66 protein-coding genes and 1 pseudogene are annotated in these 57671 nt (G+C 31.0%); 15 read left to right on the top strand and 52 right to left on the bottom strand.

What is annotated here, in order from left to right:
- Positions 1–80: 80 nt before the first annotated feature.
- Positions 81–317, top strand: coding sequence for a hypothetical protein (locus ACFVR2_RS06285; protein ID WP_387359872.1), 237 nt, complete (start codon positions 81–83; stop codon positions 315–317).
- A gap of 173 nt (positions 318–490) precedes the next feature.
- Here ACFVR2_RS06285 and ACFVR2_RS06280 read toward each other — a convergent pair whose 3' ends face one another.
- From ACFVR2_RS06280 to ACFVR2_RS06245, 8 genes and pseudogenes are all read right to left on the bottom strand, one after another.
- A complete protein-coding gene (locus ACFVR2_RS06280; RefSeq protein ID WP_387359870.1) occupies positions 491–940 on the bottom strand; it encodes a DUF4352 domain-containing protein in 450 nt (149 codons plus the stop codon).
- A gap of 19 nt (positions 941–959) precedes the next feature.
- Positions 960–2324, bottom strand: coding sequence for a nucleotide sugar dehydrogenase (locus ACFVR2_RS06275; RefSeq protein ID WP_387359868.1), 1365 nt, complete (start codon positions 2322–2324; stop codon positions 960–962).
- Between the two features lie 119 nt (positions 2325–2443).
- The gene (locus tag ACFVR2_RS06270; RefSeq protein WP_387359866.1) at positions 2444–3724 is read right to left on the bottom strand and encodes a glycosyltransferase; all 1281 of its coding nucleotides are present in this window, start codon (positions 3722–3724) and stop codon (positions 2444–2446) included.
- 316 nt (positions 3725–4040) lie between these two features.
- Entirely contained in the window at positions 4041–4652 is a 612-nt protein-coding gene (locus ACFVR2_RS06265) for a hypothetical protein (RefSeq protein ID WP_387359864.1), read from the bottom strand.
- A gap of 156 nt (positions 4653–4808) precedes the next feature.
- Positions 4809–4925, bottom strand: a pseudogene (locus ACFVR2_RS06260) (DUF6440 family protein); the annotation flags it as partial.
- A gap of 93 nt (positions 4926–5018) precedes the next feature.
- Positions 5019–5318: a hypothetical protein gene (locus tag ACFVR2_RS06255; protein WP_387359862.1), complete on the bottom strand. Its 300-nt coding sequence runs from the start codon at positions 5316–5318 to the stop codon at positions 5019–5021.
- A 129-nt stretch (positions 5319–5447) separates the two neighbouring features.
- Positions 5448–5615, bottom strand: a complete 168-nt coding sequence (locus tag ACFVR2_RS06250; protein WP_156339587.1) for a hypothetical protein — start codon at positions 5613–5615, stop codon at positions 5448–5450.
- 159 nt (positions 5616–5774) lie between these two features.
- Positions 5775–6107: a hypothetical protein gene (locus tag ACFVR2_RS06245; protein WP_387359860.1), complete on the bottom strand. Its 333-nt coding sequence runs from the start codon at positions 6105–6107 to the stop codon at positions 5775–5777.
- Positions 6108–6616: 509 nt separating this feature from the next.
- On the opposite strand from ACFVR2_RS06245, the gene pssA reads away from it, so the two are divergent.
- Positions 6617–7108 carry a CDP-diacylglycerol--serine O-phosphatidyltransferase gene (pssA, locus tag ACFVR2_RS06240; protein ID WP_387359858.1) on the top strand — a complete coding sequence of 164 codons (492 nt, stop codon included), beginning with the start codon at positions 6617–6619 and terminating at the stop codon, positions 7106–7108.
- A gap of 83 nt (positions 7109–7191) precedes the next feature.
- Here the strand turns inward: pssA and ACFVR2_RS06235 are convergent, their stop codons facing one another.
- Both ACFVR2_RS06235 and ACFVR2_RS06230 read right to left on the bottom strand, forming a co-directional pair.
- On the bottom strand, positions 7192–7545 hold the full coding sequence (locus ACFVR2_RS06235; RefSeq protein ID WP_387359856.1) for a hypothetical protein: 354 nt from the start codon (positions 7543–7545) through the stop codon (positions 7192–7194).
- 664 nt (positions 7546–8209) lie between these two features.
- The gene (locus tag ACFVR2_RS06230) at positions 8210–8386 is read right to left on the bottom strand and encodes a hypothetical protein (RefSeq protein ID WP_387359854.1); all 177 of its coding nucleotides are present in this window, start codon (positions 8384–8386) and stop codon (positions 8210–8212) included.
- Positions 8387–8632: 246 nt separating this feature from the next.
- Here ACFVR2_RS06230 and ACFVR2_RS06225 point away from each other — a divergent pair, with 246 nt between their 5' ends.
- Together ACFVR2_RS06225 and ACFVR2_RS06220 are read left to right on the top strand one after the other, a co-directional pair.
- Positions 8633–9592 carry an AAA family ATPase gene (locus ACFVR2_RS06225; protein ID WP_387359852.1) on the top strand — a complete coding sequence of 320 codons (960 nt, stop codon included), beginning with the start codon at positions 8633–8635 and terminating at the stop codon, positions 9590–9592.
- Positions 9593–9603: 11 nt separating this feature from the next.
- Entirely contained in the window at positions 9604–10239 is a 636-nt protein-coding gene (locus ACFVR2_RS06220; RefSeq protein WP_387359850.1) for an RNA ligase family protein, read from the top strand.
- Between the two features lie 373 nt (positions 10240–10612).
- Here ACFVR2_RS06220 and ACFVR2_RS06215 read toward each other — a convergent pair whose 3' ends face one another.
- The 11 genes from ACFVR2_RS06215 to ACFVR2_RS06165 all read right to left on the bottom strand — a co-directional run bounded on the left by ACFVR2_RS06215 (position 10613) and on the right by ACFVR2_RS06165 (position 22132).
- Positions 10613–10927: an iron-sulfur cluster biosynthesis family protein gene (locus ACFVR2_RS06215; RefSeq protein WP_098426108.1), complete on the bottom strand. Its 315-nt coding sequence runs from the start codon at positions 10925–10927 to the stop codon at positions 10613–10615.
- A gap of 22 nt (positions 10928–10949) precedes the next feature.
- Positions 10950–12008: a lactonase family protein gene (locus ACFVR2_RS06210; protein WP_387359848.1), complete on the bottom strand. Its 1059-nt coding sequence runs from the start codon at positions 12006–12008 to the stop codon at positions 10950–10952.
- A gap of 116 nt (positions 12009–12124) precedes the next feature.
- A complete protein-coding gene (fsa, locus tag ACFVR2_RS06205; RefSeq protein ID WP_056465967.1) occupies positions 12125–12790 on the bottom strand; it encodes a fructose-6-phosphate aldolase in 666 nt (221 codons plus the stop codon).
- Between the two features lie 48 nt (positions 12791–12838).
- Positions 12839–13732: a phosphogluconate dehydrogenase (NAD(+)-dependent, decarboxylating) gene (gene gnd / locus ACFVR2_RS06200; RefSeq protein ID WP_387359846.1), complete on the bottom strand. Its 894-nt coding sequence runs from the start codon at positions 13730–13732 to the stop codon at positions 12839–12841.
- A 92-nt stretch (positions 13733–13824) separates the two neighbouring features.
- Positions 13825–15819, bottom strand: a complete 1995-nt coding sequence (gene tkt / locus ACFVR2_RS06195; RefSeq protein WP_387360460.1) for a transketolase — start codon at positions 15817–15819, stop codon at positions 13825–13827.
- The gene (gene zwf / locus ACFVR2_RS06190) at positions 15820–17331 is read right to left on the bottom strand and encodes a glucose-6-phosphate dehydrogenase (RefSeq protein WP_387359844.1); all 1512 of its coding nucleotides are present in this window, start codon (positions 17329–17331) and stop codon (positions 15820–15822) included.
- A 394-nt stretch (positions 17332–17725) separates the two neighbouring features.
- Positions 17726–18916 carry a DUF445 domain-containing protein gene (locus tag ACFVR2_RS06185; protein ID WP_387359842.1) on the bottom strand — a complete coding sequence of 397 codons (1191 nt, stop codon included), beginning with the start codon at positions 18914–18916 and terminating at the stop codon, positions 17726–17728.
- A gap of 226 nt (positions 18917–19142) precedes the next feature.
- Complete coding sequence (locus tag ACFVR2_RS06180) at positions 19143–19568, bottom strand: GNAT family N-acetyltransferase (protein ID WP_387359840.1); 426 nt, start codon at positions 19566–19568, stop codon at positions 19143–19145.
- A 92-nt stretch (positions 19569–19660) separates the two neighbouring features.
- A complete protein-coding gene (locus ACFVR2_RS06175) occupies positions 19661–20479 on the bottom strand; it encodes an SPL family radical SAM protein (RefSeq protein WP_387359838.1) in 819 nt (272 codons plus the stop codon).
- 30 nt (positions 20480–20509) lie between these two features.
- A complete protein-coding gene (locus ACFVR2_RS06170) occupies positions 20510–21022 on the bottom strand; it encodes a methylated-DNA--[protein]-cysteine S-methyltransferase (protein ID WP_387359836.1) in 513 nt (170 codons plus the stop codon).
- Between the two features lie 537 nt (positions 21023–21559).
- Entirely contained in the window at positions 21560–22132 is a 573-nt protein-coding gene (locus ACFVR2_RS06165) for a DUF1836 domain-containing protein (protein ID WP_387359834.1), read from the bottom strand.
- A 141-nt stretch (positions 22133–22273) separates the two neighbouring features.
- Between ACFVR2_RS06165 and trhA the strand changes: the two genes are divergently transcribed.
- A complete protein-coding gene (trhA, locus tag ACFVR2_RS06160; protein ID WP_387359832.1) occupies positions 22274–22921 on the top strand; it encodes a PAQR family membrane homeostasis protein TrhA in 648 nt (215 codons plus the stop codon).
- 36 nt (positions 22922–22957) lie between these two features.
- Here the strand turns inward: trhA and ACFVR2_RS06155 are convergent, their stop codons facing one another.
- From ACFVR2_RS06155 to ACFVR2_RS06130, 6 genes are all read right to left on the bottom strand, one after another.
- Positions 22958–24085: a Ger(x)C family spore germination protein gene (locus ACFVR2_RS06155; protein ID WP_387359830.1), complete on the bottom strand. Its 1128-nt coding sequence runs from the start codon at positions 24083–24085 to the stop codon at positions 22958–22960.
- Positions 24075–25178 carry a GerAB/ArcD/ProY family transporter gene (locus ACFVR2_RS06150; RefSeq protein WP_387359828.1) on the bottom strand — a complete coding sequence of 368 codons (1104 nt, stop codon included), beginning with the start codon at positions 25176–25178 and terminating at the stop codon, positions 24075–24077. The genes ACFVR2_RS06155 and ACFVR2_RS06150 overlap by 11 nt, the downstream gene beginning before the upstream one ends.
- On the bottom strand, positions 25168–26664 hold the full coding sequence (locus ACFVR2_RS06145) for a spore germination protein (RefSeq protein WP_387359826.1): 1497 nt from the start codon (positions 26662–26664) through the stop codon (positions 25168–25170). Before ACFVR2_RS06145 ends, ACFVR2_RS06150 begins: the two co-directional genes overlap by 11 nt.
- A gap of 177 nt (positions 26665–26841) precedes the next feature.
- Entirely contained in the window at positions 26842–28692 is a 1851-nt protein-coding gene (locus tag ACFVR2_RS06140; RefSeq protein WP_387359824.1) for a PTS fructose transporter subunit IIABC, read from the bottom strand.
- A gap of 12 nt (positions 28693–28704) precedes the next feature.
- Complete coding sequence (gene pfkB, locus ACFVR2_RS06135; protein WP_387359822.1) at positions 28705–29616, bottom strand: 1-phosphofructokinase; 912 nt, start codon at positions 29614–29616, stop codon at positions 28705–28707.
- Positions 29613–30368: a DeoR/GlpR family DNA-binding transcription regulator gene (locus tag ACFVR2_RS06130; RefSeq protein WP_335412706.1), complete on the bottom strand. Its 756-nt coding sequence runs from the start codon at positions 30366–30368 to the stop codon at positions 29613–29615. The genes pfkB and ACFVR2_RS06130 overlap by 4 nt, the downstream gene beginning before the upstream one ends.
- 297 nt (positions 30369–30665) lie before the next feature.
- Here ACFVR2_RS06130 and ACFVR2_RS06125 point away from each other — a divergent pair, with 297 nt between their 5' ends.
- Positions 30666–31157 carry a DinB family protein gene (locus ACFVR2_RS06125; protein WP_387359818.1) on the top strand — a complete coding sequence of 164 codons (492 nt, stop codon included), beginning with the start codon at positions 30666–30668 and terminating at the stop codon, positions 31155–31157.
- Between the two features lie 160 nt (positions 31158–31317).
- On the opposite strand, the gene ACFVR2_RS06120 is transcribed toward ACFVR2_RS06125, so the two are convergent.
- Entirely contained in the window at positions 31318–32103 is a 786-nt protein-coding gene (locus tag ACFVR2_RS06120; protein ID WP_483867293.1) for a DUF4931 domain-containing protein, read from the bottom strand.
- Between the two features lie 487 nt (positions 32104–32590).
- Here ACFVR2_RS06120 and ACFVR2_RS06115 point away from each other — a divergent pair, with 487 nt between their 5' ends.
- On the top strand, positions 32591–32743 hold the full coding sequence (locus ACFVR2_RS06115) for a YpzG family protein (protein WP_387359814.1): 153 nt from the start codon (positions 32591–32593) through the stop codon (positions 32741–32743).
- Positions 32744–32843: 100 nt separating this feature from the next.
- Here the strand turns inward: ACFVR2_RS06115 and ACFVR2_RS06110 are convergent, their stop codons facing one another.
- The 5 genes from ACFVR2_RS06110 to ACFVR2_RS06090 all read right to left on the bottom strand — a co-directional run bounded on the left by ACFVR2_RS06110 (position 32844) and on the right by ACFVR2_RS06090 (position 35010).
- A complete protein-coding gene (locus ACFVR2_RS06110; protein ID WP_098862313.1) occupies positions 32844–32975 on the bottom strand; it encodes a DUF4023 domain-containing protein in 132 nt (43 codons plus the stop codon).
- A gap of 83 nt (positions 32976–33058) precedes the next feature.
- Complete coding sequence (locus ACFVR2_RS06105; protein ID WP_387359812.1) at positions 33059–33382, bottom strand: DUF2085 domain-containing protein; 324 nt, start codon at positions 33380–33382, stop codon at positions 33059–33061.
- Positions 33383–33396: 14 nt separating this feature from the next.
- Positions 33397–33693: a hypothetical protein gene (locus tag ACFVR2_RS06100; RefSeq protein ID WP_387359810.1), complete on the bottom strand. Its 297-nt coding sequence runs from the start codon at positions 33691–33693 to the stop codon at positions 33397–33399.
- 85 nt (positions 33694–33778) lie between these two features.
- Positions 33779–34075: a hypothetical protein gene (locus ACFVR2_RS06095; RefSeq protein WP_387359808.1), complete on the bottom strand. Its 297-nt coding sequence runs from the start codon at positions 34073–34075 to the stop codon at positions 33779–33781.
- A 179-nt stretch (positions 34076–34254) separates the two neighbouring features.
- A complete protein-coding gene (locus ACFVR2_RS06090; protein WP_387359806.1) occupies positions 34255–35010 on the bottom strand; it encodes a sporulation protein in 756 nt (251 codons plus the stop codon).
- Between the two features lie 202 nt (positions 35011–35212).
- Here ACFVR2_RS06090 and ACFVR2_RS06085 point away from each other — a divergent pair, with 202 nt between their 5' ends.
- Positions 35213–35653: a cupredoxin domain-containing protein gene (locus tag ACFVR2_RS06085; protein ID WP_387359804.1), complete on the top strand. Its 441-nt coding sequence runs from the start codon at positions 35213–35215 to the stop codon at positions 35651–35653.
- Between the two features lie 127 nt (positions 35654–35780).
- Here the strand turns inward: ACFVR2_RS06085 and ACFVR2_RS06080 are convergent, their stop codons facing one another.
- Positions 35781–36161 (bottom strand): FixH family protein, encoded by a 381-nt coding sequence (locus ACFVR2_RS06080; RefSeq protein WP_387359802.1) that lies wholly within the window; start codon positions 36159–36161, stop codon positions 35781–35783.
- Positions 36162–36359: 198 nt separating this feature from the next.
- On the opposite strand from ACFVR2_RS06080, the gene ACFVR2_RS06075 reads away from it, so the two are divergent.
- Positions 36360–36824 (top strand): hypothetical protein, encoded by a 465-nt coding sequence (locus tag ACFVR2_RS06075; protein WP_387359800.1) that lies wholly within the window; start codon positions 36360–36362, stop codon positions 36822–36824.
- 58 nt (positions 36825–36882) lie between these two features.
- On the opposite strand, the gene ACFVR2_RS06070 is transcribed toward ACFVR2_RS06075, so the two are convergent.
- The 5 genes from ACFVR2_RS06070 to ACFVR2_RS06050 all read right to left on the bottom strand — a co-directional run bounded on the left by ACFVR2_RS06070 (position 36883) and on the right by ACFVR2_RS06050 (position 39766).
- Positions 36883–37506, bottom strand: coding sequence for a histidine phosphatase family protein (locus tag ACFVR2_RS06070; protein ID WP_387359798.1), 624 nt, complete (start codon positions 37504–37506; stop codon positions 36883–36885).
- Between the two features lie 24 nt (positions 37507–37530).
- Positions 37531–37683 carry a hypothetical protein gene (locus ACFVR2_RS06065; protein WP_387359796.1) on the bottom strand — a complete coding sequence of 51 codons (153 nt, stop codon included), beginning with the start codon at positions 37681–37683 and terminating at the stop codon, positions 37531–37533.
- Between the two features lie 274 nt (positions 37684–37957).
- Positions 37958–38305, bottom strand: coding sequence for an NIPSNAP family protein (locus tag ACFVR2_RS06060; protein ID WP_387359794.1), 348 nt, complete (start codon positions 38303–38305; stop codon positions 37958–37960).
- A 2-nt stretch (positions 38306–38307) separates the two neighbouring features.
- Positions 38308–39183, bottom strand: a complete 876-nt coding sequence (locus ACFVR2_RS06055; protein ID WP_387359792.1) for an alpha/beta fold hydrolase — start codon at positions 39181–39183, stop codon at positions 38308–38310.
- Positions 39184–39301: 118 nt separating this feature from the next.
- On the bottom strand, positions 39302–39766 hold the full coding sequence (locus ACFVR2_RS06050; protein ID WP_387359790.1) for a GNAT family N-acetyltransferase: 465 nt from the start codon (positions 39764–39766) through the stop codon (positions 39302–39304).
- Positions 39767–39981: 215 nt separating this feature from the next.
- On the opposite strand from ACFVR2_RS06050, the gene ACFVR2_RS06045 reads away from it, so the two are divergent.
- Complete coding sequence (locus tag ACFVR2_RS06045; RefSeq protein WP_387359788.1) at positions 39982–40809, top strand: 5'-nucleotidase, lipoprotein e(P4) family; 828 nt, start codon at positions 39982–39984, stop codon at positions 40807–40809.
- A 129-nt stretch (positions 40810–40938) separates the two neighbouring features.
- Here ACFVR2_RS06045 and ACFVR2_RS06040 read toward each other — a convergent pair whose 3' ends face one another.
- Both ACFVR2_RS06040 and ACFVR2_RS06035 read right to left on the bottom strand, forming a co-directional pair.
- Positions 40939–41427, bottom strand: a complete 489-nt coding sequence (locus ACFVR2_RS06040) for a hypothetical protein (protein ID WP_387359786.1) — start codon at positions 41425–41427, stop codon at positions 40939–40941.
- Between the two features lie 104 nt (positions 41428–41531).
- Positions 41532–42149: a hypothetical protein gene (locus ACFVR2_RS06035; protein WP_387359784.1), complete on the bottom strand. Its 618-nt coding sequence runs from the start codon at positions 42147–42149 to the stop codon at positions 41532–41534.
- Between the two features lie 417 nt (positions 42150–42566).
- On the opposite strand from ACFVR2_RS06035, the gene ACFVR2_RS06030 reads away from it, so the two are divergent.
- Positions 42567–43214, top strand: a complete 648-nt coding sequence (locus tag ACFVR2_RS06030) for a 2OG-Fe(II) oxygenase (RefSeq protein ID WP_387359782.1) — start codon at positions 42567–42569, stop codon at positions 43212–43214.
- 306 nt (positions 43215–43520) lie between these two features.
- Here ACFVR2_RS06030 and ACFVR2_RS06025 read toward each other — a convergent pair whose 3' ends face one another.
- Positions 43521–44390, bottom strand: a complete 870-nt coding sequence (locus ACFVR2_RS06025; RefSeq protein WP_387359780.1) for a proline iminopeptidase-family hydrolase — start codon at positions 44388–44390, stop codon at positions 43521–43523.
- 138 nt (positions 44391–44528) lie between these two features.
- Entirely contained in the window at positions 44529–44690 is a 162-nt protein-coding gene (locus ACFVR2_RS06020; protein WP_387359778.1) for a hypothetical protein, read from the bottom strand.
- Positions 44691–45037: 347 nt separating this feature from the next.
- Here ACFVR2_RS06020 and ACFVR2_RS06015 point away from each other — a divergent pair, with 347 nt between their 5' ends.
- The gene (locus ACFVR2_RS06015; RefSeq protein ID WP_387359775.1) at positions 45038–45898 is read left to right on the top strand and encodes an alpha/beta fold hydrolase; all 861 of its coding nucleotides are present in this window, start codon (positions 45038–45040) and stop codon (positions 45896–45898) included.
- Positions 45899–46004: 106 nt separating this feature from the next.
- Here ACFVR2_RS06015 and ACFVR2_RS06010 read toward each other — a convergent pair whose 3' ends face one another.
- The 4 genes from ACFVR2_RS06010 to ACFVR2_RS05995 all read right to left on the bottom strand — a co-directional run bounded on the left by ACFVR2_RS06010 (position 46005) and on the right by ACFVR2_RS05995 (position 49665).
- Positions 46005–46604, bottom strand: a complete 600-nt coding sequence (locus ACFVR2_RS06010) for a response regulator (RefSeq protein ID WP_335415993.1) — start codon at positions 46602–46604, stop codon at positions 46005–46007.
- The gene (locus ACFVR2_RS06005; protein ID WP_387359772.1) at positions 46601–47737 is read right to left on the bottom strand and encodes a sensor histidine kinase; all 1137 of its coding nucleotides are present in this window, start codon (positions 47735–47737) and stop codon (positions 46601–46603) included. The genes ACFVR2_RS06010 and ACFVR2_RS06005 overlap by 4 nt, the downstream gene beginning before the upstream one ends.
- A 104-nt stretch (positions 47738–47841) precedes the next feature.
- A complete protein-coding gene (gene desA, locus ACFVR2_RS06000) occupies positions 47842–48867 on the bottom strand; it encodes a Delta(5) desaturase DesA (protein ID WP_387359770.1) in 1026 nt (341 codons plus the stop codon).
- 231 nt (positions 48868–49098) lie between these two features.
- Complete coding sequence (locus ACFVR2_RS05995) at positions 49099–49665, bottom strand: hypothetical protein (protein WP_387359768.1); 567 nt, start codon at positions 49663–49665, stop codon at positions 49099–49101.
- 267 nt (positions 49666–49932) lie between these two features.
- Here ACFVR2_RS05995 and ACFVR2_RS05990 point away from each other — a divergent pair, with 267 nt between their 5' ends.
- Positions 49933–50343, top strand: a complete 411-nt coding sequence (locus ACFVR2_RS05990; RefSeq protein WP_387359766.1) for a riboflavin biosynthesis intermediates N-glycosidase — start codon at positions 49933–49935, stop codon at positions 50341–50343.
- A 251-nt stretch (positions 50344–50594) separates the two neighbouring features.
- Here ACFVR2_RS05990 and ACFVR2_RS05985 read toward each other — a convergent pair whose 3' ends face one another.
- The 3 genes from ACFVR2_RS05985 to ACFVR2_RS05975 form a co-directional block, all read right to left on the bottom strand.
- Complete coding sequence (locus ACFVR2_RS05985; RefSeq protein WP_387359764.1) at positions 50595–51284, bottom strand: response regulator transcription factor; 690 nt, start codon at positions 51282–51284, stop codon at positions 50595–50597.
- Complete coding sequence (locus tag ACFVR2_RS05980; protein ID WP_387359762.1) at positions 51281–52387, bottom strand: sensor histidine kinase; 1107 nt, start codon at positions 52385–52387, stop codon at positions 51281–51283. The genes ACFVR2_RS05985 and ACFVR2_RS05980 overlap by 4 nt, the downstream gene beginning before the upstream one ends.
- Positions 52388–52614: 227 nt before the next feature.
- Positions 52615–53658: an ATP synthase beta subunit C-terminal domain-containing protein gene (locus ACFVR2_RS05975; RefSeq protein WP_387359760.1), complete on the bottom strand. Its 1044-nt coding sequence runs from the start codon at positions 53656–53658 to the stop codon at positions 52615–52617.
- A gap of 387 nt (positions 53659–54045) precedes the next feature.
- On the opposite strand from ACFVR2_RS05975, the gene ACFVR2_RS05970 reads away from it, so the two are divergent.
- A complete protein-coding gene (locus ACFVR2_RS05970; protein WP_387359758.1) occupies positions 54046–54426 on the top strand; it encodes a collagen-like protein in 381 nt (126 codons plus the stop codon).
- Positions 54427–54782: 356 nt separating this feature from the next.
- Here the strand turns inward: ACFVR2_RS05970 and ACFVR2_RS05965 are convergent, their stop codons facing one another.
- Together ACFVR2_RS05965 and ACFVR2_RS05960 are read right to left on the bottom strand one after the other, a co-directional pair.
- Entirely contained in the window at positions 54783–55319 is a 537-nt protein-coding gene (locus ACFVR2_RS05965) for a GNAT family N-acetyltransferase (RefSeq protein ID WP_387359756.1), read from the bottom strand.
- A 285-nt stretch (positions 55320–55604) separates the two neighbouring features.
- The gene (locus tag ACFVR2_RS05960) at positions 55605–56495 is read right to left on the bottom strand and encodes a DMT family transporter (protein WP_387359754.1); all 891 of its coding nucleotides are present in this window, start codon (positions 56493–56495) and stop codon (positions 55605–55607) included.
- 158 nt (positions 56496–56653) lie between these two features.
- Between ACFVR2_RS05960 and ACFVR2_RS05955 the strand changes: the two genes are divergently transcribed.
- Positions 56654–57628: a ring-cleaving dioxygenase gene (locus tag ACFVR2_RS05955; RefSeq protein ID WP_387359752.1), complete on the top strand. Its 975-nt coding sequence runs from the start codon at positions 56654–56656 to the stop codon at positions 57626–57628.
- The last annotated feature ends 43 nt before the right edge of the window (positions 57629–57671 follow it).

Here is a 57671-nt window from a genome sequence, read left to right as displayed (position 1 = left end):
ACGTTATTAATTAAATTTAACATTAATAAAAGTATTATCATTATTTTCAATACTCATAAAACGAACTTGGAGAAAATTTCATGAAAAACTTATTTATAGTATTAGCATTATTATTTTGTATGATCGTTACTCTATATGCTTACCGTAATAATTTTATTTTTTTCTATAAATTGGCAACCTTCTTATTAATCATATTATCCTCAATTATAACGATTTCTTCAGTCCTTAATAATAAAAAAATTGCAGCTTTATACTCAGGATTAATTGGGATTACTTCTTTAGTAATGTTTATTATATGGAGACATACTACTATCTAAATTGGCTAAATTAGAAATCATTTCTAATTTAGTTTCCATACCAAGTTTTTTTATCTACCTTAAGCTTGTAGTTAAGCGGTAACACTTAACCACAAGCTTTTTTATGTAATTAAAGTTGTAAGCAAAAAAAATAAAACTGTACTTTAAGTACAGTTTTATTTTTTTATAATTAGTTAATATACGATCATTTCTTTTATTTTCCATTTATTTAATTTTGAAGTATTTGGATCCTTAAATTCAATATATGAAATATCTTCTATTTTACCAACAAAATATATATTACCATGAATTGATTTTCCAATCCCAATTACTTCACCAATACTATCTGCATAGCCATAGCGAATCATTTCTTTACCTTTTTTATCAACGGCTTTAAAATCTAATGAACCTACACCCCGTTCATTACTAGAATTATTTTTCACATTTACTTGAACCTGATATACTTTATCAGGAGGATCAACCTCAATATTTTCTCGCTTTTTATATTCTTTTATTTCGTCTAAAGTAATTTCTAAACCATTAATCTTTTTTAAGTTTTTTTGTTTTTCAACATTTCCAGACATACACCCCGTCAAAAACGTTAAAATAGAAGCCATTAATAATATCCCCGCTTTAATTTTCATCTATTATACTCCCTTAAACTTATAATTTAGTGATTTTGTCTGACACATACCCCTGTTCTTCCATAATATTTTTAGAATCAAAAATTAAATTTGAAACTTGGAATACTTGCTCCCAATCAAAACAGGAATGAGGAGTTCCAATAACGACTAGATCAGCATTTTTAACTATGTCAACGTTATATTTCGAGTTAGGTAATTTTTTACCATTTATTAGTATTTCTTTTGATTGAGAATGAGGTTCAATAATATTTAAATTTTTTACTTTATCTTGTAGTTTTTCAATTAAACGAACAATTGGACTTTCTCTTAAGTCACCAATATCTTTTTTATAAGCTGCGCCCAGTACAACAATACTTGCATTTTTCATTAATTTACCGTTCTCAGCCAATAATTCCAATATTCTAACGTAAGAATAATGAACCATACCATCGTTTATTTCACCAGCTAATTCAATCATTTTAGTACGCTGTCCTTGTTTTTTCGCTTTAAATGTTAAATAATAAGGATCTACAGGTATGCAATGTCCGCCTACTCCAATACCAGGTGTAAATTTCATAAAACCATATGGTTTAGAGGATGCTGCATCAATCGTCTCCCAAATATCAATATCCATTTCTTTACAAAGGACTGCTAACTCATTCACTAACGCGGTATTTATCCATCTAAACGTATTCTCAAAAATCTTACTAAGCTCTGCAACACGAACACCATTAACTAAATGAGCGTTATCACCTATAAATTCACTACCAATTTCAGAACATTTTTTTGTCATTCCACCTATAACTTTCGGTGTATTTGTCAAGTCATACTCTTTATTCCCCGGGTCAATTCGTTCTGGTGAATAAGCAACAAAGACTGTTTCACCTACTTTAAATCCTCTCTTAACAAGAGGGGCAACAATAAAGCGCTCGGTTGTACCAGGATATGTTGTACTCTCCAATATAACTAGTGAACCCTTTGTGACATGTTGAGCAATTGTATTCCCAGCTGCATTAACATAAGTCAAATTAGGTTCTTTAACATCGTTTATTGGTGTAGGTACACAAATTAATATTATATCCATCATTCCTAGCATTTTCATATCTGTTGTTGCTTCAAAAAAATTAGTAGAAACAATTTCATGTAATTGTTCATTTGAAATGTCATTAATATAACTTATTCCACTATTTAAGCTATTTACTTTCTCAGTAGATACATCAAATCCAGTGACTCTAAATCCCTTTGCAGCATAATAACATGCGGTAGGTAGCCCTACATAACCTAGACCAATTATTCCAACTGTAGCTGTTTTATTTTTAATTTTACTTTTCAATTCTGTGTCATAAGATTGAAATTTCAATAACATTGCTGGAGTTACTTCTTTATTTAAAGTTAAATTAATCATACTTTCATCCCCTTAAAAGTGGTAGTGTATATATCGTTATTTACATAAAAATTTTAACAATTCATTTTGTAGTATGATGTTTCAATTATGAAATGGAACATTCTATCTTAAACAAAAAATTATCTTGTACCCCATTTAGCTTCCTTAATTGTAATTAAGGCATATAATCTTAACGGGAAAAGTAAAACAAGATGAATAATCCCGTAAATTGGAGCTAAAATAAAAATAAATGGGTTTTTTATAACATAGTGAACATTCCTGGCGTATGCTGACAAAGATAATGCTATAAAATAGTAAAATAATAAAACAAAACCAAATGATGTAATTTTTAGTATTAAGGCAAGTACGATAACGAATCCAAATAGGATCCACAATAACATTTCAAAGATTACCCAAATTAGCGTAATTGGTTTTTGAAATCCAATTTCAAAAGCAATCATACTTTCCCTAAAAAATGACTTATTCCAACGTATTTGTTGTTTCAAGAATTGTCTTATCGTCTCCGGAACATCGGTTTCACAAAATGCTCCAGATTGGTATACTGTTTTCCCTTTTAAAATTGCATAATTTGTTAGGCATCGATCATCTCCAGATTGAACTATTTCACCTAAAAATATCTGTGAGCCATATTTTTCGATATTATCCATTACGACTTCCCTACGGTAACAACTAATAGGTCCAGAACAGACTAAAATGTTTCCAGTTACTGATTGTGCTGCTCGTTCAACTCTAAATGCATTATCATAGCGCATATCCAATAGCTTAGTAAAAAAACTATGGTTTTTATTCCTCGCATTAATATGACCAGTTACAGACATTACTTCTGGATCTGCAAATGGTCTAAGTAGTTCTGTTAATGCATCTGGATAAACATAACCATCCGAATCAACGGTAAAGAAAATATCTCCAGTCGCTTGTTTAAAGGCCCATATCTGAGCATGTCGTTTCCCAGAGTTCTTCGCTAATCGATGAACTATTAATTTGATTTGGTTATTATTTGATTTACTTTCTAATTCTTCTTTAAATTTAAGTACTGCTCGGTATCCACTATCGTCCATACTTCCATCATCAATAAAAAAGATTTCATGAACTGGATATTCTTGATCAATAATACTTTTTACAGTATCTAATACCGCTTTAGGCTTTTCATTGTAAGATGGAATAACAACAGAAACTTTTAATATAGGTGGGTCATTCACATAAGGCTTATAGAAAAAAGATAATGCCATCTTTCCTATTAAATACAGAATCATTACAGATCCATATATACCAAATACCTTCGAAACACTACCCTTAAATCCAATATTCAAATATGCTAAACAAAAAATAATAAGAATAAACAAAAAGATAACTAGATAACTTTTTATATTTTTTGTACTTTTTTGTTCCCAGGTTTTCATCGAAATTCCCCCTTTGATACGAAACTAAATATCAAGTTTATTTACCTTTTTAAAGTAACATTTATTCGTTATATACACCGTTTCATATTTGAAATAAAAAAAACCAATTAGGAGACTTCTTTCAATTAATGTTTACATTATTTAAACTTATTGGATTATGATTTTATAAACAAAAAAATCGCAAACATTACCGCTAAAACTTTAGCAATGTCTGCGTTTTTCTTAAAAAATTAATATTTATTTTTTATGATTTTCGTAGTAGATTTAATTTTACAATTCGCATAAAAAAGTACTAAAATGTTTTCCTCATTCGATTCTATAAAGTAATTTTCAATTCATTAGATAATGAATTAATTTCCCCATTTGTATTAACGGAATAAATACGGACGAAATAATTTTGAGTATCCTCAAAACCAATTGATTGATTTTCGTTTCCGCCATAAATCTTACTTGACTTTGAATACAATAAAAATGGATCAATAGCAAACTCCGTGCCACGTCCATCTGCTCTAAAGCCTATATCTCCTTTTTTAAAGTGCTTTTTTTTAGGATAGATCCCCTTACCTTTTGTACTCCAACTATTCTGATTTCCATCTACAAACAGATATTGATAGTATATTCCATTAAAAATAGCAATTAAGTACATAATTGTATTGGAATCTGGATGCCAACTAATTGTAAAGTAACCTGAAACCCCGTCATTATTTCTATAGGTTGAAACTTTTGGTTTATCATAATCATTCGATTCAATATATCCCGGTCCACTCTTAAGAATTAATGTATTAGCAAAAATTGATTTGGTAGCAAAAGGTAAATAAATATTATTAAATGTTTTTTTTTGCTTTAATGATACTTCCTGTTTTTCAAACAATGAAATATTTAAGTTTGAATTAAAAATCACTGAATTTAAATATCCAGTATGTGACATACTTTTACACCTCCACAAAACATTTTATTTATAACCATTTGTTATATTTATAGTTTAATTCATACAGTACCTTTCCTTAGCATCTTAAATGAGAATTCATATTTCAAATTAGAATTAAATCCCAAAAATAAAAAAGAGCTGAATCTTAATCAGCTCCTATACCTTTTCATTCTTTTCCTTTATAACTGGTTTCCCGTCCTTATCCAATAATGGGGTAAGTCCTCCAGCATAGCCATCCCAATTAAATAAATATTGTACTCCTGTCTCTTTATCTTCCTATATTTTTACGCCAGACATCATTTTTGCTTCTTTGAAGATTACGTTAAATCGATGATCCGAATCTTTTCCATACATATGTAATCCTCCTTAATCAAACCGTACTGTATCAAAACCATCCAATATATCTTCTAATTCAGTTAAAAAATTTAATTGGACTGGACCAGGAATTTGCTCCATCCACTTTTTTACTTCAGGTAACTCTTCTGCCTCTTCTATATTTGTTGGTTTTGGATCAAGCGTTTCCCACCAGATCTTCACTTCATCAATAAATTCATAGAAGTAGCGTTCAAATCTTTCTGCCCATTCTGCTCCTTCATCATCAGTCGTTTTTTGCATCATGCTCCAAGCTTCCATTGCTGTTTCAAAGTATTCATCAATCTTTTTCATGTTATTTTCCTTTCTTGGTATACGTACTATTTTCAATATTATATTAACTTTTTCAAGCTTTAACTTTATTCGGAAATAGAATTAATTCAGGTTATAAGTTTTTATAAATTCAACAACCACACTTGTGATTTAAAATCTTGGTCGATCATTGTTATGTGTCTGTCTAGTAATTTCTTCATGCAATTTTTGACTTTCCGTTTTATCTGGTGCTTTAGTTCCGAATTTTTTTTGCATAAAGAAACCAAATGCAATGGCGACAACAATAAATCCCCAAAATAAATAGCCAAAAAGTGTCAATTTAACCCCTCCAATAATATAAAGATATTTCCTTCTATTTTCTTGGTAATTTACTCATGAACCATTTTTAATTAGGTCTTTTTCTACTTGATTTTTAAATAAAAAAATCGACGAGACGTCGATCTTTTTATTTCACTAATCAAATAATATTGTTTCTGATTATTTTACATACCTATTAAATAATTCAATTAATCCAGGAAGTAACATCAATACTATTGAGCAAGAAACTAAAAGTCCCGTGACTTTATTCGTTAATTTCTCCTTCCCTTTCCCATTGTACCATCCACTAAATTGGAATTTGTTTCGATATAAGACAGATATTAAAATAAGGATTCCAAACGAACTCCACCATCCCGAATTAGAGAGATTCACACCAATTTTCATGTATGCTTCAGATATAACTGTTGAAAATAAAGCACCTAATACCCCGAAGATTACTATAATTCTAATCAATTCTAATATTAATCCCATTGAAGCTGATATTGTCTTCATTTAAAGCCTCCAAAAATGATTTATTTCCTTTTTAGATAAGTTCCCATCTAACTAAATATTCGATATTTGGTAATTTTCACCTTTTTTATTATATATATTTGATCAATATCTAAACGTTTTCGGTAAAAATTAAATGTAGCATACTAAATGTACCCGAATAATAACTCCATTCAAACATCCACTTTAAGTTTTCAAAACTGGCCATATAAATAATCAGTTCATTAAATGGTATGAAGTTCCATTGTATATTCTTCCTAAATTTCGTATCATCAATTTATAAAATATTGTGTACAATTTGTATCAAATAAATCCTCCGTTACCGTTAGAGGAAATCTGCCTTTCAATGGAAATCGTAAAATATGAGTTGAAATTTTCAAAAGGACGTTTTAATACGTCCTTTTTATTTGTACTCACTTTTCTAATCAGAAGGTCAAGGCTTCTTTTGAGGAATAAAGACTAAATAGATAGAAAATACTATTGAAAGGTTTTTAATGTTCTGGGGTGATACTTTGTTTAGTCAGGTCGTAAAATCTATACCCAATTTACTTACAATCGGTAATTTATTATGCGGTGTTATCTCGATTACGTTTAATATGAGTGGCTTAATTATGATTTCCTCAATTTTTATTTTCATCGCTGCTATTTTTGATCTTTTTGACGGAAGAGTTGCAAGAAAACTAAAAGTGAATAGTGAATTTGGGGTAGAGCTAGATTCTTTAGCGGATATTGTTAGTTTCGGCGTTGCTCCTGCGCTTTTATTTCATTCCATTTCGACACCATCAATCTTAACCTCACTTGCATTTATCCTTTTTCCTACGATGGGGGCATTAAGATTAGCAAAATTTAGTGCCAAACCTACTATAGGTTATTTTAAAGGGTTGCCTATTCCTGCCGCTGGTTTACCTTTAGCTGGTATGGGAATGTTTTTTTATAGTAATACATGGATTACTTTAATCCTTGCTTTTTTAATGGTTAGTCCAATTAGATTTAAAAAGCTTTAACAATCTTCAATATAAAATGCTATTACCTTCTGTAGAGGAAATAGCATTTTTAATTTTTATTGAAATATTTTTTTCGCATTTAATTATTTATTATTAAATGAAATGATCGCATTTTTTAATGTGTAGAGCTTCGCTGTGAAAATATAAAGTTCATTATAATTATTTTCTACGTATTCATCAATAATGCTTATTCCTTTTATAAAGTTCTCGATCAATAAATATGTATATTTTCCATCCCATGCGAACCGATTAATTCTGAATAGTTCATCTGCCAATACTTGGAACCTAAATTCTTCAATTAATAGTTTTATTTGAAATATTTTGTCTTTATTATTAGTAGATGTGTATTTACTATTTTCATAACTATTATGTACTAATTTGACAAAATCATTTATATCTTCAGCCAACATATTCGCTTTTTGCATTTCAAATTTCATTTCTCCATCCCCTAAAGTGTTAAAAATATACATCACTAGAGTGTATGTTTTTATTTAAAATCATATCACAAACAATCCAATTAATCCCGTCTTACAAAGCAATTCAAATAGAATAAGAGCCACTTTTGTGACTCTCATGCTGTTAAAAAAATTGTCATTTAGATTGTTGGATTGATCATTGATAAGAAAGTAGTGTGTTATGATTTCCACTACAGTGTGCTCGCTTTCCATGGGGCGAGACCCGAGCCTTCCCGCTTATCCCATAGGAGACGAGCACCCTTTCGTTCCAACCCTGATCTTTATAAAAAAATAATAATCTTAAAAACAGTAGAATTGTCAATTGAACTAATGATTTATCCTTTATTATTCAAATTGTAACTTATGATGACGACTTACACATCTTTACAAATATTGACCGTCAAAAAAGAAGATATTTTCATTTTTGCAAGTTATTTAAAACATTTATATATCAAACAAAATCACTTGTTAATCAATAAGAAAGCAGATAAAACAATAATAAATAGACTATTTTTTCATAGAAATTCATTTAAAGTTTGTATTTTTCAATATTGAATACAATATATTTCAAAACTCTAAGAGCCATGATTGTGACTCTATACTATTCAACTTATATGTATTGGCAAAAACAAATTGTAGAAAGAGCTTATTTTTTTCTACTTTTCCCTTTAGAGCTAATCATCATATGTACTTCTGAAGTTTCTCCACTATCACCATGTTTTTTATTTTTTGAAACATTAATATCTGTTTCAAATTTTACGACCTTCCTCTCATTTCTCCCTAATCTTACTTTATATGGACCGTTTTTCTCATAAGTGATCACATTGCTCCTTCGTCCTCAAACGGATACTTATCATAAAAATCAATATTAAAAAGCACATCATTATGACTATCCTACAAATTAAATCATACCGAAATATGGTAAATCGTTCAAATTAATGGAAATTTTACTATCAGTTGCTTTCATTCGACTATATAATATAAAGTGCGGAACTGTTCGATTTGAACTTTCGCTCCATCAAATCGTAATACCTTACTGATCTGCCTTTTTGATAAGGGAGGAAGTAAAATGCAAAAATTGATTTACATGATTGGAATTCCTGGTAGTGGAAAAAGTGAAATGGCTAAACAAATCGCCAAAAAAGAAAAAGCCATTATTTTATCCACTGATGAATTACGTCAAACACTATTCTTTAATGTGAATAAGCAAAAGAGGACGAATCTTTTGTATATGGAATTATACAAAAGGGCCAATCGTTTACTTGCTGAAGGGAAAAGTGTTCTCATTGATGCAACAAATATTGAACGTGAAAGACGAATGAAAGCATTAAATAAATTCGTAAACGTTCACAAAGAGTGCTACTACATGGATGTGCCGTATGAGGTTTGTGTAGACCGTAATAACAAGAGAAAGCGAGTAGTAGAAGATCGAATACTTGTTAAGATGCGGAAGAACCTAGATTTTCCTTTAAAGAATGAAGGATGGGATGTCATCCACATAATTCATGAGCCATTTTCTTATGAAATGACGAAAGAAGAATTAACAAATCTATTAGTAAGTGAAGTTTCATACGAAGAGTTATTCGAGAAGCTCAAAACTGTACCTTTTGTTAAAGCAATGAAGGGTTTTGACCAAGAGAATCCGTTTCATTCAATGACGTTATGTCAGCACACTTACGGACTTATTGAGTACATTAATGAAATGTACGAAGAGAAAGATAAACTACTTCTGCAAATGGCGGCCCTGTTTCATGATGTTGGGAAGGTATTCTGTAAGACGTATAAAGCTACCAAAGGGTATTATTCTTATTTTGGTCATGAAAAAGTTTCTTCACAAATTGCATTTCATTTCTTAACAGAGCTTGGTTTTGAAGATGAAATGATTGAAGCTGTTGTTGGAATCATCGAAATGCACATGTTAATTAACTACGGTGGGAACGAAGGAGCGACTGAAATTTATCATTTACTTGGGGATGAATTACTCGCAAAACTTTATTTCTTTCGTGAAGCAGATACGTTTGCGAAGTGAGGTGGTAAAATATGAAAATTAAGTATCCAAAGACATTTCACTTACCTTGGTCAGAATCTAAAACTTCTGATGATAAAACACTTCATAATGTTGACCATTTTATTGGAAAAGAAGTTGTTGTAACGGAAAAAATAGATGGTGAAAATTGCTCAATTTATCGAGATACGATTCACGCAAGATCAACTGATAGCCTAGACCATCCATCCAGGCATTGGGTTAAAATGCTACAAGCTACGATTGGTTATCAAATCCCCGAACATTGGCGAGTTTGTGGGGAAAATGTATTTGCAATGCATTCGATCCTTTATGAGGAACTAGATAGTTATTTTTATGTCTTTTCGATATGGGACGAACAAAATAAGTGTCTATCGTGGGAAGATACCATTATATGGTCCAAATTATTAGGACTAAAAACGGCACCGGTTTTATACAAGGGTGTATTTAATGAAGAAGCTATAAAAGCTTGCTATACAAAGAAGTCTAATTTAGGCGGAGAACAAGAAGGATACGTTATACGATTAACTGATGGATTTCAATACAATGATTTTAAATATTCGGTTGCAAAGTTTGTTCGAGAAAATCATGTTCAGACAGACAAACATTGGATGTCCAAACTGATTCAAGCAAATCGACTAAAACAAGAATAGGAGCGATTATTTTTCACCTATAAAAACAAACTAATTTAAAGTTAAGAGAAAGGAATGAGAACAATGTAATTTGCCAATTGTATTAAACTATATGATGTAAGCTATAAGTATTCAACGATAAAGAGTTGATTTATATATGTAAGGGTAGTTTAACGGTAGAACAACCAATTTAAATTGGCAGAAATGGGTTCGACTCCCAACCATTACACCAACAATGTATTTGCAAGGACCCCTCTCTTTTTTGGATTCTACAATAACATAATCATAAAAAAAGAGACGCTAATCCATCAAAGAATCGCATCTCCAAAAAAATTCTTCTTTTGTAATCATTCAAGTAACCGAAATCCTTATTTTAAAGGAATTGTTCTTAAACCTATTTAATATAAGTTAATCCGATTCGATTATTAAAAATTTGATTTCGATTTTTGAAAACAAATGATCCATCTACATAATCGATTACTAGTTGGTCTTCGTATACATCTTCAAAATTTTTATTTACCATAAATTCAAACTGATCTCCAATTATCATTTTTTCATTGGGACCACATTCTCTTTTATTAATAACTTTTATCTCATAAATGTTATTAACGACATCACAGCTTCCACGGTCAAATTCTAATTGAAGTATTTTATTTTGATCTACTGCGCCAAGTATTTCTTTGGCTGCATCAGTTATTTTAAAATCCATTTTAAAAGTCTCCTAATTTAGATTAAACGTTTAAAAATTTCACACATACTGCTTCAGGTACTTGTACGTCTGATTGAAGCACTGTTAATTTTCCAGTAGTTTTATTTCTTGTATATAAAACTAAATTCCCTGACATTTCATTTGAACCTACTAAATAGTTCTCAGATGGATCTAAAACGAAATCTCTTGGCCAATTACCCTCACTTGAAGTGATTTCCACTAATTCAAGCTTACCAGTATCTTGATCTACACTAAATACTGCGATACTGTTATGACCACGATTTCCTGCATATACGAATTGACCATCTTTTGAAATATGGATGGCGCTACCTTGATTGTTTTCAGTAAAATCGCTAGGAATTGTAGAAATATACTGTAAATCCGTAAAGCTTCCTTCTTCATTTAATTGAAGAGCAATTACTTCTGAACTAAGCTCAGTCATTATATAAGCGAACTTTCCATTTGGATGGAATGTGATATGACGTGGCCCACTTCCAGGTTTAACAGAAAGACTGCTTACTTCAATTAAAGAATTATTTTCGATTTTATAAGTAATTAATTTATCGATTCCTAAATCAATTGTAACTACATATTTTTCATTTAGTGTATAACCAGAATAATGGGCATGAGGTTTTTCTTGACGCTCTTTATTTGGACCTGTTCCTTCATGTTGCATAATCGATTTAACATCACTAGCAAAGCCATTTTCTTGGTTAATTTTATATAATTCGATTGTACCTTTATGATAATTTGCTGTAACAATATTTTGCTTTCCTTTGTCAACGCTAATATGACAAGGTGAAGCGCCTTCATTAAGCTGTTCATTTAATTTTTTAAGCTCACCACTGTTTTCATCGATCGCATAAACAGCAATTCCACCTAAGTTTCCTTCTTTTGCAACAGCATATAGATTCTTATTGTCTTCACTAATTGTTAAATAAGTTGGATTTCCTAGTTCAGCAACCGCTTTAACATCAGTTATTCTTTGTTTTTGTGTATCAAGCGTAAATTGATAAATACCTTTACTTCCACTTTTTGTATATGTACCTACATAACCAACAAATTTCTGATTCGAATTCATTCCTATTTCCTCCTCTATTCCTTGTTTTTATGTAAATACCCCCATTTCATAGCTACTAATTGAGTTTCAATGAAGATGGGGGCTTTATACTTATTTAATTTAAAGTTTCTTACAAATTATAATGAAGTTTTTGCCCAGTCAGCAGCAAATTTTTCAATTCCTTGATCTGTTAATGGGTGTTTAGATAATTGCTCAATAACACTGTAAGGAATTGTTGCGATATGAGCTCCAGCTAATGCTACACGAGTAACATGATCTGGGTGACGAACTGACGCAGCAATAATTTGAGCGTCCATATTATGAACTTTGAATAATTCAGCAATTTTAGCAACTAATAATACGCCATCTTCAGAAATATCGTCTAAACGACCTAAGAATGGAGATACATAAGTAGCACCTGCTCTAGCTGCTAATAATGCTTGGTTAACAGTAAAGATTAATGTTACGTTTGTTTTAACACCTTTTTTCGTTAAGTAGCGGCAAGCTTCTAAACCAGCAAGTGTCATTGGTAATTTAATTGTAATATTTTTATCTCCACCATTTATTTTAATTAGCTCGTCTGCTTCAGCGATCATTTCTTCAGCAGAAACAGCGTTTGGCGTTACTTCTGCAGAAACTGATTCTACTTCAGGAACTAATTTTAAAATTTCTTCGATACGGTCTTCGAATTTAACGCCTTCTTTAGCTACTAAAGATGGATTTGTTGTTACGCCAGATAATACGCCCATTTTATAAGCTTTTTGGATATCTTCTACATTAGCTGTGTCAATAAAAAATTTCATTTTTAAATTCCTCCAATTTTTAGGGATATTTCCTATTTTATACTTTATTTATTTCTTTTCAACTGCATGTCCACCAAATTCATTACGAAGTGCCGCAACAACTTTACCAGTGAACGTATCGTTATCTAATGAACGGTAACGCATTAATAATGACATTGCAATAACTGGTGTAGCAGCTTGAAGGTCTAGAGCTGTTTCAATTGTCCATTTCCCTTCACCAGATGAATGCATTACGCCTCTAATTTCATCAAGCTTAGCATCTTTTGAGAATGCATTTTCAGTTAATTCCATTAACCAAGAACGAATTACTGAACCATTATTCCATACTTTCGCAACTTTTTCATAATCATAATCAAAGCCACTTTTTTCTAATACTTCAAATCCTTCACCGATTGCAGCCATCATACCATATTCGATACCATTATGAACCATTTTTAGGAAATGTCCACTACCAATTTTACCAGCATATAGGAAACCATTTTCTACTGAAGTATCTTTAAAGATTGGTTCTACGATTTCCCAAGCTTCTTGGTCTCCACCAACCATATAACAAGCACCGTTACGAGCGCCTTCCATACCGCCTGAAGTACCAGCATCCATGAATCGAATACCATGTTCTTTTAATTCATCATAACGTCTAATAGACTCTTTATAGTGTGAGTTTCCTGCTTCAATGATAATATCCCCTTCTGATAAGAATGGTTTAACATCATTAATAACAGCATCTACTACTCCATGTGGTACCATAATCCAAAGAACTCTTGGAGTATCAAGATTTTTAACTAATTCTTCTAAGCTTGAAGTACCAACAGCACCAAAGCCTTTCATTTCTTCAACTGCAGCAGTATTTAAATCAAATGCTACTACTTCGTGATTATGATCCATTAAATTTTGACCTAAGTTTAGACCCATTTTTCCTAATCCAATTAAACCAACTTTCATTACGTTATCCTCCCATATTATCTACAGTAATATTAATGTTTTTCTCTAAGTAAAAATTTTTATGATAAAAAAATAAATTAAATATTATTTAATCAAGAATTTAATAAAGTTTTACTTACGTTTACTACATTCTCAGTACTAAAACCAAATAATTCCATTACTTCATTACCTGTTCCAGATGCTCCAAAAGTCTCAATTGAGATTTTTTTACCTTTGAAACCAACAAAGCGTTCCCATCCAAGTGAAATCCCCATTTCAATTGAAACACGGTTTAATATATGTGATGGTAAAACAGACTCTTTATATTCATCTGATTGCTTATCGAATAATTCCCAACTTGGCAGTGCTACTACACGAACTGATAAGTTTTCTTTTTCTAACTCATTTTTACTGTTCACTGCAAGTGACACTTCTGAACCTGTAGCGATTAAAATTAAGTCTGGTTGATCGTTCGTTTCAGTTAAAACATATCCACCTTTTGAAAGATTATCTAATCTAGATGCAGTTTCTTCAAATACAGGTAAATTTTGACGACTTAATACTAAAGCGATTGGCCCATTTGTATTTTGTAACGCATATGCCCAAGCATTAGCTGTTTCATTTGCGTCTGATGGACGAATAACTGTTAAACCAGGGATTGCACGTAAAGCAGCTAAATGTTCAACTGGCTCATGTGTAGGACCATCTTCACCAACTGCAATTGAGTCATGTGTGAATACATATGTTACTGGTAATTTTTGTAATGCTGCTAATCGAATTGATGGACGTAAATAATCATTAAATACGAAGAATGTACTTACAAAAGGCTTAACTCCACCATGTAATGCCATACCATTTGCAGCAGCACCCATAGCATGTTCACGTACACCAAAATAAATATTGCGTCCAGCAAATGATTCTACAGCAAATTTACTTTCATCTTTAATATCAGTCATTGTTGAATGAGATAAATCTGCGCTTCCACCGAAAATTTCAGGAACTGTTTTAATGTAGTGATTAATTGCTTCTCCACTTGCAACACGTGTAGAAATTGTTTTATTTTCGTCAAAAGTTAATAAATCTTCAGTTTTGATTAAAACTTCACCTTTAATTGCTTTTTCAAGTTGAGCTGCTAATTCTGGGTAAGCTTCACGGTATGCATTAAATAATTGGTTCCAATCAGCTTCTTTTTCACTGCCTTTTTCTTGTATTTCTTTGAAATGTAACTTAACTTCTTCTGGCACGAAGAAATCTTCTTCGTAGTTCCAAGCATATGCTTTTTTCGTTTCTTTTGCTTCTTCAAGACCTAATGGATTACCATGGGCTTTATTTGTACCAGCCACTTTTGGACTTCCATATCCAATAATTGTTCTAACTTCAATAATTGTCGGTTGGTCTGTATTTTGTTTTGCTAATTCGATCGCTTTAGAAATTTCTACATGATCGTTTCCATCTTCAACTCTTAAATATTGCCAGTTAAATGATTCAGCTCTCTTTTTCATATCTTCTGAATAAGAAAGATTTAATGTTCCATCTAATGAAATATCGTTTGAATCGTATAATACAACTAACTTTCCAAGTTTCATATGGCCAGCAAGTGACATAGCTTCGTATGCAACACCTTCCATTAAATCGCCATCACCTACTAATGCATAAGTAAAGTGATCAATAATAGAAAGGCTATCTTTGTTAAACTTACCTGCTAAATGAGCTTCAGCCATTGCCATACCAACAGCAGTAGCAATACCTTGTCCTAATGGACCAGTCGTAGCTTCAACACCATCAGTGTGACCAAATTCAGGATGTCCAGGTGTTTTACTATTTAGTTTACGGAAATCTTTAAGGTCTTCGATTGAAACATCGTAGCCTGCAAGGTGTAGTAAACTATATAACATACTTGAACCATGACCAGCTGATAAAACAAAACGGTCACGGTCAAACCATTTTGAACTTTTTGGATTATGCTTTAAATGATCTGCCCATAATGCATATGCCATTGGCGCTGCACCCATTGGTAAACCAGGATGACCAGAATTAGCCATATTAATAGCATCAATAGAAAGTGTACGGATTGTATTAATTGATAATGTAGAAATCGAACTCATAATTTAAATACTCCTTTTTAGATCTGTTTTGTTGTTTTCATTTTCTTGTACAAAATCTGTATCTAACCACCATTTGAAACCATCTTCTGCTAATAATTGATCAGCAGCTTCTGGACCAAATGAACCGGATTTATAAGTATGAAGTGGTACTAAATTTTCGTCAAATGCTTCTAAAATTGGTTGAACCCATTGCCATGACAATTCTACTTCATTCCAATGAGCAAAAAATTTGGAATCGCCTCGTAAAGCATCGTAAACTAATAACTCATACGCTTCTGGATGATCCTCTTTATTCGCAAAATACTCAGCTTGTACAGGTTCAATATTGCCATCTACGTTTTTGCTATTTAAATAGAAAGAAACTCTTTCATTTGGATTAATTTCAATAACCAATAAATTTGGTCCATTATTTGTTTTGTTCGTTTTGGAAAGGTTTTGAATCGGGCTTTTAAATTCAAAAACGATTCGTGTAGATTTTTCTTTCATTCTTTTACCTGTACGGATATAGAATGGGATTCCCTTCCAAAAATCATTTTCGATTAAAACTCTAGCTGCTACATAAGTATCATTTTGTGATGAAAACTCAATTCCAGGTTCTTGTCTATATGCAACTACTTTCTTACCATTTTGTTCACCAGAACCATATTGGCCTCGAACTACATGAGAAACTACTTCTTCTTTTGTTAGTGCTCGAAGAGATTCAAGAACTTTTTTCTTCTCAGCTCTAACATCACTTGCAGAATTTTGGTTAGTTAAATGCATAGCAGACATCATTAACATTTGTAACATATGATTTTGGAACATATCTCGAATTGCTCCAGATTTATCGTAATAACCCGCTCGTTCTTCAACGCCGACTGTTTCACTTGCCGTAATTTGAACATTTGCGATATATTGATTGTTCCATAATGCTTGTAATACTGGATTAGCAAACTCTAAAGCTTCTAAGTTTTGAACCATTGGTTTACCTAAGTAATGATCAATTCGGAAGATCTCATCTTCTTTAAAAGACTTACTTAATTTTTCATTTAAATCTCTAGCAGTTTTTAAGTCACGTCCAAAAGGTTTTTCAATAATTAGACGCTTCCAACCTTTTGTCTTACCTAGTCCACTTTCCTTAATATTTGATGCAATAACTTCAAAAAATTCTGGTGCTACTGATAAATAAAATAATCTGTTTTCAGGAATCTGTAATTCTTGTTCTCTTTCTTTAACTAAATCTAATAAATCAACGAATCCTTCTTTATTCGTGATATCTAGCTTTTGATAACGAATTGAATCTAGAAATTCTTGGACCATTTTTTGATCTTCTAAAGAACGTCTTGAAAAAGTAATTAGTGATTGCATTACTTGATTCTGAAATTCGTCATGTGAAAAATCTTTCCTACCAATTCCAATGATTGAAAAAGACTCAGGCATCTTTTGATCAATAAATAAATTATATAATGCAGGAAAAATTTTTCGTTTTGCTAAATCGCCTGTAGCTCCGAACAAAACAAATGACATAGAATCCATTAACTTAACCTCCTCTTAGTCGAACTTTTTAAATAGTTGTTAATAAAAAATATATTTTCAAACGATCCTTAATTTTTATTTAGAGCTATAGTTAGTTCAAATAATTCATTCCAATTATTCATTCGGAAAATATTTTTTACCCAAACCTATAATACATGAAAAAAAATTTTCTTTCCAATAAAATGCTTATGTTTCTATTTATTGGATTTTTTTTTCTATTGGCGAGACTTCAGGCGAAGACAGAGGAGTAGTTGCACTTATACTTAATTCCAAAAATTGGCAAATACGTTGATTTTCCTTCTCTTAGCTGCCAATTTATACTTTCTTAATGTGAAAAAACCTTAATTAACTTTTTACGTTAATTAAGGCTTTTGTAGGAAGGAATATTTGAATATTATGTAAAAATCAATCTTAGCGTTGTCAGTACTAAGCCAATAATAAATCCACAAACAGCTCCATTTACACGAATCCAAGTAATATCATTACCAATTTTATTTTCTAGTAAATCAGTTATTTCATCAGTAGATAATTTTTCAATATTGTATCTTACTAAATCACTAATTTTGTGATGATATTTTTCAACTGTATTCGTTAATAGTTTCTTAAAACTTTGCTCAACATTATCAATCCAATTAGAATCTTTAATGAAGCTGATTATTTTTTGGATCGCATTAAAAATAAACTCTTCATCATTAATTTTAGTTCTAAACATTTTAATTGCTTGATCTACAATATATTCATAGCCTTTATTTTTCCATTCATCTAATTGGCGAATAATATTTTCATTCGATTTATTTTTTTCAGCTTCCAATCGAATAAACGATAAAATGAAATTCCTCCTGTCACTATTCGGGTGTTTTAATTCCGATAGTAAATCGATTAATCCGCTATGTATAAATTCTGTTATTTTCTCTTCTCCAATCATAGGTAGAAAAGCTTTAATCATAAAAAACTTTCGCTCGATAAACTGAATAACCTCTTTGCCGATTAATTCCTTAATATGTGGTAAGCTAACAGTTTCTTCGATTTTATTAATTAAAAATTCATATGTCTTTGCATCCCATTCTTTTTCAATAACAGTATCGACAGCTTTACTTAATAAGTTATGAGATGAAATGGAATCAATTGTCGGTTTAAAAGTATTTAATAAATATTTTTTGATTGTGTCATCCTGAATAGATGCACCAAACTGCTTGATTGAATGAACCATTTTATTTCTTGATTCTTCATTTTCAAGCATGTTTTCAAAAGCATTTATGCCTTGATTAATCCAATCACGTTCTTCTACCTTTTCAATTAAACTTTCCTTACTTAGCCATTGATTATTAAGTGTGCTTAATATCCCCTCAGTAATCTTCTTTCTATTTTTAGGCAATAAAGCTGTATGTGGGATCGGTATGCCAAGAGGATGACGAAACATTGCAGTTACAGCAAACCAATCCGCAAGACCACCTACTAAAGCTGCCTCAAATCCACCAGAAAGGATTTGAAATAATTTAGATTGAAACGGCATTGTTGCAGCGAACCCACAAGTTGCCACTATTAGTGAAATATTGGCAAGCCGTTTTGAATTCTTTTCTTTCATTTACTAAAAGCCTCCTGTATCTATTTGAAAATAGTATATCATTCCTTTAATCTATTTTCTAAAATCAATTTTAATAAAAAAATAAAAGATTTTGTCCGTAAGTGATTTATTTCAAATTTGTATTGTTTTTAAACTTACATACAAAAAAAAAGACTGTTTTCACAGCCTCAATTTATAGAGTATATATCTGCTACCTAATTTTGAAGCCGTTTGTGTTCACACTAAGTTAAAAATTCAATTGAAAATGGTGACAAGTAATATTTAACCTATTTTTAAGATAAAATCTATGAGCATCGTAACGTTGTACCCCTGAATCTAAATGGAATTGTTCACAATTATTTTGTTTTGCTTCCTGGATTAACCAATCCCACAATAGTTGAGCATAGCCTTTTTGTCGATGATTTTCACTTGTTATTAAATCGTCAACATAAAAATATTTTCCCCATGCTAATGATTCTGTCATACGATAACCAGCAACCGCTGTTACTTCTTCATTTTCGATTACGGCCACAAGGTGATAATTATTTGTGTTGATTAATCTGTTAATCGTGTTAACAAATTCATCTTCTCTTAAATGAGGGCGTAATTGACTTACTGTTTGAAACGTTTTCAAAATATCTGAATTACTTTCCATTGTTTTTACTTCTGCCATCTTTATCTCTCCATTCACAAAAAAAGTTCTACTATAAAAATACCATAATTTTCTATCGTTTTTTTATGAATTGATGTTTTTTAATTTTTAGTTTATGGTTCGAAACCTTTTTGACTAATGAAAAGCTGGTCATCTGAAAAATATTTTTTAAACCGTTGATAAACTAATTGATATGCTTCTGGGCCATACCATTCTTCTAAACCTAGATCGGTATATTTTTTTTCAATACCAAGACGTCCTGTTCGTTTCCCTCCACTTCCATCACCCATGAAATAATCATCGATACAGATCCTATGGACAATTTCCGATAACCTTTTTGGGAAATACTCACTACTAGGCAGAATAGGAGCAATTGTAGCTTGGGCTGGAATACCTGCTTCTACAAGTTCTTTTAACGTTTTAAGTCGAGCATTAATAGGAGGAGCAATTGGTGAGAAAGACTTTCTTATTTCATCCAAGTCAGTTTCAATAGTCATACTTACACGAACTTTCTCTTTAAATAACTTTAAAAGATCGATATCTCTTTTTACTAGTGGACTCCGCGTTTGTACAAATAAAAAGTCAGGCTGATTATGAACCATAACTTCTAATAATCTTCTAGTCAATCTTTCTTTAAATTCAATCGGTTGATATGGATCTGTGCTTGATGACATAAAAATGGTCACTTTATCTTTACTTTTAGCCCTTTTCAATTCTTTCTCAAGTATAGTAGGTGCACTTTGTTTAATATCAACCCAACTACCCCATTCTTTTTTCCGAAAAAGTGAAACAGGCATTTGTCTTACATAGCAATATGAACAGGCAAATGCGCAACCAGTATATGGATTTAAAGAGTGAGTATATCCAGATAGAAAACCAGTACCTTTATTAAGAATGGTTTTTGGATTTTTATAAAATATTTCACTTTTCATCCAAACACCTCCTAATTGATAACTTCATCTTTAGATTCTAGATTCAATTTTTAAAAGACTTTTCTTCATATCTAAACCACCACGATAACCAGTTAATGATCCATCCTTTCCAATTACTCGATGACAAGGAATTATGATCAATATTGGATTTGAACCGATTGCTCTCGCGACTGCTCGAACAGATTTTGGCTTATTTAGGTGAATCGCAATGTCGGAATAAGTTTTAGTTTCTCCATAATCAATCGAGCATAGTGCACTCCAGACTGAATTTTGAAAATCAGTACCACGAAAATCAAGTCTACTATTAAAATTAGTCCTCTCGCCCTCTAAAAATTCAATAATCTCTTTTTTATAAGCTTCTAATATTGGCTCATCTTCTTCCATTTCAATTCTAGGAAAGTATATATCCTTAAATAAAAGTAATTCTTGAATGGTTCCACAATGTGAGCCTACAAAACATAGCCCTTTTATTGTTGCAGCAATATGAATCTTCCAGTCTTTATGTTCGATTAAAGTCCAATATAATTTTTCAGTTGAATGCAATTTAAATCATCCTTTGCTACTAATTTCGTCATAGTCTTATTTAAATTCTATTATAGACTTAATTAAGAAAAATGGACTGTTATTAGAATGAAAGAGCAAGAATTTGAAATTATTTTAGAATGAACTGCTAATAGGGAGTCTATCTGTGCAAATAAAATCTGAAAATCGCAATTAAAAATAGCTAAACTGCAATTAAAATTAGAGAATAGCAAATAAAACTAGCAAAACCGCAATTAATTTCTAGAGAATCGCAATTAAAATGAAAAATTACCCATACCAGTTAGGGTATTACGGCATATAGATTGTACGATCGTTAGAACTTTCAAGTGAAAAACTAGTAAATAAGCTCTAAATCTTTCTAGAATGAATAAAAAATTGATAAAATCAGCTAATTACTTGTAAAGAATAAATCAAGTCCATCAATAATGCCCTAATGACTCATACATTCTATTAAACAACAGGCGGGGCCTCTTTATGTCATTTGACCTCACAAATGAAACAGCCCCTCACCCATCGACAAAGTTCCAAAAATGAATTTTATTTCTGCTTCTCAATCATATCCATTACTAATTTTTCAGCTGCATTTTTATATAAATTACTCATATTAACAAAAGAAGTAATTAAGAGCAATTGCTCAATATATTCTTTACTTTCATCATCAATATGCTCAATTTCTTTGTTTACTTTTTCACCAGATTGTTGAAGTTCAGTTTTAAACTTTTCGAGGTTTAGTTCATTTAAATGTAAAAAACTTGAATAAATATCATCAATATTTATTTCATTGTTATCAAGGATTCTTTGATTTAATCCATTTAATGTTTCTTTTATATCATTAATCGAAAGTGCACCTTTTAAATGATAAATTAAACTGATTAAAATGATATGATTTTTTGTGTATTTCTTATTTTTGATTGGGAAAAGCAGTTTAGCTTTAGCGTAATTATTAATCATTGTTTTTGTCATAACTTTTTCATTCGAATTCGGTTTTGCAAATTTATTATCAAATAGTTGGATTACTTGATCCATATATAGATCAAGATTAGGAATATCATCTAATATTATTTTTTTATCTAAATCTAATTGTTCAATTAATTCATTTATCTTTTTCATTTTTCTTCCTCTTTATATGTAATTTACAGTTTAATTTTATCATAAAAAAATTGTTCTTAAAACACTTGACTATATAATGTCGTTGATGATAACTTTATATGTAGTTATCAATACTACATAACATAGTTGGAGGAGATAAACATGGGGAACTTTATGCGTGAGCCTATTAATTCCATGACACATTTAGTTGGAGCTGTATTGTCACTATTTGGGTTAATAGCGATGGTTTTTAAGTCTACTTTTTCTGGTGGAAGTGTTTTACAAACATCTGCGGTTATTGCATTCGGTATAAGTATGATTCTTCTCTATTCAGCTTCAACAACATATCATATGGCAAAAGCCAGTGATAAAATAATCGCTTTTTTAAGACGGATGGATCATTCAATGATATTTGTCTTAATCGCAGGTACATATACTCCTTTTTGTATCATTAGTCTAAAAGGTACATTGGGATGGATCATCTTTTCGATTGTTTCTTTCATTGCATTTAGTGGTGTATTGTTCAAATTGATTTGGTTTAGTTGTCCAAGATGGTTATCTACGACCCTTTATATAGCTTTAGGATGGGTCATTATACTTGCTTCTGCACCTTTATCTGATGCGATTAGTATGAAAGGAATGTTCGCACTGATTTTAGGTGGAATATTCTATACAGTTGGTGGCGTGATTTATGCCGTTAAACCTAAATTCTTATCTTTTAAAAATTGGGGGTTCCATGAAATTTTTCATATTTTTATTATGCTTGGAACACTTTGTCATTTCTTCTGCGTCTATTACTTTGTAATCTAACAAAACAAAAAACCATCCTTAATGGATGGTTTTTTATTATTTTAAGATACCTGTTCCGACAATATTCACTTCAACTTTTGGTTTAATTGTAATTTTAGCATAGTCTTTGTTCCAATCCAGTTTTTTCCACACGTCCGGATGAAATGAAATTAACTGTCTGCCAATTCCGAAAGCATCACAATTTGATTCTTGTACTGTTTTAATGATTTTTTCAGCTTTTTTTGTTAATTGCTTTGAAATTTTTTTGTTTAACATATTAATTTCTTTTTGGGAATCTAATTTATCATGGGGGTACTCAAGTGTATCAACGTCCAGTTTTAGATTTAAATTTACGGTTATTTTATTTTCTTTTGAAATTTTAATTGTCATTTTTGGCTTATTTTTTTTCACTTGAACCGTTATATACCGTTCCCTAATATCTTTTTCTTTCGGTCTAACTTCTACATTAAATCTTGCGTACTTCTTCATTTGATCTTTAAATAAAAGTAACATAGTAGGTTCATCACCTAAAAGATTATACCCTGTATATTTGTGATCGTTAAATAATGCTACCCCAGACATATCGATCAATTTATCATCATCTTTTTTAATTAGCGGCAAAACAATATCTTCACCTGGGTCGAACATAATTGTACAGATTGTTTGAACGTTTTCAATCGGAACCATCGTATGGCTTTCTGCGTTAGTTACTAAATCTAAAAGTTCTTCACTTACAAGAGTTTGCTCCACTTTGCTTAGTTCTAAAATTTCTTCCGCTCGGCCCTTAGTAATAATAACTTTAGCCCCTAATGAACTTCTTGGGTCTCTATATACAATATCGAATAAAGGATAAATATCCTGTTTAGACAATTCATCTCCAAGTAATAAAACTCTTGTTTTATTTGTAGCATAATCACCTGCAACTTTTCGAGTAATTTTTAATCTTGCATCACTTGATGTTTTTCCGGTGGCAGTAATAATGACATTTGTTGTTTTAACTTGAGTCGGATCACTTCCACCTTGGCTATTTGTTTTAATAACTGCAGTTACTTTTAAATTATTATCCTCTGTTAAATCATATCCCGCACTATAAACTAGCTTAGACTCCTTAAGTAATCTTTGATCCCAACAACTTGTTAAAGGTAAAAGACATATTAACGAGATAAGTACTATTTTATACTTCATACAAATTACCAAGTTCTTTCTTTTTTCTAATAAACGAAACAATTAATAAAATTAAAGGTAATACAAAAATAAAAAAATAACTTATAAAAGAAAGCAATGTCCCAAATTTCATTATAAATTCTTCACTTTGTGGTACAAAAATACAGATGATTGCGATAGCAAGTCCTGTAATAATAGTTGTTTTACTATGATTTTTAAATTTTAATAGTTTGCTGATTCCGAAACTTGTTAAATACAAGTAGGTCACAAATGAAGTTAAGATTGGTACTACCCAAATAGAAAGAAAGACAAGATCTAATCTTTCAATCACTTCATATGATAATGATTTTAGTAAATATAAAATTGGCTCAGGTACAATTGCAATTTCAGCTTTGCTAAAACTCATATAACTTGTAATTAAAAAAAATGTATACAAGAGCGTTACAAAACTAATTGAAATCGTTCCAGCTTTTAATATTTTGTTTGGCTTTGCTTTTACATACGGAAATAATACTAACATAAACTCAAATCCCATCATTGAGATTAGCGCATCGTGAGCTCCAAGAATGATGTTTTTAACACCCGCTTGTCCGACTGGAAATAAATATCGATAATTTACATTATTGTAAGAACAAAATTCAAAAAAAATCAAAAATAAAATTAAAATACAAACGAAAGTAAAAAATCGTCCAATAACTTTCAAATTTTCTTTCGCTAAATAAATTCCTGTACCAACGATAAAAATAATTAATACATAAGGTGGCGTAAATGTTAAAATCCATTTTTTAAGAGTTGATATTGTAAGCACTACGACATAAATCGAGACAATAAAGAAAAATAAAATATAAAGATATGAAATAAAAATCCCTATATATTTCCCTACAATTTTCGATGAATATTCGTAAATCGTATCTTTAGGAAATCTCTTACCAAGTAACCACATAATGAGTAAGAGTAAAAACACCCCGATACCAGCAACTATTACAGAAATCCAACCATCATGATCTGCATGTTTATGGACTACATAAGGTAGTGAAAGTAACCCTACACCAATTTGAGATTGAATGATGACGAATGTAAATTGAGATATTGAAAGCATCTTTTCATTTTTCATCATTTTCCCATCCTCTAGAATTATTTTCTCGTTTAAATTTCTTTGGCAAGGGTGCAAATGGTCTTTTTTTCATTTTCCATGATGGCACTCGAACAACAGTATCTTTTAAATCTGATTTTCTTAATGGAGCAAATGGCGCGAAATAAGGTGATCCGAATGATTCAAGTTTACATAGATGGATTAGGATAATACTAAGTCCAAAAACAATTCCTATTAATCCTATCAAAGATGCTGCAAACATTAGTGGAAATCCAAGCAATCGGACAGAGGTACCGATTTCATTATCTGGTACAACAAATGATGCAATTGCTGTAAGGGAAATAACAACAATCATCGTATTTGACACTAAATTTGCCTGTACGACTGCAGTTCCGATTACTAAACCACCTACAACACCAAGTGTTTGTGCAATTGGATTCGGTAATCTTATTGCTGATTCTCTAAGTAATTCTAATGTTATTTGCATCCCAAGGGCTTCAATTAATGGTGGGTATGGAACGTTTTCTAATGAGCTTTTTACATTAAATACTAAGTCAATTGGAATAATTTCAAAGTGAAAAGAAACTAATGCAATATATAATGCTGGTAATGAAATAGAAATTAAAAAACTAACCAATCTTAAAATACGTGCAAACGATGCGACCATCCATCGGCTATTATAGTCATCAGGTGATTGATAAAATGAGAAAAAAGTAATTGGTAATACAAGGGCTGATGGGCTACCATCTGTTAAGATGGCAACCTTTCCTTCCATTAAATTACCAGCTATTCGGTCAGATCTCTCAGTTGTTAATACTTGCGGAAATGGTGAAAATGGGTCATCTTCTATAAATTCCTCAAGATTCCCTGGTGAATATACATAATCAACATTTATATAAGAAAGTCTTCTATGAACTTCCTTAACTAACTCCTCACTTGCAATTGTATCAATATATAAGACTGCTAATCGTGTGTCAGATTCTACACCTATTGATAAAGTTTTAACAACAAGATTAGGACTACTGATTCTTCGTCTTATTTGATTAATATTTGTCAGTATACATTCTACTAATCCGTCGTGGGAGCCCCTGATTGTTTGTTCACTACTAGGCTGTTGAATTGATCTATTTTGAAAAGAAGTAGTTTCTAAAATAAATACATTTTTTTCAAATTCTGTGAAAATGAGCGTGTAGCCTTTTACAATACTGAGAATACATTCATCAAATGAATCCGAATTTTTAACATCATTAATTGATACTGTATTTGGAATCGTATCCTTTGGATTATTAATAATTTGTTGAATGATTTGGACTTCAAGTGCTTCTCTACCTACAATTGTACTAATATAGACAACAACAATCTTTTTATTTTGAAACATTAAATGTCTAACCGTTAAGTCACTCGTATTAATTAATGATTTCTTTACGTACTCTACATTACGATCCAAATCACCACTAATTTCAATTTTTGAATTCTGATTACTTTGGGTATGTTTATTTGAACGCATTATGCATTTCACCTAATTTCCAAACTCATACAATAAATTAGATTTATTTTGTGTTAAATTAGGGTTATTATTCATTTCGTAATTCCAGTATTTGTAAAACTGTTAACATTTGAATAAAAAAAGGCGAACCTATAAGTCAACATGTTGACTTATAGGTCGCCTTTTTATTGTATCCAATTATTCATTTACTCTTTTTTTCCAAATTCCAAGCATGATCGCTGTAATGATTGAGCCAATTAATATTGCTAGTAAATACAATATCGGTTTATTTACTAACGGAATAACAAATATTCCACCATGCGGTGCAGGTAATGTAATACCAAATGCCATTGCAAGTCCACCTGCGATTGAAGAACCTACAACAGAACTTACAATTACCCTTACTGGGTCTGCAGCAGCAAATGGTATCGCTCCTTCTGTTATAAAAGAAATCCCCATAACATAGTTTGTAATACCTGATTTACGTTCCATTTCAGTAAACTTTGATTTGAAAAGTGTAGTAGCTAAAGCAATACCTAATGGAGGTACCATACCACCTGCCATTACCGCAGCATGTGGCGCAAAATTATTTGCTGCAATTGCTGCTATACCAAATGTGAATGCAGCTTTATTTATAGGTCCACCCATATCTACTGCCATCATTCCACCAAGAATGATTCCTAATAATATAGCGTTTCCACCACTTAAACTACTTAACCAATGTGTTAAAGCTGAATTTAAATAAGTTACAGGAGGATTTACGACTACTTCCATTAAAATACCAGTAATTAATAATCCAAATACAGGATATAATAGAACCGGCTTAATACCTTCTAATGAATTAGGTAACTTAGAAAATACTTTCTTTAGTCCAAGTACAACATAACCAGCTAAGAAACCGGCAATTAAACCACCTAAGAATCCCGCGCCAGCACTTGAAGCTAAAAATCCACCAACTACCCCTGGTACAAATCCAGGTCGATCTGCAATCGAACTTGCAATAAAACCGGCTAATATCGGAACTAAATAACTAAAAGCACCAGTTCCTCCAATTTTCATTAGTAATTCAGCCACTGGGCCTTTTGTATGAATTCCTCCGAAAGCAAATGCTAACGCAATTAAAATTCCTCCACCTACTACAAAAGGTAACATATTACTAACACCATTCATTAAGTGCTTGTATATACCAGATCCTTGATTAGTTGAAGAACTTCCTCCACCATTATTATTAGCATGAAAAATTGGTGCGTCTTGTTTAACAGCTCTTTCAAGTAATTCTTTTGACTTACGAATTCCATCTGCTACTGGTACTTGGATGACATGTTTTCCATCAAAACGATTTACTTCTACTTGTTTATCCGCTGCTACGATAATAGCTGCTGCTCTACTAATCTCGTCTTTTGTTAATTCATTTTTTATCCCTGTTGAACCATTTGTTTCAACTTTTAAATCAATATTTAATTCTTTTGCTTTTGCTTTTAAAGCATCTGCCGCCATATAAGTATGAGCGATACCTGTTGGACATGCAGTTACTGCAAGGACTAGTGAACGTGAAGAATCTTCTATAACTGTTTCTTCATTTTCATCATTTAACGATTTTTCTTTTTGATCGATTAATTGAATAATTTCATTTGCGTCTTTTGCACTTAATAAAGAGCCACGAAATTCTTCATCCATTAATAATGAAGATAATCTAGATAATGTTTCTAAATGCGCATTATTTGCTCCCTCACTAGCTGCAATCATAAAAAATAAATGAGCCGGTTGACCATCAAGTGATTCATAATCAATCCCATCTTTTGATCGACCAAATGCAATTGCAGGAGTCTTAACCGCTGCTGTCTTAGCATGTGGAATTGCAATCCCTTCCCCAATTCCTGTTGTACTTTGACCTTCACGTGTTAAAATCGCTTCTTTGAACTGTTGTTTATCATTTAATTTCCCTGCATGATTTAAAACTTGTATTAATTCATCAATTACTGACATTTTTGATGATGAATTCAAATCAATGAGAACTGTATCTATTTTTAATAATTCTGTGATTCTCATAATTCGCCCCCCTTAATCCTTTACAATCTTTACTTGATTAAGTAATTCTTCAATTTTCTCTCTTTTTGTTAAATCCTCTGAAAAAGCGGTAGCACTACCTGATGCTACACCTACTTTAAATGCTGTTTCAATATTATTTGTTTTAACATAAGTACCTACAAAACCAGCCACAAGTGAATCCCCTGCACCGACTGAATTAATTACTTCTCCCTTTGGAACATTTGAAACATAAACGGAAGACTCATTAATTAGAATCGCTCCATCACCTGCAAACGATATTCCTACATTTTGAGCACCCATTTCAACTAACTTTTTACCGTACGGGATTGCTTGTTCAATTGACGTAATTTTGACATCAAATAAGTCACCTAATTCATGATGATTTGGCTTGATAAAAAATGGGCGATGTTTAACCACATCTAATAGTACTTTTCCACTTGCATCTACAATGATATGAATCCCATTTTCTTGTCCCCACAATGTCAATTGTTCATATAAATCAGATGGTAATGTATTAGGGATATTCCCAGCTAATACAACATAATCACCTTTTTTAATTTGTTTTAGTTTATAAAAAAATTGATCTAGTTTTTCCTCAGAAATTGCAGGGCCTTGACCGTTAATTTCAGTTTCCAATTGAGATTTTAATTTTATGTTAATTCTAGAATCGCCTTCCACTTGAACAAAGTCAGATGTAACTCTTTCATTTTCCAAGACATTTTTAATAAAATCTCCAGTAAACCCTCCGACAAAACCAAGTGCTATGCTTTCAACATCCAATCTTTTTAAAACTCTAGAAACATTAATTCCTTTACCGCCAGGAAATTTATTTTCCCTTTTCATTCGATTAATTTTTCCTAACCCTATATCGTCTACTTCAACGATGTAATCGATTGAAGGATTAAGTGTTACTGTATAAATCATGATTTCACTACCTTTATCAAAGATGTTTTTTCCTCAAATTGTTTGGCTAGTACATCATCTATTTCGTCCGTTAATATAATCGCATCTTCAATTTCACCAATCTTTGCAAAACTTGTTTCGCCAAATTTACTATAATCAGCTATTATAAATACTTTCTCTGAAATAGAGATGGCTGTTTTCTTTACAAACGCCTCTTCAGGATCTGGCGTAGTATAGCCAAATTGAGGATGGATTCCGTTCGCTCCAATAAAACATTTATCAAACCGATAATTCTTTAAACTCTCAGAAGCCATACTTCCAATCAACGCTTTTGTATGCCCTTTCATTTTTCCACCTATAAGATATGCGGACACTTCATTTTCGAAAAGAGCTTCAACATGCATTAATCCATTCGTAACGACTGTTACATCTAATCCCTTTAATAACGGAATCATTTCGAATGTAGTACTACCAGCATCTAAATATATACAATCGCCTTCATTTATTTGAGTTACTGCAAGACCGGCGATTAACTTTTTACTTTGAACGTTTTTGGATGTTTTTTCAGTCATACTTAATTCAGTGGCTTTGCTATTGATTGAAGCTGCTCCACCATGAACTCTTTTTAATAGATTAAGTGACTCAAGCTCTACTAAATCACGACGGATTGTCGACTCAGAAGTATTTGTAGCCTCTACGATATCCCTTAATTTCACAATACCCATTCTTTTGATCATATCTATAATGAATTGTTGTCTTTCCGGAGTTAACATAGAATTCATCCTTTCATTAAACCAAGTATAAGACACGAAAAATAAAAAATCAATCATTTTCTTCCAAAAACGTTCAAAAACATCCTATATCATTCGAAACCGGTCAAAACCATTCAAATTTGTAAAAATTTACACCGTACATTAAACTAAAAATAAGAATTTACATTTGTTTTTTATAGTATTTCTTATGCTTACTCATAATATTTATCTAAATAAGTTGTACTCAATTTTTAGATTCATAGAGTTGGTAAATGAGTTTTGGTTTATAATTATTAAATTTGAAATGGGGAATATCTTTTGAAAGAGAATATCCAAATTCGTGAAGAACTTATGGAAGTTATTGATTCTTTAACAGATGAACAGTTAAATAAGAAGGTAAATAATGAAAAATGGTCCATTATGCAAGTTCTTGAACATTTATACTTAATGGAATCTAAATTAGTAAAGCTGATGACATGTACATTTAATGAAGCACCTAGTGAAGTTATACAAGATAAGCCAATTCATCTAGCAACTGATCGTACTAAAAAAGTAACCTCTCCACCTCATTTTGAGCCAACTGATCAATTCATTACAAAAATGGAAATGACTGAAAAATTGAATCAATCTAGAAAATCTTTATTTCATTTTGTTGAACTAACAAAAGGGCAAAATTTAGAAGAAAAAGGCATGCCACATCCATTATTCGGGCAAATCAATTTAAATCAGTGGATCCCTTTTATTGGTATACATGAAAAACGTCATATTGAACAAATTAGAGAATTAAAAAACGAATTATTAATTAAATAAACAGATTATAGATACTTTGAAATTGATTATAGGCATTCGATTTCCTTTTATTTTGTACAAATTGTTTTTTGATTATATTGTTTTTTGTTAAAATCTATAATGGTATTACTTAATATCTCTCAACAATATAAAAAAGAGCTTACAACGCGTAAGCTCTTTTTTATATAGAAGAAATTGTCTCTAATTCCTTTTTATAAAGACTTAGTATTTGATCTTTATGTACTTCTAACTGATTTGACACTTGAGAAATCGAATAGCCGATAAATAATGGAGATACAACAAACCTTGGAATTATTTTACAAATAATTTTCCCCTTCCATTTATAAAAGAATAAATTATAGCTTTGAAGTCCCTTATAGAAATGGTTAAGTAAATAATGCGTAACATTTTGTAAGTAGACGGACATTTGTGGAATAAATTTCTGGTCATCAATTAGAATATTGAATTCTCTAAATCCCATAATTGGATGAATAGATATATTTAATTCATATCCATGACCCGACGAAATGGTAATCCCCTCGAAATACACATCTATTACCTTTTTATTGTAATCAATATTTTTTAATCCAACAATTTGCATATGTGGATGACTGAGTGTTCCCCCTGATAATGGGCCATGATTTTTATATAAAATAACAGATTTGAATTCTCCTGTCGATTCCATTTCATCCCATTTATCAATTGCAAAAGCTAATAATTCACTCAGATGTGTTAAAGAATATTTTGAAGGATCTCCTTCACAATCATCACTTTCAATAATAACAGTTTGAAAAGTATCTTCTAATGTTGGAAATTTATTTTTCAAATAAATAATCGAGCCTGATGTATCGAAAATATCAGTTAAATTTTCTCGATCGCAGAATGGACATTTAACTTCTTTATTTTTAATACTATCAGGTTTTTTAACGCCAATATCCATTTTAAATTGTAAGACCTCATTTTGAATATCCATCACGGTTTCCCCTTTAAATAAATTGAAAAAACAATACTTCTAAATTATTATGCCTATCTAATCTCCTCTTTGAAAATACAATCATTTTTTAGTTAGTACATTTAAATCCAAATTAGAAAATGTGATTTTTTAAATCTTGAAAATTTGCTGTCACATTTCAACCAATTTCATCAACTTCAGCAATATGTATTTTCTATTAATTAAAATAATAATAAACGATACGATTGATTATCAATTAAAACGCTCATAAATATCCATTCAATTTTTAGATTTAACAATTCACATAAATGAAATTCTATTTTTACCCAAAAATACTTGAAGTTAATTATTATATTCTTATAAACCAAAATCTCATCTTAAATAAGATCAAATTAAATTTAGTGTTTTAAAATAGTATCTTTTTTAATTAATTTCAAATACTAAATACGATATTCAGTTGAATATCAAAGATATCCTAAATTATCTTAGAGGTGAATCAAATATGACAATAAAAAATCATTTAGATCCTCATTCTCAAAAATTTTACCACAATTGGACTAGACCTAAACATGCTAAATCACAAGTCAATGGACATACTATGGAGTCTCAAAACACGATCATTTTAAAAAGCAATGCAAAGGCACATAGATGGTAAAAAAGGATAATTAAGGAGCAGGAAGACATTTAGATGTCTTCCTTTCTTTTAACAAATTAAAAACTAGCCACGACAATTGCCACGGCTAGTAAAACACTCATTATTTATTTGTACCATGTTGTTTAGTAGGTAATTTTTCGTTTGGTGTTCCATTACCTTGATGTTCTTTATTTTTTTGGTCTTTTCTTTGTCTTTCATGTAATTTTTCGACAAACTCATGTGTATCTTCCATTTAGATACCTCCTTAGTAAAGAATCTAAGTGTTACTTTAACCAATTAGGTAGGAAAAAATTCATAAAAAAATATCCCTCGAAATTACATAAGAATTCTTGTCAAATCTAGAACAGACCTTATAATCAATATTGTTTGAGCAATCCCAAATAGGAATCCTGTTATGAAACGTAAAAAATTATTACTTTCTCTCCATTTCCATTTTTGTGTATACCCGTCAATTAATAACGGAGTCATTAAAATCGGGATGTACCACCAAAATAGAAATGATGAGATCATAAATAGAAATGGAAGAAACAAATAACCCACAAGTATGGCAGTACATCTTGCACAAAGTGGAAAAGTATAAGAGCCTATATGAAATGACCTTTCTTGCTTACGATGACATGGAATCCAATTTAAAATCAAAATTAATCCCCCTATTAGCTTGGACAATCTGGGCTACAATCACAATCAGGTGCACAATCCGGTGTGCAATCAGGAATGTGATGATGACAATCAGGGATGTCACAATCTGGTATGAAACCAAAATCACCGCAATCACACCAATCGATTGCCCTTCTTTTCGTTCTTCTCCGCTCATAGTAAATAATCATAATAATTCCAAAAACGATACTTGCACTAATCAATATTAGCCCTTTTACTAAAAAACCTTTTACAATTAAAACGATTCCTAGGATAAGAAGAATAAAAAAACCGCTGATTAAGAAAAAGACCAACTTTATCACTCTTTCTTAAAAATAATGAAAGACTAACCTAAAGTTAGTCTTGTGCTTAGTCACAAACATAAACTTAAAAATCTGTCTATTTTGAACGTTGAGTCGCTGCACCAATTAAAATAAAGATGGCTGATAGAATATGCATAATCATACCTAATATTGGAATCCATGCAAGACAAGAAGTTACAATTCCAAAAATATTTCCACTAGCAGAGACACCAGCTTTTTTTGCTAACACGAGCGTAATAATATGGAGGATTAAAGCTATAAATAATGGCGTATAACCAAAGCCAATAACGATCGAACCACCTAAAACAGGTATACCTAGTAATGCTTCAAAACCACCCGAAATCCATTTCATATTTTTAACGTTAGATTTCATAAAATCTCCTTTTCAAACATATAAATGTTAATTTTTTCTAATAAATACTATTGTATTCTATAAATTCTTATACGGATAGTTTTTATTATAAATTCCATTTAAATTCAGTCTAAAGAATGAGAATTTCCAACTGTGTAAAATTAAAAAGTAAGAGACAAAAACTGTCTCTTACTTTTTAATTAGTTATATTGTTGCAAAAATGCGCTAACCGATTTTGCAATTGATTGCGCATCTTTAAGTTGCTCATTTTTAAAGCTAAGTGATGTTTTCTTTTCATCTAATCCTAATGATTCTTGTAGTAAACCTGCTAAACCACGATGGGAACCAGCTTTATCCACTGCTACCATCATAAACAGACCATCTTTATTCGGTTCAATCATACATTCAATTTCATCAAATCGCCATTCTCTTTTAGAGCTTGGAACAAACTCCCACTCTTGATAGAATCGACCATTTTGAGCTTCTACCTCAACCTGGCGTAAACGGAAGCCAAGAATTGTAAATGCTTCTACAAAGTTTGCTAACTCTTCATGTGCATGAACCTTTAAAAAATCAGTATCTGTAGGGTCTATACTTAAATCTATATCTAAATCAGTCTCAATCCAAACTTGGCCATGTCTTATTGTAATCGGTGTGTAAAATGGCAGTTGGAACGAAAAAGGAATAACTTGTTGTTCATGCGCATCAATTTTCATTTTGCCGGATACACGTTCTTCATGTAATTGGATTTTAACGTTTACCTCATCGTCTCCACTTTTCTTTTTAGCATAAGATTTTAACTTAAGCCCAATATGATTAATTTCTTGTGCAACTGAACCACCCTTAATTTCAACTACACCTTCAACATTTTTTCCTGGATATAAATCTCTTGTATGAATAATTGTATTTACCGTAGCTGCTCCAATTCCTAGTCTAGCTAGTACTTTTTTAAACATCAGATCCCCTCCAAAAAATTACTACATTTCCATTATATAGTAGATTACCAGTCTTGAATAATCCTAATTCAGTATTTATTCCCATTCTATTACATTATGAATAAAAGAAATAATTATATTACTAGTAAAGTAAAATTAGTAGACAAGTTATTAATAGGATAAGCATATTTTAAAATATGAAATTAAATTTTGGAGGTGTCTTATGCACTTTATTTTTATTAAGAAAAAATGGTTATTAATTTGCTTTCTCCTTGTTGTCATTGGATTAAGTGGTTGGTATTACTTAACACCAAATTCAGTTCAAACTGCAGTAGAACAGCAGCACGTAAAAACAATAGATATCGATATGATTACAGCCGAATTTAGTACAAAGCTAGATGATGGAACGGAAATTGAAGCCTATAGATGGGATCCAGGTACGATCGTTATTGAAAAAAACCAAAAAGTTAATTTAAAAATTCATGGAATAAACGGAAAAGAACATAATTTTCATATCGAAGGAACGAATATCACGGGTGTAGTGGCCAAAGGTAAAACTACTGAAGTACCTTTATTCTTTAAAAAAGAAGGTACATACCGATTAATTTGTGATACTCATTCACATGACGGAGCACCAATGATTGGTTATATTGTTGTAGATTAATTATTTAATAGTAGAAGTAGGGAAACAAAACTGTCCTAAATGGACAACCAATTAATTGGTTGGCATGAAAAAAGATAGTAAAAATAGTCTAATTTGCTAAATTTACTATCTTTTTTCTTATTCATCTTTATCTAATTGATACTTTACGTTCATTTTTACCTTTTTTCAAAGTAATTTGTTTACTCCAAGTACCTTCCATTGGGAGTTCTAAGCTCACTTCATATATACCTTTATTTATTTTCTTCATACTCGCTTCAACATGATGATTCATACTTTTCATTTCCATTTTAAAATTAACCGAATCCACATCGACTTCTTTTCCATCTGAATTTACTAAATTAACTTGATACACATGTATTTGGTCTTTATTTGTTAATTTTTTTTCGTTAATTGATAATTGAATTTGATTTAAAAAAGGGCTCGATTTAATTTCAGCCTTCTTTCCACAGCCAGAACATACTAGTAAAATACATAACATGGTTATGAATATGTATAGTAATTTCTTCATTAACATCACTCCTTTTCAGATAAAATCCTCACCCATACTTTACTTAAAAAGGTTAAATTAAATTTGTGATAAAAATGTAAAAGCATAAATTAAAATAAATTTATTCTTATCTCATTCATACATTTAAGCTTATTAAACATATAATTGAACGTTATAACTCAACATCAATGGTTCCAACATAGGGAGGAGTTTAACTTAATGTTTTTAGAATGGGCTAGCATTGTATTAACTGTTCTACTTTCATCATATGTCATCCTAATCGCAAATAGAAAAAAAGAAAAACTTTCTTGTACAGTCGGAAAAATGATCAGTATGACAAATTCAATGATGACAAGTGTCACCGTGGGTACAATCTTTGGTATTTTTTTTCGGAATACTGATTTAACGATCCCTACAATTTTTTCAATGACTGCAGGCATATTAATAGGATACTTAACAGGTAAACCTTTATCATTAATGGCTGTATTAGAAGGTATAACTGCGGGAATTATGGGTGGAATGATGGGAGCAATGCTTGGCATTATGCTACAGGAAACTTATTTAAACATATTAATCTATTTTATAGACGTTGTTTTTGTATTAGTTACAATCCTATTAATTAAAGTGATTGATCAAGAAGTCAGCAAATTCAATAAAACTGAAAAATCTTTTCAATCAATTTGATCATTAAAATGGCCTACCTATTTTAAATTAGGTAGGCTATCATATTTTAGTAAAAACATTAAATACGATCTAAATGAGTTATATCGCAAAGTACTTTAAATTCCAACTCTTTATCTTCACCAAAATTAATAATCGTTAAACTTGTTCCGTGGACATAAGGTAGATCCCATAATTTTTCATTTGGTGATTGCTTTAAATGAGCTACAATAGTTGCCAATACAACTGCATGTGTAACGATTAATATATTTCCTTCTTCATTTGAATTTAAAATATTTTGGATTACATTGCCTACTCTTTCTCTTAAGTCTAGTAAACTCTCACCTTGATGTGGAATATGGTCGTATAAATGAGGTGTTTTAAAAAGCGACTCGAATTCATTTTCAAAGCACTCATTAATTTCTTTTTTCGTTTTACCTTCCCAATCCCCAAAATTAATCTCTTTTAAATCATCTTCTTTAATAATTGGAATGGAGGAATTATTTTTTAAAATATTTGCAGTTGTTACTGCACGTTTACTCGAACTAGTATATATTTTACTAAAACTCACTTTTGCTAATTTTTTACTTAATAATTTAGCATCACTAATTCCACTAGCAGTAAGTTCGGAATCTTTTGAGCCTTGTAATCGATTTTCGATATTCCACACCGTTTCACCGTGTCTTGTTAAATAAATTGTTAACAACTTCAGTCCTCCAGCTCTCATAAATTATTCCTTAACTTGTTTTTCTTCTCTTCGTTCATATAATATACCTGCGATTAAGGCAAGTAAAACATTTGTTATTAACAATGGGCTAAACCCAGAACCACAAACTAATGATAGAAATAACGCAATAATAACGAAAAGGATTGGTAAATTCATTTTGTATTCTCCTTAAATAGAAAGTTAATAATTTTTATATACAAATATTACTAATTTATATAAAAAATATTTTACCATAAATTAACAATTTTTTTACAATTCAAAAAAATAAAAAAAACGTTCATTTGAATCGCTTTGTAATGATTTTTTATTGATTAATACTAAATTTCTTGTTTTGCTTCAAATCGATTAATCAATTCTTCTTGCTCCTAGACATTTCCATTGTATCTGAACGATTCTCGTTTTGATGACTCTGTTGTCATTTTTAATAAACCTATTCACTTAAAACAATATGTTTAGGGTTTTCATATGTTCCAATTGGTGAAGTTGAAGTAAGAAATTCTTGATGACTTTCCACAAATAATTCTCCTAATTGTTCCCTATTTTCTTTTGCTTTCAGATGAAGCTCAGATTCCCTGATCATAATTTCAATCTGCTCATACTGTTCGAGACTTTCATATTGCCAAATCGCTTCAATTTTATCATTCGATTCGTTTACCCACCTGCCAATTAATATAGCGCCATGCTTAATTTGATTCGGGTATAAATAAAGATGAAAAAAATCATTAAATTGTTTTAATTTATCTGGATTTATTTTATAAGACTTCTTTCTATAGATCATTTTTATTTCCCACTCCATAAAGTGAATTTAGACAAGCGCTTTTTTGTAAATTGTTTTACTTCCTTTAAAAACAGTTCCTTCTCTTCTAAAAATGGATAATGATTACTTTCTTTTAAAATGACTAATTTTGAATTATTAATTCCTTCAGCCATTTCTTCTGAATATTCGATTGGACATTGTACATCATGTTTGCCACAAATGATTAAAGTTGAACAGCTTATTAATGCTAACTTTTTTGTTACATCGTAAATTTGATATTCACTGTTAAAATAATTTAGTCGAATTGCAGACATTTTTTTAGAGATTGGTAAATTAAAATAGTCATGATATCGCTCAGGCTTATGTAAAGATAACTTTGTCCGTTCAATTGATAGGGCTTCTCTTTCTTCTTTAGACAATGCAGTACCTTTTAGTTTTTCAATTAATTCTTGCATGTTATTATATTGAGGATGAGTTCTGTTATAAATACAGTTTTTTGAAAATGTTGCATAATCTCTTGCAGCAGCCCCAACTATAATATTATGATTTAAAGAATTTGAAAAATAGATCCCATAAACGATTCCAAGCATTCCACCGGTAGAATGACCAGCAAAATTCCAGGATGAATAACCTAATGTCTTCCTAATTTCTTCTAAATCAAAAATTGTTTCTAACATACTTAATTCATAAGGAAAATGTGCTTTTTCAGAATTACCCGTTTCTCTTAAGTTTATTAAATATACTTTAAATAATTTAGTAAATGAATTTGCAAAATAATCTCCTGTATCATTAAATTCAGAGTAATTATGTGTAACACATAATGGATCTCCTTCACCTTTACTAAATACTTCAAATATACCTCGTTTCGTATTAATCAGTCTTCGTTCCCATTTCTCCATAGCGTAAAAACCCCTACTTTTTGACATACCCTACAATTTCTTGAAAATAGATACTAATTCCCATCATTTTAAAAATTGTTCACTTATTATTCATAATTTATTAAGACTTAAAATTCAGTTATCTCTGAACAATGTAATACCAAACTTCTTCTTCTCCAAAGTAGTTACCAGTCGGATTAAATCCGGATTGCTTGTATAAATTCATAGCTAATTTATTATCTTTATGAACTGTTAATCGAATCTCATTGCATTGCTGAAATTTATTTACAATCCATTTTATCATTTCAGCAAATGCTAATTTACCGTAACCTTTACCCTGAAACTGTTTATCAATTAAAAACCCATTTATCCAATAACTATTTGTTGTATGTTCTTCATAAGCATGCATAATAAATCCAACCATTTTCTGATCATCATAAATTGCAAATGGGATATATTCCACATTTTCGCCATCTGGTTTTATATATACTTTTGCAATGGATACTGCAACCGAAGGAACAAAATTCAATTGTTCTCTATCTACTTCAAGTTTTAAAGCTTCTTCCCAATTTTCTCTTGTTACGATTTCTAAATGAATAGTCATCGTTAGCCTCCCTTTAACCTTAAATTTTAATCTCTTATATCTTATCACTTTCTTTACTAAATTCAGAAATTTCCGACATTACGGTAAATGAAATTTTTAATCAAAAGCGAATATTTTTTAGTCTTTAGGTAATAACAACCTTGAAAAGCAATTTTTCATATTAACTAACTAATTTTTTTAGCTAGTAAATTTAACAAATATGAAAGGAAAATATTATGAAAAAAATTGTTATTATTCTCTCTATCTTATTTGCATTTGCTTTTGGTTCCTTAGCAGGAATTGGTTTTAGTAAAGCTGAATTTGCAAGAAGCACACAAGAACATAATGTTATGTCTACTAATTGGTTTCAATCCTCTGCGGAAAACAAGGCTTTGCAAATTCAAATTTATAATCAGGCAAAAGAAGAACTTGCAGAAACAATGGTAAAAAAGAAAGCAAGTGATAAATTAAATAATAAAGCAAAACCAGCCGCAGTTGTTTTAGACATTGATGAAACAATTCTAGATAATTCCCCAGATACAGCTTGGTCTATTAAAAATAATACTTCCTACCCACAAGGTTGGGATGAATGGATTCATATGGCTAAAGCTGAATTAATCCCTGGTGCAAAAGATTTCTTGTTAGCAGCGAAAAAAATGAATGTTGATGTTTTTTATCTTACAAATCGTCCTGAAAAAACAAAAGAAGATACAATTAAAAATATGAAATTACATGGATTACCGAATGTTGATTCAAAACATTTATATTTTAAAACAGATACAGCTCAAAAAGGGCCAAGACAAGCAGAGATTGCAAAAACTCATGAAATTGTTATGTTAATAGGCGATAATTCAAACGATTTATCAGATATTTTTTATAAAGCTGATTTGAAAACTCGAAAAGATCATGTCGATAAAATTGCAAAGGATCTAGGTATAAAGTATATCCAATTACCAAATCCGATGTATGGAGATTGGGAAGATGCGATCTATCATTACAAAATGTCAAAAACTGCTGATGAAAAAGCAGTCGATCGATATAAGATTTTACAACCAATGAAATAGATAGCTTCTAAGGTTAGATGAGTTAGTTTTACTTATCTGACCTTTTTATTTTATAAGTTGATTTGAAAGAAATGGCCATCTAATTAGCATCCCTTGAATATATTCTGTAAGTTATTAGCAATATTCAAGTTAAATTTCTTCATTATAAAGGTTTAAATCCTTCCACCCTTCAAATGCATTTCTAAATATGCTCGATATATTTTCATCTTTACTAATTAGTAAATTATAGGATGAGTCCCAAAATACTATTTCAAATAAAGCCTTAGGATGTTGAGTTTTCGGATTCGGTACCCAAAAACTTGGGTTACCATCTGCAAATGGAATGATTTCTAAATTACTTAGTTCAATCTTTTCATTTTTAGGGAAAGCTGAAAATACACCCCAAGATAAACCAAAATATTCATGTTCAGTAAACTTTGAAATGTTTTTATGTGGTATCCAATATATTTCTAAAATGTCATCGTCACTATTTTTTATTCGATAGTTCCCAATAGTTTCACTAAATTCTTCAAAATAAAAATCTGTATCAGTTATTAGCCAGTTATATTCATCTTGAAGTCCACCTAGTGCTTGAAAAACTTCAAATGGAGAATAAAACACCTCTGTTATTGTATTCATTTATTTCCCTCGTATAGTATGTTTAATTAGCTTTTTCCTGTTTGTATTTATGCAAGTTTAAGTCATCAAAACTGAATATCCGATTTTAGTTAACTTTACTAAATCTATAACATTTGATTTGCGATATTTATGACATATTGTTTATTCTTTTCAGTGTTTCCAATAGTTGAAACATAAGTAAGTTCATAATAAATACCTGTTTTATTAAAAACAAGCGTATTTTCTTCTGGATCGACATCTTCTTTATTGTTATCAAGTTTATAAGAAACACCTAAAGTAGAATTTCCTGTATAAGTTCCACGTACCCCACCCTTCAATTCAACAATTTCATTCGATTCATTTTCTTCTACTTCAAGTTCAGGTTTATAATTATGAACAGTAACGATGATTATATATAGGGTTGACTTGTCAATATGAGAAAGACTATATTGTACATCTAATTTCTTTCCTTTATGATTGATATCTAATATTGATAATGTTTCAATAGGATTGAATTTAAGTGGTAAATTTTTAGGAATCTTCAATTTAAAAGGAAGTGCCTTTAATCCTTCTTCGATCGAAGAGGATTCATAAGTAACAGGTAATATTTTTCGTTGTTCTTTTGTAAGTTCTGGTTGTTCAAACTTTTTTAATTTTGAAGTATCTAGCAATGTATTTTTTTCATTTTCACAACCAAATGGTATTAATAGTGACGTTAGACCAATTAATAGTATTTTTTTCATTTCATGCTCCATGAGATAAGTTTAATAGGATAATATTTTCATATTATAAAATTATATCATTTCTTGTTTTAATTAACTCAACCATCTCCACCTTATTATCAATACTAAGGTTTTCAACACATGAAAATCGACAAAATTCCCGAATTACTACAATTAACATGCTCTAAAATTAATTTTCAAAATTTTCTTTAAACCTTGGTCTAATAGCTTTGATTTAAGCAGGAAAATGACAACACAATGAGGAATTTATTCTAAAAACAAATTTTTTGTCTACGGGTATTGTAGCCTTGATTCAAAAAATCTAAATTTCAGGTTTTTCTTTTATACAAAAATGATTTGCGAAATTTGTTAAATCAATGAGCTCACCAATTTTTCCTAGGATTTGTATTTATGAAATATACAAGGAGATGTGACAAAATGTTAGAAGAAGGAAATTTAAAGAAAACCGAACAAACCATTTTTAATCATACTGGTCCGTTTATCAAAACAATTGATCGAGAGATTGAGATTCTAACTCGGAAAGAGGAACCATTAGTTGTCTTACTTGATAATGTATTAAGTGATGAAGAATGTGATGAGCTAATTAACCATGCAAAATTGCGCATGAAACGATCAAAAATAGGTTTATCTCGTGAGGAAAATGAGATGCGAACAAGTAGTGGTATGTTTTTTGAGGAAAGTGAAACGGAACTTATCAAACGTATTGAAAAACGATTCGAAACGATCATGAATATTCCAATCGAACATGCAGAACCATTACAAGTTCTTCATTACGAGCCGGGACAGCAGTATAAACCGCATTTCGATTACTTTTCCAATCACCGGACAAATAATAATAGGATAAGTACACTCATTCTCTATTTAAATGATGTGGAAGAAGGCGGCGAAACGATTTTTCCTACACTTAATTATTCTGTTGCAGCCAAAAAAGGCACTGGTTTATACTTTGAATATTTTTATCAGGACGAAGCCATCAATGAACTAACCATTCATGCAGGTAGCCCAGTTATTAGCGGAGAAAAATGGGTTGCCACTCAGTGGATGAGACGACAACGTATTCGATAATATTAAACGAAATAAATAGATTATTTAATATAATATTTTGCATATTTAGGACCGTATATTTCAGATAATTCTAATAATATTTGGTCCTATTTTATGTAAGGTGTTTTGCTTTTTCCTTTTTTACTTCCTCATGAACACTCTATGAGGTACTAAACCCCTATTTTTTCCTTTTTTACCTTACTCATGAACACCCCATAAGTTACTAAAAATCATATTTTCCCTAATTCCCTGACTCATAAACCCTCAACGAAATCCACCATCAAAAAAAACGCAAGGTAACAATCTTGCGTTTCACAATTTAATAGTTTATTCAACTTCCTTCAAAAAGCTTGCAACCACTCGTATATACTCTTTTGGCTCTTCTATGTACGGCATATGTGCACTTTGCTCAAATACGTGGAATTTTCCATTAGGCGTTAGCTCGCTGAAATATTCTGTTGATTTAGGTGTTGCTTCATCATATCGACCGCAAGTATACAATGTAGGGACTTTGATGTCTTTTAATTTTGAAGTGCAGTCAAAATCCTTTAAGTTTCCTGTTACATGAAACTCGGATGGCCCCCACATAATATTGTAAACTTCTGGATTTCTGTAATGTTTTCCTTTTTTTAGGAATTCTGGATATGGGTCTAATCTGCAAACAAAATGGTTGTTAAATACAGCGTTAGCATTTTTGTATTCCTCTGAGTCTGTTGTTCCATTTTCCTCGCACTTTAATAATGTTTCTTGTACATCAAGCGGGAGTAGTTTTCGATTTCGATCCTGATCCTCAGCCCATAACGGAGCGCTTAAACAAGGACTTGAAAAGACTATACTCTTCACTCCAACTGGTCTCGATAAATAATAAGCTGCAGCAAGTGTTGTTCCCCACGAATGACCGAGTATGTGAAACTCATCAAGCGAAAGCGCCTTTTTGATTTGCGCTAATTCCTCAACAAATCTATCAATATTCCACAAAGTTGTATCTGTTGGACGGTCTGACTTTCCACAGCCTAACTGATCATAAAAAATAACTGGACGATCTTCCGCTAATACTTGTAAACCTTGCATGGAATAATGAGAGGAACCAGGTCCTCCATGTAAAACAACAACAGGGATTTTAGATGAATTCTTATTATGAACTTGATACCACACCTTACCGCCTGTTACTTCAATAAAACCCTCAATCACATTCATTTATTTCTCTCCTTTTCATTCAATAACAGTATATTAATTAGGAAAAATAACCATCCATCTCAAACATTGGTTTTTTTGATGATATAAGCAAGTACTAAAGGAATCATTGGAAGAAATGCAACCAACTTAATCCAACTCTTAAGCGCCACCAAAATATAGTGTTGGTAGTATTAATGCAACTCCGCTCAGTATTAATGTTTTCCAGGATTTTTTCCATAGACCCCAAGCTAAAAGAATGAATCCAGAACTAATTAACAACCAAAAGATTAACCCTACCCAATAGAATCCAGCATATTCCATTAATTCACACCCTAGTCAGTTTTATGTATTATGGAAATTTTATTTAGCGATCCTTCATATAAAAAATAAACGATCGGTATTCTTTATTTATTATGTATGCTTAGATAATTTCTATATTTATCTGAATTTTACCACATTTTCATTTTAAATAAAAAACATTATGAATTCATTCCATAATCGTAATAATCTAGTTAATTTAATCTCCAACTCCAATCTTCATTTTAAAATAAGTCAGGTATTTTTACTTAAACAGCCTTCATCAAAGAAGTTGCGAATAGTCATGAATTATTATGAGATGAAATAATATAAGAAAGTAAGACATATAAAAGCCAATGGGGGCGATTAAATTGGCATATGTAGAACTTGATTCTCATACAAAGCTCTATTATGAAGATTACGGAGAAGGTCAAACAGTTGTTTTTGTTCATGGAGTTATGATGAGTAGTAAGTTTTTTCATAAACAAGTACCGTATTTTAGTAAAAATTATCGCGTCATTACTTTAGATTTACGAGCACATGGGAAGTCTTCAAAAGTTCAATATGGGCATACAGTAGCACAGTACGCTCGTGATTTAAAATGCTTTATAGAAAAACTAGATTTAAAGGATGTAATTTTAGTAGGCTGGTCAATGGGAGCTTTTGTATTGTGGGACTATGTTAATCAATTTGGGAGTAAAAATATTAAGGCGCTAACAGTTGTTGATCAATCTGCATCCGATTATATATGGCCAGATTGGGAGTTTGGAGCATTTGATTTTACGATTTTAAAAAATGTAATGCAGTCTATCCAAGAAGATCAGAACAAATTTAATAGCGATTTTATTTACGGTATGTATATGGATCAACCTGATCCAAAAGAACATAAATGGATATTAAAAGAAATGAATAAATTACCTGCAGCGATTGCAAGTACAATCGTATTTAATCAAACTGCTGTAGATTATCGAGATACTCTTTGTAATGTCGATATTCCAACATTAATTTGTTTTGGTAGTCATGGATTTTTTCCATTAGCTGCTGGTGAGTTTATTCAAAAAAATATAAAAGGATCGAAATTTGTTCCATTTTATAATAGTAGTCATCTTTTGTTTTTGGAAGAAACAGATAAGTTCAATCAAGAGCTAGACGAATTTTTTAAAGAAGTACAAAAATCTGGAAAAGGAAAAACAAAATCTAGAAAAAAAGAAAAAAGAAAAGCAGGAAACTAAATGATGAACAAGGAATGCAGGATTTAGGCGTTAAAGGATTGAAAAATTTTGTTTTCAATTCTTGCCCTACCTGCTTTTCTTGTTTTCATGCTTCCTGCCATTAACTTCACTTAAACCAACCTTTTTCTTTTGATTGTTTTATAGCTTCGATTCTATTTTTAACTTCTAATTTGTCTAAAATCATAGATATATAATTTCTCACTGTTCCTGTTTTTAGACTCAATTCATCCGCAATTTCTTGTGTGTTTTTACCATCGGCTACTAGCTCTAAAACTTCTTTTTCTCGGTCTGTTAACGGATTTTCCTCGGCGTATACATCATCCATAAGTTCCGGAGCATAGATTCTCTTCCCGGCAATAATACTTCTTATTGAGCTTGCTAATTCTTCACTTGGACTATCCTTTAATAAATAACCTTTTACACCTGCTTTTAATGCTCTTTGAAAATAACCAGATCTAGCGAAAGTTGTTAATATAATAACTTTACAATCGAAAGCCTTTAATTCTTCTGCAGCCTCAAGTCCAGTTTTACCAGGCATTTCAATATCCATTATACAAATGTCAGGTTGTAATTGCTTGACTAGTTTAACTGCTTCTTCTCCGTTTGATGCTTGACCAACAACTTCCATATCATCTTCAAGATTAAGTAAAGAACCAAGAGCACCTAATAGCATTCGTTGGTCTTCAGCAATTACGATCCTAATCATTCTAGTTCCTCCACTTCAATTTGTTTTACATCGATTGGAACTTTCATAATTAAAGTCATTCCGTTTTCACAGTTTACCTCTAACGTTCCATTCACAAATTCGAGTCGTTCCTTCATTCCAATTAACCCATAACCGGTTGTAAATTTTTCCGAATTACAACCAACTCCATTATCTATAACCGAAAAAATTATTTCATTTTTCATTTGATTAATTGTTATTCTACATATTGTGGCTTTACTATGTTTTACAACATTAGTTACAGCTTCCTTTAAGCACATACTCACAATATTTTCTGTCAGTAAGGATACATTTGTAAGTTGAAAGTTATCGTTACATTCAACTGTAATTTCAGCGGCATGTAGAATTTGCTTGATCCTTATTAGTTCATCTTTAATTCGAATCCCTCTCATTTGAGAAACTATTTTTCGTACCTCATTTAAAGCTGTTCTGGCCGTTTGTTGTACATCCCTTAATTCATTTTGAGCTAAATCTGGATCCTTTGTGATTAACTTTCTAGCTAAATCACTTTTTAAGCCAATCAATGAAAGCTTTTGACCGAGCGTATCATGTAAATCACGTGCAATTCGTTGACGTTCTTCTAGTTTTACAAGATCGGAAATACGTTTATTAGCATCTACTAGCTTTTCTTCCAATTGACCTCTTTCATTTCGACTGTAAAGACTAAATGGTAACAAAATAACGCTAATCCAAGTAATGATAATAAATGGAAGCTGCTTAATGATTAATTCTTCTTGAAGGATAATCGTGATGTTGATTGAAATTGTAGTAATAACTAAATGAAGGATATATAAAGTTAAAAATGTAACTCTATTTTTTCTCTTTCCAATCATATAGGCTATAAAAAAAGCAAAATATACATAACTAAAAAGTATATTCATTGAAGTGGAAATGATGATTAAGATTGATGACCATAAAAAAATTGACCATCCTTTTGATATGTATGCCAATCGATAGATTATAAAAAATGATATTGTTAGTAAAATTCCTATTATGATTCTTAAAGTGGAATGTGCAGAAAGAAAAATAAAATAAAATGGCGAAATACCTAAAACTGTCCAAATATATGGTGAGATTCCTGTACTTTTTAGGAAGCCTAAATATCTTTTAAACATAAATTTACCTCATTATTCAAACATTTTGTGACGTTCTTTAACAATCTTATCATATTTAAGTAAAGTTAATCTTTATAAAAATGTAAATTAAATACATCAAAAGTTCAGACAGAGTCTGAACTTTCGCGATTTACTTTATAGATTGATTTGATATCTTTAAATCCTACAAATTGCTTTGTATCTTCATTCCATAATTTGAATTTTAAAGATGTAAAACTTGTTTTTAGTGTAATCGTCGGTACATTTTGTAATGGTAGCGTATTATTATGAACAGACTCTAAATTATAATTTGGTACTCGTGGACTTAAATGATGAACATGGTGATAACCAATATTACCAGTAATCCATTGCAATAATTTTGGAAGTTTATAAAAAGAACTTCCTTCAACCGCTGCTTTTACATATTCCCAATTCGAATCTTCTTCAAAATAAGTGTCTTCAAATTGATGCTGTACATAGAAAAGCCAAATTCCTAATACTGCCGAAATGAAAAAGATCGGACCTTCCACTAATAAATAATTTTCCCAACCAATTGTAACGCAAAATAATGCTGAAACCCCAACAATTAAAATATTAGTTAAATAGGTATTTAATCTTTCTTTTAATTTTGCATTTTTCGTATTGAATCGATTTGTAATTAACACGATATAAATTGGACCTAAACCAAACATGATTAATGGATTACGGTATAGGCGATATTGTACTTTTGTCCAGAACGACGCTTCCACGTATTCTTCAACTGTTAAAACCCACATATCTCCAATCCCGCGCTTATCTAAGTTACCACTTGTCGCATGGTGGATTGAATGACTGTGCTTCCACTGGCTGAAAGGAAATAAAGTAACAACGCCAGTAATTGTGCCAAGAACTTTATTTGCTGTTTTATTCTTAAAAAATGATTGATGACAACAATCATGGAAGATGATAAATATCCTTATTAAGAATAGTGCTGCAGCAATATCAATAAAGATCGTTAATACTACTGAAATAGAAATACTTTTATAGGCTAAATACCACAAAAAGATAAATGGAATAAAAGTATTGATCAATTGCCAAATACTTGCTTTTAAATTTGATTTTTCATAAGGAATAATTTGCTTTCGTAAACTCTTTTGATTTTCTTTTGACATTTAGAAGTTCCTTCCTAATGTTGTAACTTTTCATTATTATATTATCCTAATTATATAAGTTAATTTCCCCAGTGGTAGTAGCAAGCGTCATATGAAAAAGATGACAAATGTCATATTAAATAAAACGTTTACTTTCAATATCGAATTTATAAAAACACATTTATTAGAATGTTTAATTTCTTGGTAAATATGATAGTTTTTTCATAAAAAAAAAGTAATACTCAAATAGTATTACTTTTTATCAGTTAGAACTCCATAATTTAAATGATTTTTATGGTGTTGCCACTTTTTTATTCTTTTTATTTTACCAAAAGGTTTAAAATACGTAATAAATGTCATGAATGCTAAGCAACTTAAGTTAAATATTCCAGTTATAATAATTGAGAGCCAAGTTGACTCAAATTTATTTTCATTAAGTGCATTTACCCCTAGTCTTTCTGCGGTTTTTACTAAATACGCGAACCAATCATTAATCAAAAAGATTCCAATCAGAATAATTAAAACAGTTAGTACGAGTTTTATAACTACCCAATAATACTTTACTAATCCCCACTGAGTCCAAATTGAAAGTAAAATCCCTGTAACTAAAGTTGCAAGTGCAGGATATTTTAGTAAATTTTCATCAATGATATGCATACTCGATAATGTATAAAAAAGTTGCTCTGAGTTTTGCGCATTTTTCAAATATAATCCTAATATTATTAAACTTAATGTACCTCCAAACCAAGCACATACCGCTAAAACATGTACACTAACTAATATATTTTTTTTCGTTAAATTTATTTTCTTTTTAGCCACTATTCTATTCCCTCCGTTTTTATAAATTTTATACTTTTCATCATAGTGGCTAGATATAAAACTACTATTATCAATTTCTTAAATAATTCTTAAATCATCTTTGCTACGAAATTGCCTATTGATTTACGACTAGGATTTTTTCTTAACTTTTTTGTTCAAATGAAAATTACCTATTCTTTTTAAAGATGATACAATTTATACATTAATTAACAGAAATAACAAGATAAGAAAAGGACTTGTATGAATATGAGGATAACTGACAAATTTGTGTTTTTTTGGGGAAACGATGATATTTACTCAAACTTTTATTATTACCCATTCAAACATCAAGGTATAGATTTCAAATGGTCAGAGCAAGCAATTATGTATCGAAAAGCAAATTTATTTGGTGCTAATAATATTGCTGATCGAATACTAAAAGCCCAGACACCTAAGCAATGTAAAGATTTAGGGAGAAGCAATGAAATACCGTTCGATGAAAAAGTTTGGATAGCAAATCGTGAAATAATTTATGGGGATGTTTTATTTGATAAATTTTCTAACACCATACTAAAATCTAAAATACTAGCAACGGGTAATAAAATTTTAGTTGAAGCTAGTCCTTTTGATAAGATTTGGGGAATTGGTATAGCGAAAACGATAAACGTGCAGAAAATCCTAAAAAGTGGAAAGGGCTAAATCTACTTGGGAAAGTTTTAATGGAAGTTCGAAGCAAATTAAAATAATGCAACAAACTTCAATTATAGACCGTGATAAACCATCTAATTTTATGGTTTATTGCATTTTGTCAAATTGCTTTAAAAAGCCTCATCAAACACTCACAAATTTATTTTGTAAAGATCACCAAAGTAGGTTAATAAAAAAGAGCCATCCCTTAAGTCAGCACAACTAACTTACCGGATCACCCTTAATTAGATTAATGATTAAGTTTAATCTTTAAATCGATATCCCGCTCCCCATATCGTCTCAATATAATTTGGGTTGGATGGGTCAACTTCTATTTTTTCACGGATTTTACGGATATGAACAGTTACAGTCGAAATATCTCCGACAGTTTCAAATCCCCAAATTCGATCAAATAATAATTCTTTACTAAATACTTTATTTGGATTTGAAGCAAGAAAGGTAAGTAAGTTAAACTCCTTCGTAGTGAATATTTTTTCTTCTCCATTAACAAGAACCTTTCTAGAATCCTTTTGAATCGTAAGTCCCCTTACTTGGAGTTCTTCTTCATTAATTTGACCTTTATTTGCTAAACGTTGATACCTTGAAAGATGAGCTTTGACTCTGGCTATTAATTCACTTGGACTAAATGGTTTTACGATAAAATCATCTGCCCCTAGACCAAATCCCCTAATTTTATCAATATCTTCTGTTTTAGCTGAAACAATTAAGATTGGGATGTCTTTACTCTCTCGAATTTTTTTACATATTTCAAATCCATTTAATTCTGGCAACATTAAGTCGAGTATGATTAAGTCATATTCCTTTGATAAAGCTTTTTGAAGTCCGCTTTTTCCATTAGATTCTATCTCAACTTCAAAATCATTTATTTCTAAATAATCTCTTTGTAATAATGCGATACTTTGATCATCTTCAATAATAAAAACCTTTTTCATTTTGTCACCTTTGATATTGAATTCTTATTTAATGAAAGAAAAATGTTTGTATATTCACCAATTTGACTTTCTGCCCATACTTCTCCACCGTGCTCTTCTATGATTCTTTTTGCAATAGCCAGCCCTAATCCAGTCCCACCTGTTGATAGATTTCTTGATGGATCGGCTCGGTAAAAACGATCAAAAATAAACGGAAGCGCCTCTTTCGAAATTCCCTTACCGTTATCATGAAATTTTATCGTTATTTTTTCTTTGCCATCTATTAATTTTATGCTAATTCGTTTTTCATCTTTATCCATGTACTTCAAACTATTTTGAATGATATTTGTCATTACACGTTTGAATTGTTCCCGGTCTATCAGAACGATACTATTTTCTCGATCCACATCCTCACTATAAGTAATACTTACGTTTATTGGTTCTAAATCAAATTTTAACTCATCGATTCGATCGACTAAATAATCATGAATATTTACTTCTTCAAAATGAAATGGTACTCGTTTTAAATCTAATTTCGAATAAAGGAATAGTTCATTAATCAATTGATCCATATCCAAGGTTTTCAGATAAATTGTTTCAATATACCGACCCATTTTTTCTGGTGTATTCGCCACGCCATCTTTAATTCCTTCAATATAGCCCTTTATTGACGTAATTGGTGTCTTCAGATCATGTGAAATATTCGCAATTAATTCCTTACGATTTTCTTCGTATTTTTTCTGTATTTCAGCTGACTCTTTTAAATTTCTCCTCATTAATTCAAAGCTAATTGCTAATTGACCAAGTTCATCTTTGTTTATTGGTTTAACTTCAAAATTTAAATTTCCTTCACTGATTTGTTTAGCAGCATTTGTAAGATTTTTTACTGGTCTTAGTATACTTCTTGAAACAAAATATGATAGCACTCCATTTGTAATTGCAAAAATAGGTACAATGATTCCGAAACGGAAAAAATAAAACGAATGTGGAGGATGACCATTAAATTTAGGTTCAAAAACTTTATAGTAAAACACACCGAGCATAATCTCAATGAGGATAAAGGAAATAATTGGAATAACAATCATAGCAATATTAGATAAGATTAACCGTTTTCGAATCGACAAAATATACTCCAACTTTCAGGCGAATGATGAATTATTACTTTTTTACATTTTAATTATTTGTTTGTGGCAAAGTATAATTCAGAAATATTAATTACCTATTATTAAATTCTTAAATAATTCTTAAATTTTATACTTCCATCTTCGAAGAAAACTATATTTAGGTAAAAAAACAAGTGTGACACATACAAGCGCCACACTCCACATTAAAATAATGATATGTTACTTTTCTACAGGCTACCAATAAAATTCATTTTATCTACTTCCATCGAATCGAAAGCACCATCGATTAGTTTTCGAACATCTTGTAAAGTATTTTGTAAATTAACAGATGCCCCTTTTGTACCCGTGAATTCTTCTGCTACGAAAAATGGTTGAGTTAAATATGCTTCTAATAATTCACCACGTTTAAATGTCAATTTTTCATTTTCAGGTAGTGAATCAATTCCATGTACTGCTACTAGTGATCTTAACTCTCGATATCTACGTAGTAATTTTTGAGCTGCTTTTTGTACTTGGTTGTGGGTTTGGTCTGGTTGATTATCTTCTAAAACTGTAGATGTTGAATGAATAGGATTAATTGCAGGGTATTTATGTCTGAACGCTAAGTCTGCATCAAATTGCCATAATGTTTCTAATGGTCCGTATGGGAAATCTTCGTCCACTGCTTCCCCTTTTAAATCAACTAAAAAAGTAGTTACATCTTCAATACCGATATCTGCTAATTTTTGTTGTAGACGGTTAATATCACCGGTAATGACGTTTGAACGATCCGCTGCAAAAGCAAACTCTACGTTTTTTCCCGCTTTTGCGATTGCTTCATATACTTCATCAATTGAATGACAGACTAAATTTACATCATCTAAAATATCATTGATTTCTGGATGCTCACCTTCTGGTTTTAACAAAATCGTAAAATATGAATCATTCTTTAATTTATATAAAATTTCTGCTAATACAACTAGTTGACCCATGCCTGGTCTTGCAACCAACCCGACCGTACCACCTTTTACTAATGGAGCAAATAAATCAAGCGTTTTTATACCCGTTTCAATCATCTCAATCTTCTCCCCTCTAATGATCAGTTCATCCAATGTACATTCTGCTAATGCAGCTAATGCGACTAGTGTTCTTACTTCTGAGCGACCAATTGGAATTTTTCCAGTACATAAGTTTGAAACAGTTGCTGGTCGAAGTCCAACAGTTTTCGCAGAAGTAGTCAAGTTCGGTACTCTACGACGTAATAATGCGACATTCAAGCGTAAATTTTCCATTTTTCTCCTCCTTTACATTCAATTTATTCGAATTTACAGAATTACGCAAGTATTTCTTTACTTTTAAAAGTAATTTTTTTACTCCATAAAGTAAAAATAGGTATTTTCCACTAAAAATGTTTTTGTTTTCGAAAATTAACTGGTTTTTTTGGGATGATTAGGTTTAGTAGAATTTCCTATCTATGAACATTAAAAAAAGAGAAGGGGATCAATCTTCTCTTTGATGTGTTTCTTAATAAAATTGTCATGCTCAAAACCAACATAATAATGATCTTCTTTCCATATGGCAAACTTCCCTTGTTGATATGGATATTTAACTATCAGCCCAAACAAAAAACATTAAATTTCATACTTTAATAATGATTAAACTAAAAAGGAGTTGATAAAATGAACTTTTTCCCTCAATTTAGGACATTTCCAGGCTTTCCAGGACAACCGGGCGGGTTTCCAGGGCAACCAGGTGGATTTCCAGGATTTCCGGGACAACCGGGTGGCGGAGGTCAAGGTCAATCTCAAGGTCAACCGACTGCACCACCACCTTCATTCACACCACAAATGTCTCAAGCTACAGCATTTGCAGTAGATCCAGGTGCAATCGCTGGTTGTCGATTTAGAAATACTTATGTATGGTTGAATAATGGAGAACAATTTTGGTACTTTCCAACCTTCGTCGGAAGAACCTCAGTTGCAGGTTGGAGATGGATTGGCTGGAGATGGATATTTTTTGGAATCGATACCCATCGAATTAGATCGTTTACGTGCTTCTAAAAACTATAGCTACTTTAACAAAAAGCCTTGTGATTACATATCACAAGGCTTTTTTAACGTAAGACATTTCCAAATTACTAGAATATACGTTTACTTGATTTCTACCATTCACTTTTGCCATGTACAGAGCTTTGTCGGCAAAAATTATGCCATTTACTATGTCAATTGAATCATTTGGCACTATATTTACCAACCCAATACTAACACTTACAGATGGGGAAATTAATGAATTTTCATTCGGAATCTTTAAATCTACTATTACATTTCAATTGGATTGTGGTGCGTCTGCTTTTAAATTTACAATTCTACTACTAGTACGTGTATAAATAGAGCCTTTAAAATTGTTATTTTCAGTTCTATTTAATAAATAAGCCCATCATTAAAGTATTACAGTATTTTCCATCTATATAAGTATCTTCTTTCATTACCCCTTCAATTTCAAATCCTAAATTTTTATACAATTGAATGGCTTTAAGATTATCTTCATTCGTAACTAATTGAATTTTTCTAGTTAGATCATTTTGTTTAGCCCAATCAATTAATGATTGCATCAATAACTTCCCTAAACTTAATCCCCAATATTCTTTTTTTATTACAATGCCTAGCGTACCAACATGCTTTGTACGTTCCTTTTGACTGGAATTGATCGAACCGATACTTATTATTTGATCATTGATTGTACCTAATAATATAATTGAATTTTTTTCATTGAAGGTATCTTCTAAAAATGTCTGATATTCTGCTTCATTTCTTTTAAACTCATTGCCTCCAAATGATAAAAAGTTCGTTTCTCCACCTACGATGTTATAAAAATCTATAATTGATTTAGCATCAGTTCCTGTTGCTTGACGAACTTTTACTATTTCTCTATTTTTTAATTTTAATTCGAACATTTTACGACTCCTCTACAAATTAAAAATAGCTACATAAGCAGCCATTTCAGACTGTTGACAAACGCTCGCTTTCTTCGTTGCTTCGCCTGTCTGCGGTGCTCATTACCGTCTAAGGTAACTCCGCTCCTCACCAGACTTCGCGCTTCGAAAGACAAGCGCTTGCAATCAGTCTGAAATCCAAGTTTTTTGTACTTTGTCTACACACTGAAATAGCTGCATAAGCAGCTATTTTAACATTTAAATATTATTAAACTAATATTCTATTTACATTTTATCATATAACATTTAAAAATCCATTTTATTCTCGACAATCTTTCTTTTCACACTAGTAAGAACAACTAAAAGCGCCCCACCTAGAACAATAGTCCCACCTACCACTTGAAGTAAACTCATATTTTCATGAAATAGAATGGTTGAAAATGTGATTGTCACTACTGGCTCAACCATACTTAATACTGCCCCTTTTGTTGGTCCTATTCGTTTTACACCAGCAAAAAATGCACCCATTGATATAACACTTGAAATAATTGAAATACCTAAAATTGAAATCCAACCAATCAATTTAAAATGAATGTGAATCGTGCTTGTCGATACGCCAACTAGTAAAAATGAAATGCTTGCAAATAAAGAAATATATGCACTTGTTACTAATGGAGGGACATGCATCGAAACCCTGCCACCAACAATTATGTATATTGAGTAAACGATTGCTGCTGCTAATGCTAATATGATTCCGAATGGATTTATATGTTCTGCAGGAGCCCCCAACACTAGTACAATTCCGACCAACGATAATAAAATTGATATCGTTATATTTTTTGTTAATTGCTCTTTGTTTACTAAAAATGATAGAATTGCTACAAAAATGGGGTATAAATAGAGAATTAATGCTGCTAATGAAGCAGGAATGTATTTTACTGAGCTGAAATAAAAACTTGATTGAAGCATATACAATACTCCACCTAGTAAAACAAATAATACTAATTGTTTTTTCGTAATTTTAACTAATTTTTTACTAACTACTAAGTAACTAAAGAACATAATTGTCGCAAATGTAAACCTTAAAAATAATAATGTATTAACACTTACATTTTGACCATAAGCATAAAGCGCAAAAATAGGCATTAATCCAAAGGCTATTGCAGATATTAAAATTAATAAATAACCGAAATACAAAACATTTTCCCCCTTTCTATTTCACTTGTCAGAATATTATAATTATTAGATAACAGTTTAACATAAAACTCTACCTCAATCTCTAACCATTTACAATGTGTACATAAAAATTATGAAAGTCATATTGATTCAATAATAATTTTAAGGGAGTGATGAAAGTGGAATTATTGGGAATTCATCATGTTTCACTACTTACTACAAAGGCTGAAAAAAATTACGAGTTTTACACAAAGGTTTTAGGAATGAGACTTGTTAAGAAAACTGTAAATCAAGATAACACTTCCAGTTATCACTTGTTTTATGGTGATGCAAAAGCAAATCCTGGGACAGAAATAACATTTTTCGATATCCCTAATCTAGGAAATACATATCCTGGTCACTCGATCATATCTTCAACTTCCTTAAGAGTAGCCACAACTGACTCACTACATTATTGGAAAAATCGCTTTAAAGAACTTAATATTTCACATGATGAAATAATTAAAAGAGCAAATCGAGATACACTCGCATTTCAAGATTATGAAGGTACAAGATTAATTTTAGTAGCTGATAATGGTGAAAGAGGTGTTTCACCGGGTACTCCTTGGAATAAATCAGATATCCCAACCGAACATGGAATTCTTGGCTTAGGTCCAGTGACACTTACTGTAAAAGATTCGATTCCTACTAGTAAAACTTTAACGGATGTTTTAGGTTTTAGACTTGTTGGCACTTACCCTTCTACAGAAGGGAATTTTGCAAGTATAGCAGTTTACGAAACCGGATTAGGTGGTGCTGGAGCAGAAGTTCACTTGGAAGTAAGACCAGACTTACCGAGAGCTAGACCTGGGCGTGGAAGTGTACATCATGTTGCTTTTAGAGTACCGAACATCGAAGAATATAATAAATGGGCCGACAAATTAAATTCACTTGGGATTACGAATTCAGGAAAAATAGAACGCTATTATTTTAAAGCGCTCTATTTTAGAGAACCAAATCATATTTTATTCGAATTATCAACTGATACCCCTGGATTTGATGTTGATGAAAATATTGATACATTAGGTGAACGTTTAGCATTGCCTCCATTTCTTGAGCCTAAACGTGCTGAAATCGAAGCAAGTTTACGTCCATTAGACTTTAATGAAAATTAAGAAGTTAGAGGGTTTCGAAAAAAGTATTACACTATGGGAACTC

Origin of the sequence: Gottfriedia sp. NPDC057991, assembly GCF_042886615.1 — a bacterium.
Lineage (GTDB): Bacteria > Bacillota > Bacilli > Bacillales > Bacillaceae_G > Gottfriedia.
The sequence above is the reverse complement of the archived record's forward strand: the minus strand, read 5'-3'. Positions and strand labels throughout refer to the sequence as shown.

Coding starts and splice junctions, on each gene's coding strand:
- ACFVR2_RS06285 (WP_387359872.1), top strand. CDS start 81: ATGAAAAACTTATTTATAGTATTAGCATTATTATTTTGTATGATCGTT.
- ACFVR2_RS06280 (WP_387359870.1), bottom strand. CDS start 940: ATGAAAATTAAAGCGGGGATATTATTAATGGCTTCTATTTTAACGTTT.
- ACFVR2_RS06275 (WP_387359868.1), bottom strand. CDS start 2,324: ATGATTAATTTAACTTTAAATAAAGAAGTAACTCCAGCAATGTTATTG.
- ACFVR2_RS06270 (WP_387359866.1), bottom strand. CDS start 3,724: ATGAAAACCTGGGAACAAAAAAGTACAAAAAATATAAAAAGTTATCTA.
- ACFVR2_RS06265 (WP_387359864.1), bottom strand. CDS start 4,652: ATGTCACATACTGGATATTTAAATTCAGTGATTTTTAATTCAAACTTA.
- ACFVR2_RS06255 (WP_387359862.1), bottom strand. CDS start 5,318: ATGAAAAAGATTGATGAATACTTTGAAACAGCAATGGAAGCTTGGAGC.
- ACFVR2_RS06245 (WP_387359860.1), bottom strand. CDS start 6,107: ATGAAGACAATATCAGCTTCAATGGGATTAATATTAGAATTGATTAGA.
- ACFVR2_RS06235 (WP_387359856.1), bottom strand. CDS start 7,545: ATGAAATTTGAAATGCAAAAAGCGAATATGTTGGCTGAAGATATAAAT.
- ACFVR2_RS06225 (WP_387359852.1), top strand. CDS start 8,633: ATGCAAAAATTGATTTACATGATTGGAATTCCTGGTAGTGGAAAAAGT.
- ACFVR2_RS06220 (WP_387359850.1), top strand. CDS start 9,604: ATGAAAATTAAGTATCCAAAGACATTTCACTTACCTTGGTCAGAATCT.
- ACFVR2_RS06215 (WP_098426108.1), bottom strand. CDS start 10,927: ATGGATTTTAAAATAACTGATGCAGCCAAAGAAATACTTGGCGCAGTA.
- ACFVR2_RS06210 (WP_387359848.1), bottom strand. CDS start 12,008: ATGAATTCGAATCAGAAATTTGTTGGTTATGTAGGTACATATACAAAA.
- fsa (WP_056465967.1), bottom strand. CDS start 12,790: ATGAAATTTTTTATTGACACAGCTAATGTAGAAGATATCCAAAAAGCT.
- gnd (WP_387359846.1), bottom strand. CDS start 13,732: ATGAAAGTTGGTTTAATTGGATTAGGAAAAATGGGTCTAAACTTAGGT.
- zwf (WP_387359844.1), bottom strand. CDS start 17,331: ATGGATTCTATGTCATTTGTTTTGTTCGGAGCTACAGGCGATTTAGCA.
- ACFVR2_RS06185 (WP_387359842.1), bottom strand. CDS start 18,916: ATGAAAGAAAAGAATTCAAAACGGCTTGCCAATATTTCACTAATAGTG.
- ACFVR2_RS06180 (WP_387359840.1), bottom strand. CDS start 19,568: ATGGCAGAAGTAAAAACAATGGAAAGTAATTCAGATATTTTGAAAACG.
- ACFVR2_RS06175 (WP_387359838.1), bottom strand. CDS start 20,479: ATGAAAAGTGAAATATTTTATAAAAATCCAAAAACCATTCTTAATAAA.
- ACFVR2_RS06165 (WP_387359834.1), bottom strand. CDS start 22,132: ATGAAAAAGATAAATGAATTAATTGAACAATTAGATTTAGATAAAAAA.
- trhA (WP_387359832.1), top strand. CDS start 22,274: ATGGGGAACTTTATGCGTGAGCCTATTAATTCCATGACACATTTAGTT.
- ACFVR2_RS06155 (WP_387359830.1), bottom strand. CDS start 24,085: ATGAAGTATAAAATAGTACTTATCTCGTTAATATGTCTTTTACCTTTA.
- ACFVR2_RS06150 (WP_387359828.1), bottom strand. CDS start 25,178: ATGAAAAATGAAAAGATGCTTTCAATATCTCAATTTACATTCGTCATC.
- ACFVR2_RS06145 (WP_387359826.1), bottom strand. CDS start 26,664: ATGCGTTCAAATAAACATACCCAAAGTAATCAGAATTCAAAAATTGAA.
- ACFVR2_RS06140 (WP_387359824.1), bottom strand. CDS start 28,692: ATGAGAATCACAGAATTATTAAAAATAGATACAGTTCTCATTGATTTG.
- pfkB (WP_387359822.1), bottom strand. CDS start 29,616: ATGATTTATACAGTAACACTTAATCCTTCAATCGATTACATCGTTGAA.
- ACFVR2_RS06130 (WP_335412706.1), bottom strand. CDS start 30,368: ATGTTAACTCCGGAAAGACAACAATTCATTATAGATATGATCAAAAGA.
- ACFVR2_RS06115 (WP_387359814.1), top strand. CDS start 32,591: ATGACAATAAAAAATCATTTAGATCCTCATTCTCAAAAATTTTACCAC.
- ACFVR2_RS06110 (WP_098862313.1), bottom strand. CDS start 32,975: ATGGAAGATACACATGAGTTTGTCGAAAAATTACATGAAAGACAAAGA.
- ACFVR2_RS06095 (WP_387359808.1), bottom strand. CDS start 34,075: ATGAAATCTAACGTTAAAAATATGAAATGGATTTCGGGTGGTTTTGAA.
- ACFVR2_RS06090 (WP_387359806.1), bottom strand. CDS start 35,010: ATGTTTAAAAAAGTACTAGCTAGACTAGGAATTGGAGCAGCTACGGTA.
- ACFVR2_RS06085 (WP_387359804.1), top strand. CDS start 35,213: ATGCACTTTATTTTTATTAAGAAAAAATGGTTATTAATTTGCTTTCTC.
- ACFVR2_RS06080 (WP_387359802.1), bottom strand. CDS start 36,161: ATGAAGAAATTACTATACATATTCATAACCATGTTATGTATTTTACTA.
- ACFVR2_RS06075 (WP_387359800.1), top strand. CDS start 36,360: ATGTTTTTAGAATGGGCTAGCATTGTATTAACTGTTCTACTTTCATCA.
- ACFVR2_RS06065 (WP_387359796.1), bottom strand. CDS start 37,683: ATGAATTTACCAATCCTTTTCGTTATTATTGCGTTATTTCTATCATTA.
- ACFVR2_RS06060 (WP_387359794.1), bottom strand. CDS start 38,305: ATGATCTATAGAAAGAAGTCTTATAAAATAAATCCAGATAAATTAAAA.
- ACFVR2_RS06055 (WP_387359792.1), bottom strand. CDS start 39,183: ATGGAGAAATGGGAACGAAGACTGATTAATACGAAACGAGGTATATTT.
- ACFVR2_RS06050 (WP_387359790.1), bottom strand. CDS start 39,766: ATGACTATTCATTTAGAAATCGTAACAAGAGAAAATTGGGAAGAAGCT.
- ACFVR2_RS06045 (WP_387359788.1), top strand. CDS start 39,982: ATGAAAAAAATTGTTATTATTCTCTCTATCTTATTTGCATTTGCTTTT.
- ACFVR2_RS06040 (WP_387359786.1), bottom strand. CDS start 41,427: ATGAATACAATAACAGAGGTGTTTTATTCTCCATTTGAAGTTTTTCAA.
- ACFVR2_RS06035 (WP_387359784.1), bottom strand. CDS start 42,149: ATGAAAAAAATACTATTAATTGGTCTAACGTCACTATTAATACCATTT.
- ACFVR2_RS06030 (WP_387359782.1), top strand. CDS start 42,567: ATGTTAGAAGAAGGAAATTTAAAGAAAACCGAACAAACCATTTTTAAT.
- ACFVR2_RS06025 (WP_387359780.1), bottom strand. CDS start 44,390: ATGAATGTGATTGAGGGTTTTATTGAAGTAACAGGCGGTAAGGTGTGG.
- ACFVR2_RS06020 (WP_387359778.1), bottom strand. CDS start 44,690: ATGGAATATGCTGGATTCTATTGGGTAGGGTTAATCTTTTGGTTGTTA.
- ACFVR2_RS06010 (WP_335415993.1), bottom strand. CDS start 46,604: ATGATTAGGATCGTAATTGCTGAAGACCAACGAATGCTATTAGGTGCT.
- ACFVR2_RS06005 (WP_387359772.1), bottom strand. CDS start 47,737: ATGTTTAAAAGATATTTAGGCTTCCTAAAAAGTACAGGAATCTCACCA.
- desA (WP_387359770.1), bottom strand. CDS start 48,867: ATGTCAAAAGAAAATCAAAAGAGTTTACGAAAGCAAATTATTCCTTAT.
- ACFVR2_RS05985 (WP_387359764.1), bottom strand. CDS start 51,284: ATGAAAAAGGTTTTTATTATTGAAGATGATCAAAGTATCGCATTATTA.
- ACFVR2_RS05975 (WP_387359760.1), bottom strand. CDS start 53,658: ATGGAAAATTTACGCTTGAATGTCGCATTATTACGTCGTAGAGTACCG.
- ACFVR2_RS05970 (WP_387359758.1), top strand. CDS start 54,046: ATGAACTTTTTCCCTCAATTTAGGACATTTCCAGGCTTTCCAGGACAA.
- ACFVR2_RS05965 (WP_387359756.1), bottom strand. CDS start 55,319: ATGTTCGAATTAAAATTAAAAAATAGAGAAATAGTAAAAGTTCGTCAA.